At 68.6% G+C, this 57,671-nt stretch carries 47 protein-coding genes and 8 pseudogenes; 40 read left to right on the forward strand and 15 right to left on the reverse strand.

Annotation, left to right across the window (positions count from 1 at the left end):
• The 13 genes and pseudogenes from A6A27_RS45570 to A6A27_RS26690 all read left to right on the forward strand — a co-directional run.
• A partial coding sequence (locus A6A27_RS45570) for a hypothetical protein (protein WP_206745064.1) occupies positions 1 to 314 on the forward strand: 314 nt, incomplete at its 5' end.
• A 570-nt stretch (positions 315 to 884) separates the two neighbouring features.
• The gene (locus A6A27_RS47625; RefSeq protein WP_073837400.1) at positions 885 to 1,238 is read left to right on the forward strand and encodes a zinc ribbon domain-containing protein; all 354 of its coding nucleotides are present in this window, start codon (positions 885 to 887) and stop codon (positions 1,236 to 1,238) included.
• A gap of 435 nt (positions 1,239 to 1,673) precedes the next feature.
• The gene (locus tag A6A27_RS43405) at positions 1,674 to 1,820 is read left to right on the forward strand and encodes a hypothetical protein (protein ID WP_158074061.1); all 147 of its coding nucleotides are present in this window, start codon (positions 1,674 to 1,676) and stop codon (positions 1,818 to 1,820) included.
• Positions 1,821 to 1,888: 68 nt separating this feature from the next.
• Positions 1,889 to 2,590, forward strand: coding sequence for a hypothetical protein (locus A6A27_RS26660; protein WP_073837401.1), 702 nt, complete (start codon positions 1,889 to 1,891; stop codon positions 2,588 to 2,590).
• 260 nt (positions 2,591 to 2,850) lie between these two features.
• The gene (locus A6A27_RS26665) at positions 2,851 to 4,347 is read left to right on the forward strand and encodes a carboxylesterase/lipase family protein (RefSeq protein ID WP_158074056.1); all 1,497 of its coding nucleotides are present in this window, start codon (positions 2,851 to 2,853) and stop codon (positions 4,345 to 4,347) included.
• A 63-nt stretch (positions 4,348 to 4,410) separates the two neighbouring features.
• Positions 4,411 to 5,250 carry an alpha/beta fold hydrolase gene (locus A6A27_RS26670; protein ID WP_073837402.1) on the forward strand — a complete coding sequence of 280 codons (840 nt, stop codon included), beginning with the start codon at positions 4,411 to 4,413 and terminating at the stop codon, positions 5,248 to 5,250.
• Positions 5,247 to 6,272 (forward strand): NADPH:quinone reductase, encoded by a 1,026-nt coding sequence (locus tag A6A27_RS26675; protein WP_073837403.1) that lies wholly within the window; start codon positions 5,247 to 5,249, stop codon positions 6,270 to 6,272. The genes A6A27_RS26670 and A6A27_RS26675 overlap by 4 nt, the downstream gene beginning before the upstream one ends.
• 350 nt (positions 6,273 to 6,622) lie before the next feature.
• A complete protein-coding gene (locus A6A27_RS43410; RefSeq protein ID WP_143194168.1) occupies positions 6,623 to 6,820 on the forward strand; it encodes a hypothetical protein in 198 nt (65 codons plus the stop codon).
• A gap of 77 nt (positions 6,821 to 6,897) precedes the next feature.
• Complete coding sequence (locus A6A27_RS43415; protein ID WP_143194169.1) at positions 6,898 to 7,203, forward strand: cupin domain-containing protein; 306 nt, start codon at positions 6,898 to 6,900, stop codon at positions 7,201 to 7,203.
• Positions 7,196 to 7,342, forward strand: a complete 147-nt coding sequence (locus A6A27_RS45160) for a hypothetical protein (RefSeq protein ID WP_198940462.1) — start codon at positions 7,196 to 7,198, stop codon at positions 7,340 to 7,342. Before A6A27_RS43415 ends, A6A27_RS45160 begins: the two co-directional genes overlap by 8 nt.
• A 20-nt stretch (positions 7,343 to 7,362) precedes the next feature.
• Positions 7,363 to 7,569, forward strand: coding sequence for a hypothetical protein (locus A6A27_RS47630; RefSeq protein ID WP_443190006.1), 207 nt, complete (start codon positions 7,363 to 7,365; stop codon positions 7,567 to 7,569).
• A gap of 546 nt (positions 7,570 to 8,115) precedes the next feature.
• On the forward strand, positions 8,116 to 10,875 hold the full coding sequence (locus tag A6A27_RS26685) for a helix-turn-helix transcriptional regulator (protein ID WP_073837405.1): 2,760 nt from the start codon (positions 8,116 to 8,118) through the stop codon (positions 10,873 to 10,875).
• A 102-nt stretch (positions 10,876 to 10,977) separates the two neighbouring features.
• Positions 10,978 to 11,172 (forward strand): annotated as a pseudogene (locus A6A27_RS26690) (IS5/IS1182 family transposase); the annotation flags it as partial.
• A gap of 10 nt (positions 11,173 to 11,182) precedes the next feature.
• Here the strand turns inward: A6A27_RS26690 and A6A27_RS45165 are convergent.
• A complete protein-coding gene (locus tag A6A27_RS45165) occupies positions 11,183 to 11,383 on the reverse strand; it encodes a hypothetical protein (RefSeq protein WP_073837407.1) in 201 nt (66 codons plus the stop codon).
• Between the two features lie 561 nt (positions 11,384 to 11,944).
• Between A6A27_RS45165 and A6A27_RS26700 the strand changes: the two genes are divergently transcribed.
• Together A6A27_RS26700 and A6A27_RS47635 are read left to right on the forward strand one after the other, a co-directional pair.
• Positions 11,945 to 14,725, forward strand: a complete 2,781-nt coding sequence (locus A6A27_RS26700; protein WP_073837408.1) for a helix-turn-helix transcriptional regulator — start codon at positions 11,945 to 11,947, stop codon at positions 14,723 to 14,725.
• A gap of 117 nt (positions 14,726 to 14,842) precedes the next feature.
• Positions 14,843 to 15,082 carry a zinc ribbon domain-containing protein gene (locus A6A27_RS47635; RefSeq protein ID WP_083672892.1) on the forward strand — a complete coding sequence of 80 codons (240 nt, stop codon included), beginning with the start codon at positions 14,843 to 14,845 and terminating at the stop codon, positions 15,080 to 15,082.
• 122 nt (positions 15,083 to 15,204) lie between these two features.
• On the opposite strand, the gene A6A27_RS26710 is transcribed toward A6A27_RS47635, so the two are convergent.
• Positions 15,205 to 15,507: a WhiB family transcriptional regulator gene (locus A6A27_RS26710; protein WP_158074057.1), complete on the reverse strand. Its 303-nt coding sequence runs from the start codon at positions 15,505 to 15,507 to the stop codon at positions 15,205 to 15,207.
• Positions 15,508 to 15,770: 263 nt separating this feature from the next.
• Positions 15,771 to 16,370: a peroxiredoxin family protein gene (locus A6A27_RS26715; RefSeq protein ID WP_073837410.1), complete on the reverse strand. Its 600-nt coding sequence runs from the start codon at positions 16,368 to 16,370 to the stop codon at positions 15,771 to 15,773.
• 276 nt (positions 16,371 to 16,646) lie between these two features.
• Between A6A27_RS26715 and A6A27_RS26720 the strand changes: the two genes are divergently transcribed.
• The 12 genes and pseudogenes from A6A27_RS26720 (at position 16,647) to A6A27_RS26770 (ending at position 29,209) form a co-directional block, all read left to right on the forward strand.
• Positions 16,647 to 17,129, forward strand: a complete 483-nt coding sequence (locus tag A6A27_RS26720) for a VOC family protein (protein ID WP_073837411.1) — start codon at positions 16,647 to 16,649, stop codon at positions 17,127 to 17,129.
• Between the two features lie 151 nt (positions 17,130 to 17,280).
• On the forward strand, positions 17,281 to 17,454 hold the full coding sequence (locus A6A27_RS26725; RefSeq protein ID WP_198940464.1) for a hypothetical protein: 174 nt from the start codon (positions 17,281 to 17,283) through the stop codon (positions 17,452 to 17,454).
• Complete coding sequence (locus A6A27_RS26730) at positions 17,451 to 18,809, forward strand: dihydrolipoyl dehydrogenase family protein (RefSeq protein ID WP_073837412.1); 1,359 nt, start codon at positions 17,451 to 17,453, stop codon at positions 18,807 to 18,809. The genes A6A27_RS26725 and A6A27_RS26730 overlap by 4 nt, the downstream gene beginning before the upstream one ends.
• Before the next feature lie 184 nt (positions 18,810 to 18,993).
• Positions 18,994 to 19,266: a hypothetical protein gene (locus tag A6A27_RS45170; RefSeq protein WP_073837413.1), complete on the forward strand. Its 273-nt coding sequence runs from the start codon at positions 18,994 to 18,996 to the stop codon at positions 19,264 to 19,266.
• 539 nt (positions 19,267 to 19,805) lie between these two features.
• Entirely contained in the window at positions 19,806 to 19,970 is a 165-nt protein-coding gene (locus A6A27_RS44450) for a hypothetical protein (protein WP_158074058.1), read from the forward strand.
• A 29-nt stretch (positions 19,971 to 19,999) separates the two neighbouring features.
• Positions 20,000 to 20,516: pseudogene (locus A6A27_RS47190) on the forward strand (transposase); the annotation flags it as partial.
• Positions 20,517 to 22,172: 1,656 nt separating this feature from the next.
• Positions 22,173 to 22,403, forward strand: coding sequence for a zinc ribbon domain-containing protein (locus tag A6A27_RS47195; protein ID WP_338013312.1), 231 nt, complete (start codon positions 22,173 to 22,175; stop codon positions 22,401 to 22,403).
• A gap of 136 nt (positions 22,404 to 22,539) precedes the next feature.
• A pseudogene (locus A6A27_RS47640) lies at positions 22,540 to 22,866 on the forward strand (hypothetical protein); the annotation flags it as partial.
• The gene (locus A6A27_RS26755; RefSeq protein ID WP_083672894.1) at positions 22,859 to 23,971 is read left to right on the forward strand and encodes a DUF1996 domain-containing protein; all 1,113 of its coding nucleotides are present in this window, start codon (positions 22,859 to 22,861) and stop codon (positions 23,969 to 23,971) included. The pseudogene A6A27_RS47640 and the gene A6A27_RS26755, both read left to right, overlap by 8 nt.
• 522 nt (positions 23,972 to 24,493) lie before the next feature.
• The gene (locus A6A27_RS26760; protein WP_073837415.1) at positions 24,494 to 25,648 is read left to right on the forward strand and encodes a hypothetical protein; all 1,155 of its coding nucleotides are present in this window, start codon (positions 24,494 to 24,496) and stop codon (positions 25,646 to 25,648) included.
• Complete coding sequence (locus A6A27_RS26765) at positions 25,645 to 27,111, forward strand: NADH-quinone oxidoreductase subunit NuoF family protein (RefSeq protein ID WP_073837416.1); 1,467 nt, start codon at positions 25,645 to 25,647, stop codon at positions 27,109 to 27,111. The genes A6A27_RS26760 and A6A27_RS26765 overlap by 4 nt, the downstream gene beginning before the upstream one ends.
• 160 nt (positions 27,112 to 27,271) lie before the next feature.
• Complete coding sequence (locus A6A27_RS26770; protein WP_241825483.1) at positions 27,272 to 29,209, forward strand: glycosyl hydrolase; 1,938 nt, start codon at positions 27,272 to 27,274, stop codon at positions 29,207 to 29,209.
• Here A6A27_RS26770 and A6A27_RS47645 read toward each other — a convergent pair.
• The gene (locus A6A27_RS47645) at positions 29,194 to 29,337 is read right to left on the reverse strand and encodes a helix-turn-helix domain-containing protein (RefSeq protein ID WP_143194171.1); all 144 of its coding nucleotides are present in this window, start codon (positions 29,335 to 29,337) and stop codon (positions 29,194 to 29,196) included. The genes A6A27_RS26770 and A6A27_RS47645 overlap by 16 nt on opposite strands.
• A 307-nt stretch (positions 29,338 to 29,644) precedes the next feature.
• Between A6A27_RS47645 and A6A27_RS26780 the strand changes: the two genes are divergently transcribed.
• Positions 29,645 to 30,217 carry a DUF305 domain-containing protein gene (locus tag A6A27_RS26780; protein ID WP_158074059.1) on the forward strand — a complete coding sequence of 191 codons (573 nt, stop codon included), beginning with the start codon at positions 29,645 to 29,647 and terminating at the stop codon, positions 30,215 to 30,217.
• A gap of 83 nt (positions 30,218 to 30,300) precedes the next feature.
• On the opposite strand, the pseudogene A6A27_RS47650 reads toward A6A27_RS26780, so the two are convergent.
• Positions 30,301 to 30,723: pseudogene (locus tag A6A27_RS47650) on the reverse strand (IS1634 family transposase); the annotation flags it as partial.
• 528 nt (positions 30,724 to 31,251) lie between these two features.
• On the opposite strand from A6A27_RS47650, the gene A6A27_RS26785 reads away from it, so the two are divergent.
• Positions 31,252 to 32,382: a DUF1996 domain-containing protein gene (locus tag A6A27_RS26785; protein WP_158074060.1), complete on the forward strand. Its 1,131-nt coding sequence runs from the start codon at positions 31,252 to 31,254 to the stop codon at positions 32,380 to 32,382.
• A gap of 195 nt (positions 32,383 to 32,577) precedes the next feature.
• On the forward strand, positions 32,578 to 32,811 hold the full coding sequence (locus A6A27_RS43430) for a hypothetical protein (RefSeq protein WP_143194172.1): 234 nt from the start codon (positions 32,578 to 32,580) through the stop codon (positions 32,809 to 32,811).
• 480 nt (positions 32,812 to 33,291) lie between these two features.
• Here the strand turns inward: A6A27_RS43430 and A6A27_RS42365 are convergent, their stop codons facing one another.
• The 3 genes from A6A27_RS42365 to A6A27_RS26815 all read right to left on the reverse strand — a co-directional run bounded on the left by A6A27_RS42365 (position 33,292) and on the right by A6A27_RS26815 (position 36,658).
• Positions 33,292 to 35,247: a DUF5010 domain-containing protein gene (locus tag A6A27_RS42365; protein ID WP_083672897.1), complete on the reverse strand. Its 1,956-nt coding sequence runs from the start codon at positions 35,245 to 35,247 to the stop codon at positions 33,292 to 33,294.
• 296 nt (positions 35,248 to 35,543) lie between these two features.
• Positions 35,544 to 36,026, reverse strand: a complete 483-nt coding sequence (locus tag A6A27_RS26810) for a hypothetical protein (RefSeq protein ID WP_143194173.1) — start codon at positions 36,024 to 36,026, stop codon at positions 35,544 to 35,546.
• Between the two features lie 5 nt (positions 36,027 to 36,031).
• The gene (locus A6A27_RS26815) at positions 36,032 to 36,658 is read right to left on the reverse strand and encodes a hypothetical protein (RefSeq protein ID WP_073837420.1); all 627 of its coding nucleotides are present in this window, start codon (positions 36,656 to 36,658) and stop codon (positions 36,032 to 36,034) included.
• Between the two features lie 92 nt (positions 36,659 to 36,750).
• On the opposite strand from A6A27_RS26815, the gene A6A27_RS47655 reads away from it, so the two are divergent.
• A complete protein-coding gene (locus A6A27_RS47655) occupies positions 36,751 to 36,861 on the forward strand; it encodes a helix-turn-helix domain-containing protein (RefSeq protein ID WP_443190005.1) in 111 nt (36 codons plus the stop codon).
• 60 nt (positions 36,862 to 36,921) lie between these two features.
• Positions 36,922 to 37,845: pseudogene (locus A6A27_RS46285) on the forward strand (RNA-guided endonuclease InsQ/TnpB family protein); the annotation flags it as partial.
• A gap of 153 nt (positions 37,846 to 37,998) precedes the next feature.
• Here the strand turns inward: A6A27_RS46285 and A6A27_RS26825 are convergent.
• Entirely contained in the window at positions 37,999 to 39,231 is a 1,233-nt protein-coding gene (locus A6A27_RS26825) for a globin domain-containing protein (RefSeq protein ID WP_073837421.1), read from the reverse strand.
• Positions 39,232 to 39,234: 3 nt separating this feature from the next.
• The gene (locus tag A6A27_RS26830; RefSeq protein ID WP_073837441.1) at positions 39,235 to 40,413 is read right to left on the reverse strand and encodes a nitric oxide synthase oxygenase; all 1,179 of its coding nucleotides are present in this window, start codon (positions 40,411 to 40,413) and stop codon (positions 39,235 to 39,237) included.
• A gap of 1,185 nt (positions 40,414 to 41,598) precedes the next feature.
• On the opposite strand from A6A27_RS26830, the gene A6A27_RS26840 reads away from it, so the two are divergent.
• The 4 genes and pseudogenes from A6A27_RS26840 to A6A27_RS43435 all read left to right on the forward strand — a co-directional run bounded on the left by A6A27_RS26840 (position 41,599) and on the right by A6A27_RS43435 (position 48,187).
• Positions 41,599 to 44,751, forward strand: coding sequence for a S8 family peptidase (locus A6A27_RS26840; RefSeq protein WP_241825484.1), 3,153 nt, complete (start codon positions 41,599 to 41,601; stop codon positions 44,749 to 44,751).
• Positions 44,752 to 44,999: 248 nt separating this feature from the next.
• Positions 45,000 to 45,617: an IS607 family transposase gene (locus tag A6A27_RS26845; RefSeq protein WP_073837423.1), complete on the forward strand. Its 618-nt coding sequence runs from the start codon at positions 45,000 to 45,002 to the stop codon at positions 45,615 to 45,617.
• A gap of 43 nt (positions 45,618 to 45,660) precedes the next feature.
• Positions 45,661 to 46,785 (forward strand): annotated as a pseudogene (locus tag A6A27_RS26850) (IS110 family transposase); the annotation flags it as partial.
• Between the two features lie 205 nt (positions 46,786 to 46,990).
• A pseudogene (locus A6A27_RS43435) lies at positions 46,991 to 48,187 on the forward strand (IS3 family transposase).
• Positions 48,188 to 48,209: 22 nt separating this feature from the next.
• Here the strand turns inward: A6A27_RS43435 and A6A27_RS26865 are convergent.
• Entirely contained in the window at positions 48,210 to 48,572 is a 363-nt protein-coding gene (locus A6A27_RS26865) for a hypothetical protein (RefSeq protein ID WP_143194174.1), read from the reverse strand.
• Between the two features lie 468 nt (positions 48,573 to 49,040).
• Between A6A27_RS26865 and A6A27_RS26870 the strand changes: the two genes are divergently transcribed.
• A complete protein-coding gene (locus A6A27_RS26870; RefSeq protein ID WP_073837427.1) occupies positions 49,041 to 50,138 on the forward strand; it encodes a terpene synthase family protein in 1,098 nt (365 codons plus the stop codon).
• Between the two features lie 17 nt (positions 50,139 to 50,155).
• Here A6A27_RS26870 and A6A27_RS47660 read toward each other — a convergent pair.
• Positions 50,156 to 50,368 (reverse strand): annotated as a pseudogene (locus tag A6A27_RS47660) (zinc ribbon domain-containing protein); the annotation flags it as partial.
• Positions 50,369 to 50,504: 136 nt separating this feature from the next.
• Entirely contained in the window at positions 50,505 to 51,110 is a 606-nt protein-coding gene (locus A6A27_RS26880) for a hemerythrin domain-containing protein (RefSeq protein ID WP_073837428.1), read from the reverse strand.
• A 152-nt stretch (positions 51,111 to 51,262) separates the two neighbouring features.
• Here A6A27_RS26880 and A6A27_RS26885 point away from each other — a divergent pair, with 152 nt between their 5' ends.
• Positions 51,263 to 51,937 (forward strand): TetR/AcrR family transcriptional regulator, encoded by a 675-nt coding sequence (locus A6A27_RS26885; protein ID WP_073837429.1) that lies wholly within the window; start codon positions 51,263 to 51,265, stop codon positions 51,935 to 51,937.
• A gap of 13 nt (positions 51,938 to 51,950) precedes the next feature.
• On the opposite strand, the gene A6A27_RS26890 is transcribed toward A6A27_RS26885, so the two are convergent.
• Complete coding sequence (locus A6A27_RS26890) at positions 51,951 to 53,111, reverse strand: FAD-dependent monooxygenase (RefSeq protein ID WP_083672901.1); 1,161 nt, start codon at positions 53,109 to 53,111, stop codon at positions 51,951 to 51,953.
• A 125-nt stretch (positions 53,112 to 53,236) separates the two neighbouring features.
• On the opposite strand from A6A27_RS26890, the gene A6A27_RS26895 reads away from it, so the two are divergent.
• Together A6A27_RS26895 and A6A27_RS26900 are read left to right on the forward strand one after the other, a co-directional pair.
• On the forward strand, positions 53,237 to 53,956 hold the full coding sequence (locus tag A6A27_RS26895; protein ID WP_073837431.1) for a GMC family oxidoreductase N-terminal domain-containing protein: 720 nt from the start codon (positions 53,237 to 53,239) through the stop codon (positions 53,954 to 53,956).
• A 29-nt stretch (positions 53,957 to 53,985) separates the two neighbouring features.
• The gene (locus A6A27_RS26900; RefSeq protein ID WP_073837432.1) at positions 53,986 to 56,811 is read left to right on the forward strand and encodes an AAA family ATPase; all 2,826 of its coding nucleotides are present in this window, start codon (positions 53,986 to 53,988) and stop codon (positions 56,809 to 56,811) included.
• A 158-nt stretch (positions 56,812 to 56,969) separates the two neighbouring features.
• Here the strand turns inward: A6A27_RS26900 and A6A27_RS26905 are convergent, their stop codons facing one another.
• Positions 56,970 to 57,617, reverse strand: coding sequence for a VOC family protein (locus tag A6A27_RS26905; protein ID WP_073837433.1), 648 nt, complete (start codon positions 57,615 to 57,617; stop codon positions 56,970 to 56,972).
• Positions 57,618 to 57,671: the final 54 nt, after the last annotated feature.

A 57,671-nucleotide genomic window follows, 5' to 3' on the forward strand; every position in this document is an offset into this window, starting at 1 on the left:
ATGTGATCACCCGGTTACACAACACTCTCTCAGCCGTGATCGCGGCGAGGTTACGTGCGGCGTTCAGATCCCGGTCGAGGACCAGGCCGCAGGTTTGTGCACTTGTAGGTACGCGCGGACAGGGCCAGCTTGGCTTTCACCGTGCCACATGCCGCGAAGGTTTGCTGGAGGGATACCAGCGGTCGGCCATCACCAGGCGGCCGCCGTTCCGTCCGGTCTTGTACGGCACCTGTCACCTGTCGGCGGATTTCACCGAAGCCGGCGTTGGCGACGCGCCGGGTGAGGCGGCGGTTGCGGAGCATGCCGGCCACTGACGATTCCTATCAAGTTGGTGAGCCTCGATGCGATGACGCTCGCTGGGCGGCTGCGCATAACGCGGGCCCATGCTTACCCCCAGGGAAGCATGGGCCCGCGCCTGCAGCAGGGACCGCCGCCGGCCTGGGAGTCCGGAGCCCGGCCTGCGGCGGTCCCTGGCTCCTCCATATGGGGAATGGAGGAGTATTACCACCCGCGCCCACAACGACGGAACCGAACCGGATCCGGTTCAATCGGTTTCACCGACAGCGGGAAGCTCCACAGGCCCCGGGCGTGGCAAAGCGGCCCTGCCCCCAATCAGGGGGTGGGGCCGCTGGCGTTGTTGGTCGGCGCTGCCCGGGATCCGTCCAGGCATGCACGGAGGTTGCCGATCGTACCGGTGTCAGCCGGTGCCAGCCGGTGTCAGTCGGGCAGGCGCGGGGACGACGCCGGCCACGGGTAGGTGCGCAGCCAGGCATTGACGCCCGGGCAGCGCCAGCACGCGGGTCACCGCGGCCGCCACGGGCACCGCCTGGGCGACCGCCGCATGTGTCGACGCCGGCGGTGACCGCCACGGTGGGCAGGACCGGATGAAACGGCGGCACCTGGTGGTGGCCGACCAGTGGTATTCCTCCAGCCAAACCCGCTCGGCATGTGGCACGGTGAAAGCCAAGCTGGCCCTGTCCGCGCGTACCTACAAGTGCACCTCGTGCGGTCTGATCCTGGATCGGGATTTGAGCGCCGCACGTAACCTCGCCGCGATCGCGGCTGAGGCGACAACCGCCGGGAGTGGCCCGGTGGCAGGACGTGGAGCCGACCAGAAGACCGCCCCCGGCGGGCAGGTGGCTACGAAACGTCAACCCGGCACCGCCCAGGCGGGTAAGACCGGGACCGTCCCACCGCCAAGCGGGACTGCCGACCATCTGCTCACTAGAGCGCACTGAGGTAACGGCTGATCAGGGAAGATGCCGGCACGAGCACAACTCCCGAACATGATCTTCTGGCATAGGAACCGGAAGATCATCAGCAGTCGTGCTCGCCTGCTATCCCACCATCAATGCAGGCGATTTCATCATGGAATCGGACAAACGGAACAGCAATGGGTGGTGGGCCAGGTGCCTTGCCCATTCTCCCCCGGGTGGGACCAGGGTTCTGCACGGGTGCGACCGCCGAGCTGCGGGGCCACTGTCGAGGTGTACCGAATTCCAGGCCAAACAGAAGATCCGCGATGTGCGGTCAGCAATCTCATCCGTGCTGTCGTGATCACCGCGACGGCGGTGGTGTGAGCCCGGCAGGGCATCCAGAGGCTGTTCGCCGCGTCTTCGAGCTGACGGAGGCAAGACCATGGACGAGACCGACTCACGGCTCTTGCTCGCGGCATCGATGTGGACGGGCGCGGCAACGGCACGGTCACCCAGCCGCGGCTTTACCAGCTGATCCACCAGCCGGGACCGGTTGCCGAGCGCACCTTCGAGATCGTCTTCCTGGACCCCGGCGTCCAGGCCTATGCCTTCACCTTTGGCTAGATCGGGGGACGAACCGTCTCCCGCGGCCACTTCCGAATTCGTTCACCACTGCCCGAGGAGGGAACCCCATGAACGTGGACTGGGAGCGCTTGTGGCGCAGTGCCGGTATCCAGTTCGTCATCTTCTTCGTCGTCGCGTACTTCATCTACGGCAATCAGCCGAGGGTTGGTGCGTCGACCGACACGCTTGTCTCCTTCTACGACGGCGACAGCACGCAGATCCTGATTGCCACCGTCATCTTCGCCTACGCGGTCCTCAACCTGCTCTGGTTCGCTGCCGCGCTTACGAGCGCGTTGCGTGATGCCGGGCTGGGCGGTTGGGGAGCGGCGGCGACCGCCTCCAGCGCGGCGCTCGGCGCTGTTTTGTGGGTGCTCATTGCGGTCGGCGCGGCCCTCGCATACTCAATCGCAGGCTCCGGCAACGACACATTCACGTCCGGACTGAACGACGCCGCGTGGGTCTTCGGCGTGCTGGCCTCGTTCCCGGCCGCCATGCTGATCATGGCTGGGACGTTCGGGCTTTGGCGGGCCGGCATCATCTCCAACGCGTCCTTCGGGGTTGGGGTGCTCGCGGTTGTGCTGGTCCTGCTGCGCGGCACGACATGGGCGAGCAGCGGGATCTGGGCGCCGGACGGCGCGTACGCGCGGATCATTTCGCCCATCGTCGGCCTCGTGTGGGTCGCGGTCATCAGCGGCCTCCTCTACCTCCAGAAGCCCTCGACCCGGCCCTCGCAGGCGGTCGCGGGTCCCACCGCCAGTCGCGCCACGTGACGGAGCCCTCGGCGCCTAGCCGCCGTCGGCACCGTCGCCCGCGCCACCACCGACCCGAGAACGGACGTCGGTCCGTGACCGTGTCCTCCTGAACCCTCACCGCCCCCTTTCCGCATTGAGGAGTCACTACCATGAGAACCATCCATCCGTGGCGTGCGGCGCTGGGCGCCGCGTGCGCCGCGCTGACCCTCGCGGCGACGGCCACCGCTGTCGACGCCGGCGTCGCCCCCGCCGCGTCCAGAACGACGGGCACCCAAATCGTGAACATCGACGGCGGTGCCGTGCACGGCGCGGCCGCGCCCGGTGGCTACGCCTTCCGCGGGCTGCCCTATGCAGCTGCCCCAACCGGGCAGCTGCGGTGGCGGGCCCCGCAGCCACCGGCCAGTTGGAAGGGCGTCCGCGAAGCGGCCGACTTCGGGCCGAGCTGCCCGCAGCCGCGGCCGGAGCAGGGGAACGTCTTCTTCCCGCCCGGGCCCATCGACGAGGACTGCCTGTACCTCAACGTTTCGACGCCGACGCTGCGCCCGGACGCTCGTCGGCCGGTGCTCGTGTGGATCCACGGCGGCGGGCTGACCCAGGACGCCAGCCGAAACTACGACGGCACCAAGCTCGCGGCGGATGGCACGGTCGTCGTCACGATGAACTACCGGCTCGGCGCGCTCGGCTTCCTCGCCCACCCGGCGCTGGCGTCGCGGCCCGGCGGCCCGGCGGGCAACTACGGGTTGATGGACCAACGGGCTGCACTGCGCTGGGTGCAGCGCAACATCAGCCGGTTCGGCGGCGACCCGTATAACGTCACCATCGCCGGGCAGTCGGCCGGTGGCCTGTCGGTCCTCGCCCACCTCGTCTCGCGCGGGTCGCGTGGGCTGTTTCAGCGGGCGATCGTGCAGAGCGGCGCATTCGCGCTGACGCAGCAACCCCTTGCCACCGCCAAGGCTGCTGGCGAGGCCTTCGCGGACCTGGCGGGCTGCCCGGACCAGACCGCGGCTTGCCTGCGTAGCCGGTCGGTTGACGACCTCGTCAACAACTTCCCCGGAGCCGCCATCCCCGGCGTCGTCGACGGCGCCGTGCTTGAGGAGTCGATCGGGACGGCGTTGGCCGGTGGGCGCTTCGCCCGCGTGCCGATCCTCAACGGAACCAACCACGACGAGGAGCGGCTGTTCCTGGCCATCGGTCTGGCCGTCAGTGGCGGGTCGTTCGCCCTCGTGCCTGAGGCGGTGACCGCCGACAACTACCAGCGCTTGATCGGCGCCGTGGTGGGAGCATCGCCCGAGCGCAGTGCCGCGATCGCAGCCGAGTACCCGCTTTCCGCCTACCCGTCGCCGGGCGTCGCCTTCAGCACGCTCGTCTCGGACGCGAACTTCGTGTGCCCAGCGGTGCAACTCGACCGTTGGACCTCCGCGCGCGTGCCGACCTTCGCTTACGAGTTCAATGACGACACCGCGCCGCAGGTGTTTGCCCCGCCCGGCTGGGTCGCCGCGGTGGCGACGCACTCGTCCGAGCTGCAGTACCTGTTCGACTTGCCGAACGCGCCGTTCGCCGTGCCGCTGAACGCCGATCAGGCGGCGCTTGCGGCTGCCATGCGCGCGGCGTGGGCCAGCTTCGCGGCCGACGGCAACCCCAGCACGCGCGACGTCCGCTGGCCGGCGCTCGACCCGCGACAGGGCGAACGGGTGCTGTCACTCGCCTCGCCGCGGCCGCAGGTCGACACGGGCTTCGCCGCCAGGCATCACTGCTCGTTCTGGGCTGCCGCGTAACACTACCGCTCGTGGCCGCACGCACGCCCGACCACGACGTGCGTGCGGCCCTAAGGAGGTTCCATGAACACTCATTTGACCTCATCGATCAAGCCGCAGTTCCGGACGATTGACGGACTGAGGATCCGCTTCGCCGAGAGCGAACCCCGCGGCGAGCACGCGCTCCTGTTGTGTCCCTGGCCGGAGAGCCTGTACGCGTTCGACCAGATCTGGGACCGCTTGGCCGAACACGCGCATCTCGTGGCCGTCGACCTGCCCGGCTTCGGGCACTCGGAGCGTCGCGACTCGCTGCTGGCACCGCGGGCCATGGGCGAGTTCGTCATCCGGCTCGCCGACGAGTTCGGGCTGGAGAATCCGCACACGGTCGGCCCGGACATCGGCACCGGCGCTTTGCTGTTCGCCGCCGCCGACAACCCCGGCCGGCTGCGGAGCATCGTGCTCGGCAGCGGCGGCGCCTCGTTCCCGCTGGAGCTGGGCGGGATTCTCAATGACTGGGTCGTGGCGCCCGACGTCGAGGGATACCGCGCTGTCGACCCGCGCCAGATTGTCTCCGCCGCACTGAGCGGCATCGGGCGCTACCAGCTGCCAGACGCGGTACGGGAGGACTATCTGGCCGCGTACGACGGCGACCGGTTTGTCGAGTCGATGCGCTACGTGCGCGCGTACCCGACGGAGCTTCCGATCCTCGCCGAACTTCTCCCCCAGATCGAAACCCCGGTGGAGATCATCAGCGGCCTGTGGGACTGGGCGGTGCCGCCGAGCAACCACAGGTACCTCAACGAGCGACTGCCCAGGAGCAATCTCGATCTGGTTGACGCCGGTCACTTCACCTGGGAGGACGCCGCCGATCGGTACGCGGAGATCGTCACCGGCTGGTGGACGGAAGGGTACCTACGAGCATGAGAGCGATCACGTACGCGCGCTCGGGCGATCCGTCCGTGCTTGAGCTCGTAGACAAGCCGATTCCCCAGCCGGGCGCCGGCGAGGTGCGCATCCGGGTGCTCGTGTCGGGTGTGAACCCGACGGACTGGAAGTCCCGCAGTGGCGCGTTCGGCGGCAGGCTGACGGCGCCGACGGTTCCCAACCACGACGGCGCCGGTGTGGTTGACGCGGTCGGCACCGATGTCACCGAATTCGGTGTGGGTGACCGCGTGTGGGTCACCCTGGCTGGCGACGGCCGCCCGAATGGGGGCACCGCGCAAGAGTTCACCGTCGTGCCCGCCGAACGTGCCTTCGCGCTCCCCGCCGCCGCGGACTTCGAGCTCGGAGCCAGCATCGGCATCCCTGCCCTGACCGCCCACCGTGCGTTGACGGTGGGCGAGGACGGCCCGACGCGGCTGCGGCCGGATGCGTTGCGCGGCAGGACCGTTCTGGTCGCTGGCGGGGCCGGCGCCGTGGGCAACGCGGCGATCCAGCTGGCCCGTTGGGCGGGCGCGGAGGTGATCGCCACCGTCAGCGGAAAGGCGAAGGCTCTGCTTGCGACGGCGGCCGGTGCCCACCACGTCGTCAACTACAAGCAGGCCGACGTGGCCGGGGCGATCAGACAGGTCGCCCCGGGCGGTGTCGACCTCGTGGTCGAAGTTGCGGCGGGGGCCAACGCGCAGCTCGATCTGGCCGTTCTCCGACCTCGCGGGACGATCTCGATCTACGCGAGCGACGGCCACGCGCCGGGCAGCCTGGACGTGCCGCGGAGCATGGGGCTCAATGCCCGCTACCAGTTCGTCCTGCTCTACACGGTCGGTTGGGACCGGATCGCGACCGCGGCCGCGGACATCAACCAGGCGATCGACGATGGTGCCTTCAGTGTCGGCGATCCAGCTGGCCTCCCGCTGCACCGCTACCACCTCGAGGACACGGCGGCCGCACACGCTGCCGTCGAGAGCGGGGCGATCGGCAAGGTGCTGATCACGGTCGGGACAAGCTGAAGGACGGTCAACGTTCGGATCATACGAGGACAGACGCGGCAAGGCCCCTTCCACCGACCAACGCCGGAACGAGGCGCGGCTGATTCGGCGGGTGCCGTCTGGCATCCGAGGCAGCCCCAGCCGAGGGCGCTAATCGGGTTGCCGGAAGTTAATGTCCGCAGCTCGCCCAAGTTTATATAAGTACATACGTGAATACCTCGTCGGGGTTTGATCTAGTTTCCGCAGTCCGATCACCCCGACGAGGTCTTCGCCAGAATGCGCCCCGCGCGGTGATGGTGTTGCTGTCCCAAGGGGGATGAGCGCCGCTGGGATCGATATTTGTGGCACTACGACCTGCGGATGGTGCGGCGGTGATCGTCCGCCATGAGCGGGAAGGCGTGAGCGGTCTGCCGGACCGGCCGCGCAGAGCGATCCCGGATCGTGAGCGAAATGGCGCCAACGCCCTCGTGTGGCAGCTAAGCCGGCTTGCGTCGGATCTGCCGTACCGGGAATTCCAGGAGCTTCGGCAGGTCCTTGACCGTGCGGCGAGCGTCGATGTGGAAACGTAGCTCCAGGCTCATCTGGCGTTGCGACAATTGAACCCGCCGGAGTTTCGCGGCGGAGGATCACGAAAGCGCGGTGACCCGTGGATCCTGCAAACGACCAGGTTGGTACCGAGATTGTTTTCGAAGACGAAAACGTGCGGGTGTGGATGCTCGACCTGCCGCCGCAGGCGTCTTCTCCGTGGCACACCCATAGCGTCCCCTACCGTTATGTGGTGACCCGGGCCGGGCCGGTGGCGACCGAATTCCAGGATGGCCGGCTGGAACGCCAGGAAGACAAGGTCGGCGATTCCTGTCATCGATCCGAGAATAAACCGCATCGGCTCGTCAATCTCGGCGACTCCGTGTATCAGAACGTCGTCGTAGAATTCCTGAACCCTCATGGATGATCCGCAACAGGCGCTCAACGACTGGATCGCCTCGCTGCACCCCGACCTCCCCGACGTCGCCGCCGTGATCGTCGATTCCCAGGCGGAGGCGAGGTCACCGTCGTACTCGATCCCACGGTCGAGTACGGCGGCGTGGTGACGGCCCACGACATCCCCTTTGTGTCGCTCGGCGCGCACCACCTGCTCCCGTTCTTCGGCCACGTGGCGATGGCCTACCAGTCGGGGGTCGTAGGTCGCAGCTTGATCATCAGTCAGGAACTCCACCCGGCACGGCGGCTCAACCTACTACGGGCCTCGCTCCGGACCCCGCACCCCACGCTGGCGCCAAATTCCGTTCCGTTCATCCTCGACCCCCGTGCCGAGTGAGCTGCCTGAGCAGTCAGCGCAGCGTCGAGCGGGGGCGACCGGCCGTCACGGGCGACGACTACCGCCGCTTCGACCTGGCCGGGTAGACCGTGCTCTGCATCGGCGGCATCGCGTCCACGGACTGTACCCTCGCCAACACGCCCTCGCTCCTCGCCGCCTCCGAACCGGCGCTGCCGCCGCCCCTGGTCGTCGTGGTCGCCACCGGCGCCGCAGACGCGGCGCGACGGCTACGTCACGGTCCGTAACGGCGCTCCTTTCGGCCGTGAACGGCCGGGTTCCCGCCTTGATCAACGGCTGAAGTCGTTGCGCACGGCCGTCGGATCGCAGGCGAACCTACCGGCCGACCAGAGCTGACCACCGCGAGCGCCGCAGAGGAGACACAGTCACGAAGACAGCCGAGCTCGGCCTGACCGACTGGAGAAGACCGGAGCCCATGGCGCTCTGGCTAGATGCGGACCGGTCGGTAAGAATGCCGGTGAACGTGAGGGTTGCCCGGCTCGGGACGAGAGGTGTCTGGAGCCGGATCGTGGATCTAGGCAGGGTGCAATGGGCAAGCTGGTTGGACGTCTTACCGAATGCGAACAGCTCGACCGGCTCGCGTCCGAGGTGCTTACCGGCGCCAGTCGCGTCCTCGTCCTGCGCAGCGAACCGGGCATGGGTAAGAGCGCCTTGCTCGGCTACCTGTCGCAGCGAGTCGCCGACTGGCAGGTGGTGTCCGCAGTAGGTGCGGAGTCAGAGATGGAGCTCGCCTACAGTGGCCTCCACCAGCTGTGCGCACCTCTGCTGGATCACCTCGATGAGCTGCCCACAGAGCAGCGCGAGGCGATGGCGACCGTGTTCGGGCTGGGCAACGGCCCCGTACCCGACCGGTTCTTGGTCGGACTGGGCACGCTGACGTTAATGGCTCAGGCCGCTGAGCAACGCCCGCTGGCCTGCATCGTCGACGACGCACAATGGCTCGACCAGGCGTCCGCTCAGGTCCTCGCCTTCGTCGCCCGACGCCTTGTGGCCGAGCGCGTCGCGCTGGTCTGCGCGGCCCGCACGGGAGCAGGAGATAGCGTGCTGACCGGCCTGCCCGAATTGCCCGTCTACGGTCTCAGTGACCGCGACGCGCGGCCACTGTTGCTGGACAACCTGCACGGCCCACTGGATGCGGCCGTCATTGATCAGATCGTCGCGGAGAGCCACGGCAATCCACTGGCGTTGCTGGAGTTGCCACGCGCCTGGCGGGAAACGGATCTTGCCGGTGGATTCGGCCTGCCCGGCGACAGTCAGGCGATCGCCGGCAAGATCGAACGCAGCTACGCGCGGCGCCTCGAGTTGCTCCCTGCCGAAACCCAGCTGCTCACCCTTGTAGTGGCCGCGGATCCTGTCGGCGATCCCGCGCTGATCCGCCGCGCCGCCGACGCGCTGAGCGTCACGATGGCGGCGATGGAGCCTGCGGTGGACGCCGGGATCATTCGGGTACATGACCGCGTGGAATTCGCCCACCCGCTGGCCCGTTCGTCCGTCTACCGCGCAGCTGCCACGGCGGACCGGCGCCGTGCGCACCAGGTCCTCGCCGAGGTCATTGACGCCCAGGCCGACCCGGACCGGCGTGCCTGGCACAGGGCGCGTGCCACAGACATCCCTGACGAGGACGTGGCAGCCGAGTTGGAGCTGTCGGCCGACCGGGCTGCGGCTCGCGCGGGACTGGCAGCAGCTGCCGCCTTCCTGACCCGCGCGGCCGAGCTGACACCACTTCGGGCCGCGCAGACTCGCCGCGCGCTCGCAGCGGCATCGGCCAACGTGCAGGCCGGCGCCTTCGGCACCGTCCAATCCATGCTGACCATCGCCGAAAGTGGACCGATCGACCAGTTGCAGCGCGCCCAGATCGAGCTGGTACGTGCTCAGCTGGCGTTCGGCTCCGGCCGGGGGGAGGAGGCTATGCTGCTGATGCTGGCCGCCGCCCGGCGCCTCCAGCCGCTGAGCCTCGAGCTCGCGCGCCAGACATACCTGGACGCGTTCTCCGCCGCGCAGTTCGCGGGCCGGCTCGAGGAAGGCGTTGGTACCGCCGAGGTGGCCCGCGCCGCCCAGTCTGCAGCTCTCCCGCCCGATGCTGAGCGCACGGCTGGCGACCTACTGCTGGACGCCTTCATCGCGATCACCGTTGATCACGCCGACGCTGTCCCGCGCGGCCGGGAAGCATTGGCCGCGCTGCTTGGCGACACCGATCCCGCGCGGGACACGCTTCGCTGGTTGTGGCAGGGGTGCGTGCTCGCCCTCGAACTGTGGGACGACGAGAGCGCGTACATCCTGTCGGAGCGGCACCTGCAGAGGGCCCGGAAGACCGGGGCGCTCACCGAACTCCCGCTCGCGCTCGGCTCACACACACCCGTCCTCGTTTTCAGCGGCGAGCTCGCCGCCGCTGCCTCGTTGGCCGAGGAAGCACGGTCGGTGCTTGGTTCGGCGGGGATCGCCGAGGCGCCGTACGGTGCGCTGATCCTCGGAGCCTGGCGAGGCCAGGTACGCGAGACGAAGGACCTGATCGACGTCACGAAGCGGGCGGCGACCAGCCGCGGCGAGGGCATCGGAGTCGCCATCTGCGAGTACTCACGTGCTGTCCTGTACAACGGCCTGGGCCAGTACGACGAGGCGTTCGAGGCCGCCCGCGATGCCTGCGCGGACCCGAAAGAGATGGTCGCCCACAACTGGGCGATGGCCGAGCTGATCGAGTCCGCCGTACGGACCGGACGAGCCGATCTGGCGCAGGAGACGCTGACGCGGTTGACCAGGAAGGCCCAGGCTTGCCGAACCGACTGGGCGCTCGGGATCGAGGCACGCTCCCAGGCCCTCCTGAACGATGAGGACGCCGAGCCCAAGTTCCGCGAAGCCATCGAGCGCCTCGGCCGGGCGCGGGTGCGTGCCGAGCTCGCCCGGGCCCACCTGCTGTACGGCGAGTGGCTCCGCCGGGCGAAGCGCCGAATCGACGCCCGCGAAGAGCTCACCAAGGCCGAGGAGATGTTCGCGGCGATGGGAATGGAAGGGTTCGCGCAGCGAGCTCGTCGCGAACTACTGGCCACCGGCGCGACCCCGAGAAAACGCACTGTCGACACGACCAACGAGCTCACGGCACAGGAGGCGCTCGTCGCCCGGCTCGCCCGAGACGGAATGTCGAACCCGCAGATCGGAGGCCACCTGTTCCTGTCCACCCGCACCGTCGAATGGCACCTCAGCAAGATCTTTGCCAAGCTGCGCATCACCTCCCGCCGCCAGCTCCGCCAGGCCCTGGCCAATCACGACCAACCGATCATCGGCACCACTTAGAGGTCGCGCGCAGTGGTGGGGTTGATCGGCGGGTCGGAACGGATGCAGGCACAGAACTCGTGATCATGAAGTTGCTGACGCTTTGTGATCAGGGGAGAATCTGTGCCTGCTGTTCCAGCAAGTCTGATCGAACCACTGTGGGTTCAGTTCGCCGCGCTGCTGCCCGACCGGTCCGTGTACCAGCCGACGCATCCCTTGGGTTGTCAGCGCAGGCGGGTCGATGACCGGATCGTGTTCGACAAGCTGGTCGAGGTGTTGCGGTTCGGCTGGTCCTGCGAGGCGATCGCCGATGCCACCTGATCGGCGATCACGATCCGCGTCCGCCTCGGGTGCGGGCCAGAGCGGCGCGTTCGGCGTCGATCGGGTCGGACTTCGCCGCGGCGCGGAGCACCGGCCGCTTCGGCCGGTCCAGCTCGACGACCAGCTCACCGGCGTCGGCCAGGTGACGGTGAAGGCCCGCGCCGTAGCCGCCGGTGCCCTCCATCGCCCAGGCCTGCAACCCGAGCACCGGTCAGCCAGGGCCAGCAACTCGGCGTAACCATCCGGATCGGCGGTCACCGTCACCCGGCCGCGCAGCGCACCAGTGCGGGCGTCGATGACCGCAGCGGTGTGGGTGTGCTTGTGCGTGCCGAAACCGATGACGGCCGGACAAGTCTGGCCAAAGGCGCGAAGCCAGTCAGAGGTAGGGTCACGTGTCCACTGCTGCCGACCGTCAGCCCATCACCTGCGGACCAACCAGGCCAGCCTCACAGCCAGAGGTATGCCTCCTGAAACCCGTGAGCCTGGTACCGCCCGTCGCTCACGCAGGTTACGATCTCGCAACCACAGCGCCAGCGGCGCGGCGGGACTGTTTGTCGCGGACTTGGCGCATGCCTGGCCGTTGGTCTCGAGCCGCAACGCGGGGCATGTGGCGTCGGTCTGGGCCCGGACCGGTGATCTAGACCAGCAAGGAGGCCGCATGAGCGCTCAGGCTAACCCGGGCGGTAGCACAGCGGCGTTTAGAGATCACCTTGTCCCAAGGGACACTATCGCCGTTGCTGAAGCCACGGACGCGGAGTAGCCCCGGACGATGACCGCACGTCCTCGGCGGCTTGGCCGCGCGACAAAGCTGACCGACCGTCGCAGCGAACGCGATGTGCTCGACCGGATCATTGATTCTGTCCGCGGCGGTGAGAGCCGGGCTCTGATGGTGCGTGGCGACCCAGGCGTAGGCAAGACCGCGCTGCTGGATTACCTGGTCGACCACGCGGCAGGGTGCCGGGTCTTGCGGGTAGCTGGCGTGCAGTCGGAGATGGAGCTGGCCTTCGCCGGGCTGCATCAGCTGTGCGCGCCGATGCTGGATGGGCTGAAGCGGCTACCGGTGCCGCAGCGGCAGGCCCTGCAGACCGCGTTCGGGCTCAGCGGCGGGCCAGCACCGGACCGATTCCTCGTGGCGCTCGCTGTCCTCAGTCTGCTGTCGGAGGCAGCCGAGGAGCAGCCGCTGGTGTGCGTGATTGACGATCACCAATGGTTGGACCGGGCGTCGGCGCAGGCGCTGGGATTCGCGGCGCGGCGGCTGGCGGCGGACCCGATCGGGCTGGTGTTCGGGACCCGGGTTCCCGGGAAGGAACTTGCTGGGTTGCCCGAATTGCACGTGGCCGGGTTGCAGGGCGACTACGCGCGGGCGTTGCTGGACTCGGCTCTGACCGTGCCACTGGACCCGCGCGTGCGTGATCAGATTTTGGCCGAGACGCAAGGAAACCCGCTTGCCCTGCTTGAGCTGCCGCGCGGCCTGACGCCCGCACAGTTAGCGGGCGGGTTCGGGTTGCCAGGCGCGGTGTCGTTGTCAGCCCGGATAGAGGAGAGCTTCCGCCGCCAGTTGGACGCCCTGACACCCGCGACCCGGCTGCTGCTGCTGCTGACGGCGGCGGACCCGTCGGGTGACTCGTCGCTGGTGTGGCGGGCCGCCAGGCGGCTAGGGATCCCGATCCAGGCGGCAACGGTGGCAGTAGATGCGGGCTTGGCGGAGTTCGGCGCGCGGGCACGCTTCCGTCATCCGCTGCTGCGCTCGGTGGCCTACCGGTCGGCCTCGGTCGAGGAGCGGCGAGCCGCCCACCTCGCGCTCGCCGAGGCTACCGATCCGCGGGTTGATCCAGACCGCCGGGCCTGGCATCGGGCCCAGGCCGTGGCCGGGCCGGATGATGAGGTCGCGGCGGATCTCGAGCGGTCGGCGGGCCGGGCCCAGGCCCGCGGGGGGCTGGCCGCGGCCGCGGCGTTCCTGGAGCGCGCGGTGTTGCTGACCGTCGATCCGGTGCGCCGCGCCGAGCGCCTCCTGGCGGCGGCGCAGGCTAACCTGCACGCCGGCGCGTACGGAACGGCCCTAGAACTGCTCGCGACGGCAGAGGCCGGGCCGCTGGACGAGCTGCAAAGCGCCCGGGTGGACCTGCTGCGCGGGCAGGTTACGTTCGCATCAGGGCTGGGCAGCGAAGCTCCGCCGCTGTTGCTCAAGGCGGCCAAGCGTCTCGAGCCGCTCAACGTCGGCCTGGCACGCGAGACCTACCTGACCGCGTGGATGGCGGCTCTGTTCGCCGGCCGCCTCGCTGCCGGTGGGGACATGCTGGAGGTCTGCCGCGCCGCCCGGGCTCTCCCGTCGGCGACGCATCCGTCAGGTGCGGCAGAGGTGGTTCTTGACGGCCTTACGCTGCTGGTCACGGACGGGCCAGCCGCAGCAGCGCCGACGTTGCGGAGAGCAATAAGCGCCTTCGCCGACCCGGACATGACCGCAGAAGAAGAACTGCAGTGGGGCTTCTTTGCTCAGGCGGCCGCCAGCGCTCTGTGGGACGATGACACCTGGCGCGCGATGCTGCTACGGCAGGTCCGGCTCGGCCGTGACGTCGGCGCCCTCGACCAGCTTACGGTCATGCTGAACGCGCTGGGCACGGCCACCGCGTGGACCGGTGACTTCGCGGCGGCCGCTTTGCTGGCGACGCAGGTCGACGCGGTCTGCGCGGCGACCGGGAGTCGCGCCGCCCCGTTTACCACGATGATTCTCGCGTCACTGCGAGGCAACCAAGCCGAGGCCGTGCCGCTGTTCGAGGCCACCATCGCCGAAGCAACGGCCGGGGGGCAGGGGGTCGCGGTGGCCTACGCGAACTGGATGACCGCGATCCTCTACAACGGCCTCGCCCGCTATGAACAGGCGGTGGTGGCGGCCAGACAAGCCAGCGAGGACGCACCCGGGCTGTACATCTCGATGTGGGCGCTTCCCGAGCTGATCGAAGCCGCCGCACACAGCGGAAATACGGACCTTGCACGCGACGCGCTGGCCCGGCTGGCGGAAAGCACCCAGGCCGGCGGTACCGACTTCGGACTTGGGATCGAGGCGCGGTCGCGTGCGCTGCTGAGCGAAGGTGAGACGGCTGAGAGCCTCTACGGCGAGGCGATCGACCGGCTTGGCCGCACCGAGCTCCGCCCGGAGCTCGCCCGCGCCCATCTGCTTTACGGCGAGTGGCTGCGCCGCGAGAATCGCCGCGCCGATGCCCGCGCCCAGCTACGCACTGCCCATGACATGCTGGCCGCGATCGGTGCCGAGGCGTTCGCGGAACGCGCCCAGCGCGAGCTGCTGGCCACGGGAGAGATGGTGCGCAAGCGTACGGTCGAGACCGTCGGCACGCTCACCGCGCAGGAAGCGGCGATCGCCCGGCTCGCCCGTGACGGGCACACCAACCCCGAGATCGGCGCCCAGCTGTTCCTCAGCGCACGCACCGTCGAGTGGCACCTGCGTAAGGTGTTCGGCAAGCTTGGCATCAACTCTCGCAGGGAACTGAAGGCGACGCTGGCGCAACTCGGGCACGCGGACCTGCCGGCGTAGTCCTGCCGCTCGGAGTTTGCGCCGCGTCACGCGCGCCAGAGTCGCGCTTGGCCTTGGCCTGACGACGTTGTCGCGGTCGGACATTGGTTCCCGGACCGGCCTCACCACGGCCGGAGCCTGGTCGTGATAGACCGGTGGTATCCGGCCAGCAAACTCTGCTTGGCGTGCGGCTCGCCTCGTCGAGCAGATGCCGCTGACCATGCGGTCGTGGATGTGCCCGGTGCGGCAAGCACCCACCACCGCAACGTCAACGCGGCATACAACATCCTGGCGGCCGGGCTGGCGGTGACGACCAGTGGAGCCGGTGCAAGACCTCAACGGGAGACCTCCCGGACGGGGCAGCCGGCGATGCAGTAGGAAACCGCTGGGGCGGCCCAGCGAATCCCGCCCTTTAGCGCGGGACGGATGTCTACCAGGTGCCGATCGACGGCGCCGCCCCGCGCGCCGGACGCGAGTAGTTCGAGCTGATCCACGGGCGGCTACGCGGACAAGGCCCGGCGGAAGGCGGCGCGTTCCTGCTCGGTGCTGCCACCCCAGACACCGTACTCCTCATTGTGCTCGATCGCATACCGCGCGCAGTCCCGGCGCACCGGGCACGTCGCGCAGAACGTCTGGACCCTTACGACCGCCAACGTGTCGTCCGGGTCTGGGTAGAACCACGTGACGTCCAGTCCCCGGCAGGCGGCGTCCTCGCGCCAGTCGGTCTCGGCGGCGACCGGCCGGAACGACGACCTCGATAGCAATGCCGAGCAACGGAACCCGCGACGCGTGGGCTGAGTCATGTGTGCTCCTTGAACTCGCGAGAAGGTGGTGATTTCGCATGTCACGACGGTCAGCGCCACAGTCATCGATCACATGACTCAATACGCTGCTGGCTGCGTGGTTACAGTGCGGGTGCTCCCAATGGACGATTGCTCGATGTCAAGCCCGGCTGGGATCTATTTGTTGAGGAAGGCCAGGAGGGTCTCGTTGACCTCGTCGGGATCCAGGCGTGGTTGTGCGGCCGCCCTCGATCCGTACCTGCCCGTGCGGCAGCATGAGCAACTCAAAGAGTGCTCACATCCAACGGCTGACCGGATCGCCTGTCCCATCCGTGGAAGTGCGACCAGTCACCCGCGTCCCAGGCCTCGTGCAGCCCCGGCTTGCTCAGGTCCCAGTCCGGGCGGATCTCGCTCGTCGCCGCGCGTAGGTCGAGCCAGAGGTCGTAGACCGACGGGCGACCCCAGAACCAGTAGCCGTTGTAGATGCTGTGGATGACCAGTCCCGGCTTGAGTACGAGGGTGTGCGGGATCATCGGGTCGTGCTCGGGGTCGGTGTACTCCTGGATGTCGAGGTCCTTCTGGATGATCCGCTCGGGGTCGGACAGGAACGTCCATTGGGCGGCCACCGATGCGCGGAACTCTTGCAGAGTGTGGTGATCGTCGGTGGAGATGGTGACCATCTGGGTGTAGGCCACCGCGACCTTTGACTGGAACGCCGCCAGCTCGAAGTGCTGCTGGTGTTCTTTCGGGCAGTAGTGGCCGCGGGAAAGCATGAGGATGAGTGGATCGCGGCCCTGCAGCTCGCTGAGCGTGCGGGTCGTGCCGGTGTGGTCGGGCAGTGCATAGTCGGGGAAGATGCCGCCTGGTGTGATGTCGGAGCGCATGGGATGACCGCCTCTCACGTGCCGCCGCGGGCGTGACCTGCACGAGGCGCAGGTCGACTCCGGCAACTCTGGTAGCCCTGAGCGGCCTCTCGCGCCAGGGATACGCCCTGGTCCCGCCCTGGTCCGCCTGCGGGTCGCACCACCCGTGCCGGCCTGATGGTCGAGACCAGGCATGCGCCAGGGCGTCTCCCTGGCGCGAAGGGACCGTGGGCCGCGCGATGGTTTTCGGGTCGGCGTCGATCCGTGCCGACTCCCGCGAGAACGAGGTGTTGGATCATGGACATGAAACTTGAGGCCGTGGTCGTGCCCGTCTCCGACCAGCGGCTCGGCCACGATGTCCTCGATCGGCTGCCGGGGATCGTCGACAAGGCCAAGCAGTGCTACGGGGCGATGCGGTGGCGGCTGGACGCCGACTTCGACACCGACGAGGACCTCGGTGTCGTGCAGTTGACGCCGCGCGGCTCGCAGCGCTCGGTCTTCGGTACGGGCGTCAAGTCGGCGACGCCGGGCTCCGCGCAGGGCCTGCACCTGGTCGTCACCGACATCGAGGCGGCCCGGGCCGAGCTCGTCGGGCGCGGCGCCGAGGTGAGTGAGGTTTTCCACGACGCTGGGGGTGTCTTTCACCACGCGGGCATGGACGGGCGGGTGCCAGGGCCGGACTCAGAGCGCCGTAGTTACGGGTCGTTTGCTTTGTTCGGCGACCCGGATGGCAACGGGCGGGTGTTCCAGAAGGTCACGACGCGTTGCCCGGGTTGGTGACCTCGGGACGATGCTCCACCGCGCCGGGGTCGGGGAAGCCTGCCCGGCCTCGGTACAGGCGCGGCACGCCGGACGCTGACGGCCCCGAACGGCCACGCCCGAACGACTCAGGCCCGTGTGACGAGGGAGGACAATGATGAACGTCACGGCTTTGACAGGACTTCTGCGAGAGGCAGAGGAGCATCACGGCGCGTACGAGGCGACCGCACCCAAGCACCACTGGTCGGACTGGTACGCCGCCTACATCGTCGCCCGCGAGGCCGGCCGAACCCCCGACGAGGCAGTCCGCGACGCCGGCCTGCACATGGACGCGGTACTGCGGTGAACAACGACTACGACGTGATCGTCATCGGTGGCGGCTCGCCGGGCGAGCACTGCGCCGGCGAGCTGGCCGAGGGCGGCCTGCGCGTCGCCCTAGTCGAGCGGGACCTGGTCGGCGGCGAGTGCTCGTACTTCGCGTGCATCCCGTCCAAGACCTTGCTACGTCCCGGCGAGGCGGTCCACGGCGCGCGTGAGGCGGCGGCCACCGCGCACGTCGACGCCGAGGCGGCGTTGGCGTGGCGGGATTTCATGGTCTCCGAATACTCCGACGCTGGTCAGCAGCGCTGGCTGGCCGGCAAGGGTATCGACCTACTGCGCGGTACCGGCCGGCTGGCCGGTACCGGCGCCGTCGAGGTGGACGGCGTGCGCTACACCGCCGCACACGTCGTCGTGGCCACCGGCTCGTACTCGGTCTTTCCACCGATCCCGGGCCTGCGCGACCTCGAGGGCGTGTGGACCAACCGCGAGGCCACCGGCATGAAGGCCGTCCCGCGCCGTCTCCTGGTGCTCGGCGGCGGGCCCGTCGGGGTGGAGATGGCGCAGGCGGTACGCCGTCTGGGCGGCGACGTGGTACTGGTCCAGTCCGGTGGACACCTGCTCGCCCGTGAGCCCGCACGGCTGGGCGAGGCGCTTGGCGAGGTCCTGCGCCGCGACGGCGTCGAGCTCGTCTTCGACGCGCAGGCGACCGGGGCGCGGCGCGATGGCGAGGACTTTGTCCTGACGCTGGACAGCGGTCGGGAGTTACGCGGCGACCGGCTGCTGGTGGCCACCGGCCGTCGTCCTCGCGTGGAGGGCCTCGGCCTGGAGACGGTCGGCGTGCGGGCCGGCCGGGACGGCATCCCGGTCGACGCGCATCTGCGTGCCGGTGATCGGCTGTGGGCCATCGGCGACGTGACCGGCTTGTGGCTATTGACCCACACGGGCAAGTACCAGGCCGACGTCGTCGCGGCGAACATTCTGGGCGAGCCACGCGAGGCCAACTATGAGGCTGTGCCGCGGGTGGTGTACACCGATCCGCAAGCGGCAGCGGTGGGCGACACTGAGGCTGCGTTCTCTGCGACGGTGCCGGTGTCCGAAGTGGCCAAAACGGCTACGTACACGCGCGCCTACGCCGAGTCGACGGGCTTCCTGACGCTGCTCAGTGACGGCGACCGGTTGACCGGGGCGTACGCGCTGGGGCCGGAGGCCGGGGAATGGCTGCAGCAAGCCACGCTGGCGATCCGTGCCCGCGTACCGCTAGACGTGCTGCGGGACACGATTCAGCCGTTCCCGACCTTCTCAGAGATCTACGTGGCTGCGCTGAAAGCGCTCCGCGGCCAGATCGCGGCGGTTCGGCAGCCGGCGGGGGTGGGATTATGACCACCGCAACATCCGTCTCCTCAACCCTGCGCCAGCCGCAGCTGCTCGGCCAAACGGTCGTCGTGATCGGCGGCGGCGTCGGCATCGGGCTGGAAACCGTTCGGCACGCGCGGCGAGGGCGCCGACGTCGTCCTTCTCGGCCGCGATCCCGGCCCTCCAACACGCGGCCGCCGAGTTTCAGGCCATGAGCGCCACCGCCGTCGACACCGCCGATCCGGCCCGCCTCGGACGGTTCTTCGAGGAGCTACCAGGCTCGATCGATTACGTGATGGTCGTGGCCTGCAGCCGCACTAAGCGTGCCTGGCCGAGAGCGACTTCACCCAGACGCGCTGCCACGCGGTCGGGCCGGCCGACGTCGCCGGCGCTCGCCGTCCACATCATGACCAATACCGCGCTCACCGGTGCGACCTGCGACATCGATAGCGGTCAGCAGGTCGTCGCCGCCTCCAGCGACTGACCGACCGCACGCTGAAGCAGGGAGGACGAAATGGAATGGCTCTTGCCGTCGTGGCACTACTGGTTGGCCCTCGGCAGTTTGCTGGCTCCGCGGAGCTGGAGCCACGACCACGCCGTACCGGCCGGACGCACCAACCTCACCGTCCTCGACCTGTGGCTGATCCACCTCGTCTACAGGGTTGTCGCGGAGGAATCGAACTGCACCCGATGCGGTGCCCCGCTCGGTCGCCCGCTCCGCGTAGTGCCGCCGGTCGCCGGGTTGTCGACGGTATCGGTCGTGACACAGTGCAGCGGGTGGAGACGTCACCGACACCGTGCCAGCGTCGACGCCGGTTCGAACGATCTCGTGCTCGGGCCGCTCCAGAGCCGAACTCGACCTCGGCACCGCTATCGTGCGATTACGCCAGGAAGAGCAGGGCAGCCAGGGATAGACCCCGACGTGGCGCTTTAACCGCTCCACTGCGAGATCCCAGCCGCAGCCGACCATGTCTGGAACAGAGGAACGCATGAACGACCTACTGGCACTGGCCATCAAGGGCCATGGCGGCGCGCAGCTCTGACCGCAGCCGTCGCAGTTTCATCGCCGGCTGGCCCGCCGCCGCAATCGCGATGGTCACGCTCGGGCTGCTGCCCAAGTGGAAGGCCAGGGCACCGATCCTGGTCGGGCTCGGCGCCGTCGACCTCGGACTGCACTGGCCCTGGTAACGACGTGAACCCGGCGAGCACGGCAGGTGATCGTGAACGCGATCTTCTGCCAGAACCGGACCGGTTGCCAGTGGGTGTACCTCCCGCACGATCTGCCGCTGAAGCCCGCGACGTACTACCACTTCGGCCTGTGGCGGGACAACGGCATCGACCAGGACCTGCTGTGCTGCCAGGCGCGGGAGAGGGCTGGCCGGCCCGAGGACCGACCCCGGTCGTGCTGGACACCCAGCCGATCCGCGCGGCTCACCACATCGCGGTCGCGACGACGGCAAGGACGCCGCGAAGAAGGTACCGGGCCGCAAGCGTGGCCTCGCCGTGGACACCCTGGGGCTGATCATCGCGGTGGTGGACACCGCGGCGTCGGTCACCGACAACACGATCGGGGTGCACCTGCTGGACAAGGTCGTGGCGCAGACCCGTCGGTGATCAAGGCGTGGGTGGGCTCCGGGTTCAAAGACGACCGCGGTGCACGGTATCGACGTCGAGCAGGGCAAGCGCACCACCACGGCCGGGTTCGTGCTGGTCGAGCGCCGGCGGGTGGTCGAGCCAAAACCGCGGTTCCGTGAACCGCGCAGGGCTCCGGTACGTCATGGGTCCAGAACACTGGGCGTCGGCGGAAGGCGAGGTAAAATGAAGGGACTCCCGCTATCTAGTCAGGCCGCTGGCTGGCGAACGGCCGACCGTGCGGCGGGCAGAGCAGCGGCAATCGCTGACCGGCCCAAGGCTGCCGGCGAGGGGGTTCGTCAGTTTCGTAGCGGCGTGCGCATGTCCGAGCGCGACCGGCTGACATCGACGCGTTTTCTGGCCTACGGTGGGGTGGAGTTGAACGCATCGACCGGCTTGGTGCGGCTGTACCCGGAGATGCACGCGGTGCTACTCAGCAGCCAGCAGGCTGAGGTGCTGGCGGTCCTCATCGACCGGGCCGGCAATCCCTGCTGTCGCGAGGAGATCGCGGCTGCCATGCCAAAAAGCTCCCGCCCGCCTACCATGGCGCAGATTGGCGTGGTCATTGCGAATATTCGCAACAAGCTTGGCGCCCACCGAGTCCTCACGGGAGCCGGTGGTTGGTGGCTTGGCGCCTCGGATGCTCCGTGCCCTCCGGCTTGGCCCGACGCAATCTCTTTCGGCGGACTCCATCTCGACCTACCCCGTCGACGGGTGTGGGTGAGCGGGCGACGGTCCACGATTCGGCTCGGATGGCAGGAGTACCTTGTGCTGCGTGAGCTGATCGAGGCACAGGGGATGCCGCGAGGCCGCAACGAGATTTGGCACGCAATGCCGGCAGGGGCCCGTCGCGCAAGACCCTCCCAGGTTGGGGAGATCGTCTATCGCCTGCGACAGCGCCTCGGGCAGGAGTTGATCATCACAGGCGGCGGTGGCTGGCGGCTGGCTGGCCGGATCGAAGACGAAGCTTTCTCCGCAGGCGCCTCCGACGCGATACTGCTGGACCCGACGACCCGCCGGGTAGCGCTCCCGGGCAGGGGCACCCGCGTCTGTCTGAGCGCCCAGGAGGCCGCTACGTTGCGGGTTCTTATCGAGGCGCGAGGAGTACCACTGAGTAGCACGGAGGTCTTCGCCAGCACACCTGCCGCGGTGCGGCCGAAGAGCGCATTGGCGATTAGCAGGATCGTCTTCCGACTACGCCAAAAGTTGGGCCCCGATCACATTCGGAGCAGCCGACAGGGCTGGTGGCTCGGCACAGCCCCTGCCCGTCTCCTGGATACGAGCTGTTGCTGAATCCGCCCAAACCGGGGAAGGGCACCACCACGGGCACCGCCGCCCAGATGCCCCCTCGCTGTATCAGCGCAGTATCTGGAGGTGATGCCATGTTCTTGTTCATGGTCACAAGACGTTTGCGTAGAGCTTGCGCAGCACTGTCTCGAGGCAACGCCGGACCAGCATCGCGACTGCTTGCACGCCGTTGCCATTTCAGCGCGATCGGCGTCGCCGGATTCGCAGCGCCCGTCACCAGTTCCGCTGGGATGCAGCGTCGCCTGCGGACGATTCTGACCAATCTCCACTCGGCCAGGTTCGTTTGCGACCAGGTTGCCGTTCAGGGACCGGCTTGGGCGGCGGTGGTCGCCTGTCATCTGATCATGATTCCGTGCCCAAGCCAACAAGAGACAGCCCGTCGGTTCACGTTGTTGCTGGGCTGGCGATGGACCAGAGCCTCCAGTGCCTTGCTTCTTTCCGAACGCACCGATGTCGCCACCGTGCTCACGATGCTGGCTCACGAGTCGGCGCTTGTCGGTCCCGGTGGCGAGCCAGACTGGGTGTAGGCAGGTGAACGTCGTCGCCTGCGGGCACCAGGACCACGCCGACGTGAACGCGGCCAAGAACATCCTCGCCGCCGGGCTGGCGATAACAACGCGCGGAGACCTAACCACAGGACTGTCCGGGAAACGCCAACCACCCGAACGGCTCGCGGCGTGAACACGCCTCAGCCACGGGAATGCCCCGCCCTTCAGGCGTGGGGAGGACGTCAACGCATTGAAGATCCTCGGCGAAACCGCCAGTCTCCTCCGATTCAGGTCCGCATCCGCCTACGCCTGCCACAACGGCACCGCTCCGCTGCCGGTCTGGTCGTCGAATCGGGGCTCGGCACCGCCTCAGCCGGACTGGGAATCGGCAGCTCAACGCCGCTTCGCACCGAATTGCGGTGACCCAAGACCGCTTCCACCCACCAGTGCGAGACCTCATCACAGGTCGTAATGCCCGCAGCGGCTTACAGCCCCACTTGTTAGGCGTGCAGGTCGGGTTGAACGGATCGTGGGACGCCTCCGTTGTGGTTGGAGACAGCACCGACCCGGCCGCCCATCGGCGGGGTGCGGTGGAGGGAAAGCCCCCGGGCTGCGATCTTCCTGCCCGAAAGGAAGGTAAATTCCTCGATGACTAGGGAAATCTACGCGAGGAAACTTTGTTCGGCGTCCGCCGTGCTGCTGCTCAGCGTGGCGCTGGTTGGTGGCTGCAAGGATCAACCAGTGCCCGCCAGCGCCTCCGGCCCATCCCTGTCCCAGGGTCTCGGACCAGCCAGTCCGGCGAGCCCGGGGGCTTCGGCAGCCGGCAGCCCGAGCCCGGCCGGTGCGCCGAGCGCCACACCCCGTTCGCCCAAGCCCTCGCCCCGTACCCGACCACCTGTCAACCAGGGCGGCTGGATCAAGATTGACATGGCGGCCCAGGCTGCCCGGACCGCCGCGTTCTTTGCCCGCAAGCCGAAGCCGGTCACCGGCAATCCGGTGAAGGTACCGGAATTCAACGTCGGCTGCCGGATTAGCCACCACAACAACGACGACCCCATCGTCGCGCCGGGGCTGGTTGGTGCCGCGCACAACCACACCTTCTTCGGCAACAGGTCGACCGACGCGAACTCCACATACGAGTCGCTGATGGGCACCACCCGGACCAGCTGCAACGTCGGTGACGATCACTCTGGCTACTGGATCCCCACGCTCTACCAGAACGGCAGAGTGATCGACCCCAAGGAGGTGACCGTCTACTACGGTTCCCGCCTCAAGGATCCGAGCAAGACCCAGCCGTTCCCTCCCGGGCTACGGATGATCAGCGGCGACGCGAAGACGCAGACCGACACTCCGGACAAGCAGGGCAACCACTTCTGGTGTGCCGGCATCGGAGGGTCCACTGGCCGGACCGCCGACGGGCTGTTCCCGATCTGCGCCCCAACCGCCGAGCTGGTCCGCCAGGTGACCTTCTTCGACTGCTGGGACGGCAAGCACCTGGACAGCCCGGACCACAAGTCGCATATGGCGATGGGTGACCACACCGGCGCCTGTCCGACGAGCCACCCCGTGCCGGTCCCCTCAGTCTCCTTCGTGATCGCCTACCCGCTGAGCACCAACACCAACGGCATCAGCTTGTCATCGGGTACGTCGTTCTCGATGCACGCCGACTTTTTTAACGCCTGGCAGGACGACGCGCTGGCTGCCCGGACACTCAACTGTCTGCACCAGCGCGTGAAGTGCGACTCGCAGGGCAACTTCTAGTACCGCCTTTGAAGCCGGCTCGGCGGCCTCGTGACGTGCTCAGCGTTTCCGTCGCCGCCGGGCCGCCTTCGCCGCGACATCTACGCGACGGGCAGCCTGATCCCTACCCGCAGCAATCGCCCCCCCCACCTACGCAATATCGCCCTCGCCGCGTGACCGCCAACCCAGTTACCGATACGCCTTCATCCAGTTGCGTTCCTTTCGCACGGGCGGCCTGGCCCGCCGGTGTCGGCGGACGCGGAATGGTGACGGGCTGGCACCGCGTACCGAGGCCCCTTCGCGATAGATCGGCTCGGTTCCAGCATTGCGGCGCGGAGGACCGGCGGTCGTCGGCCGGACGCGCCGGCCAGACGATGGAAGATCGAGGAATGGATGGCCCGGACAAGGCAAATCGAACGGGGCGCGCCGTCCGGCGGTCGTGGCGGCCGGTCCCCGGCAGGCCGGCTCGCCGCCGGCATGGGGGGTGTCACGGTGCTGGTGGCGTGTTGGGCGGTGTCGCCGCTGGCCCCTATCGACCGGAGAGTGTTCGGCTACACGCTCGCCCTCGTCGAGTACTACGCGGGCGTGCTCACCCTCGTCCTGCTCACCCTTACCGTCATGGCCGGCGTGTTCGCGACCGATCGTATCGTGCTGCGGAACCGGCACCGTGTGCTGCTGCAGTCCGTCCACCGCACGCTGGGCATTCTGGCCGTCGGCGCGGTCGTGCTCCACGTCATGAGCATGATCACCGAGGGGCACACGTCGGCGGTCGGCGTGATGCTGCCCTTCCTCGGCGGCGGGGGACTCGCCGTCGGGTTGGGCGCGCTGGCGGTGTACCTCATGGTGAGCGTGCTGTGGACCGGCCTGATCAGGGCCCGGTTCGCCGGCTCCGACCGGCCGTGGCTGTGGCGGGTCCTGCACAGCGGGGCGTACATCTCCTGGCCGGCGGCGCTGCTACACGGCCTCGACTCCGGACGGCCGGCCGCCGCCTGGGTGGTACACAGCTATCTCGGCTGCGTTCTGGCCGTGGTGGTGGCGCTGCTGGTGCGGCTCGTCGGCAGCTTTGCGCGCAGCCGCGACCGGAGCACCAGCTACGTCAGTCCGCTCGGCAGGCCGGCCCGGGACGGCGCCGCCGTGCCGCCGATGCCTGGCTCCCACTCCACCAAACCTGCCGTCGCCGGATGGGGCGGTTCTCGCCGTCCGACCGTCGGCGGCCGTCCGACCGTCCAGCACCCCCATCCGTGGCCAGTAGAGTCCTGGTTTGAGCGCCGTCCCACCGACGAGGTGGCCAACCGGCCTCGGCCGGAGGATCGCGCCGGTCGCCGGGCCGTGGACGGCCAGGGCTACCTCTTGCACCCATCGCCCGGATCCCCGACGGCGCGGCGGGCCGCGGAGCCGGCTGCCGAGTGGCACACCGCCCGTCGGCAGAGTCAAACCCTGGACGACGCCAGTGGCCACCGCAGTCAGGTTCCGGGCGACGCCGGATCCGACGCACCGCAGCGGAGGATCGCCGGGCCCCAGGCTGGCCAACCGGGCCCGGATCGCCGGCCCGCCCTGGCCGACCTCCCCTCGCACCGGTCTGGTGCGGCAACCGAGGCCGAGGCAGCCTCGGGCCGGTCCCGTCGCAAGCGTCAAGTGGCGGAGGAACTCGCCGAAGAGGGAGCCTACTGGGCCCGGCTGCGGGGTGAGGCACAGTGAGCCGGGCAAGCCTTCCCGCGGTCACCCACTTCAGACCGCCACGGCTGACTGCGGGCTTCGACGAGTACGGCCGGCTGGACGCGACAGCCCACCGCAAAGTGCACGGCCCGCTGCGGGCGTTGAACGCCAACCTTCTGGTCCGACTCGCCGACGAGATCCGGCTTTCGGGCCGGGGCGGAGCAGGCTTCCCGTTCGGCCGCAAGGTGCGTGCCGTCCTAGAGTCGGCCCAGCGGCGGCAACTGCCGGCGGTGGTGGTGGTCAACGCGACTGAGAGTGAACCGGCGTCCTGGAAGGACAAGGTGCTTCTCAGCCGGGCACCCCACCTGATCCTCGACGGCGCGGCGCTGGCCGCCGAAGCCATCGGCGCCGAGAAGATCGTCGTCGGGCTGACCGACGACGGGGTCGGCGAGGGCTCGCTCGCTGCCGCGTTGGCGGAGCGGCGGATGCCGGTGCCGACCGGCATCGTCACGGTCCCGCACCGGTTCGTCTCCGGAGAGGGCGGCGCGCTGGTACGCGGCATCAACGGCGAGGCGCACGTCCCACCGGGGATCAAGACGCGGGCCAGCGACTCGGGTGTCAACTCGCTACCGACGCTGCTGTCCAACGCGGAGACGTACGCCCACCTGGCGTTGGCGGCCCGCCTCGGGCCGTCCGGATACTCCTGTGTCGGCGTAGCCGACGAACCCGGCACCGTGCTACTCACGGTGAGCGGCGCCGCGGCCCGGCCGGCGGTGGTGGAATGCCCGACCGGGACGCCGCTGCGACGAGTACTTGAGCTGTGCCAGGTGCCGGCCGGCGCGGCCGTGCTGACCGGCGGCTACCACGGCACCTGGATCACCGCGAGGTCGGCGGATCGGGCGACGGTCTCCCGCGCCGGGTTCGCCGCGGTTGGCGGCACGTTGGGTGCCGGCGTCGTCGTCTCGATCGGCCCGGATACCTGCCCGCTCGGCGAGCTGGCCCAGGTGGTGAACTTCCTCGCGGCCGAGTCCGCCGGCCAGTGCGGGCCGTGCCGCCTCGGCCTGTCGGACCTCGCCCGCACCGTGGACCTCATCGTGGCCGGGACCGGATCGGCGGAGCTGGTCCGGGCGGCCGCCGGCGCGGTCCACGGACGTGGCGCGTGCGGCCACCCGGACGGCGCCGCGCGCCTGGCCGCCTCCGCCCTGGCGGTGCTCAGCGATGACATCGCCACGCACGCCTCCCGGCACGGGTGCGGCCGGCCGGTCAAGAACCAGCTCGGCGTGCCCGCGGGTTCGGGCACCGCGCGCGCCCGGCTCACCGTGGACTGGTCCCGATGCGACGGGCATGGGCTCTGCGCCCACGTCGTACCGGAGTTCGTCCGATTGGACAGCAATGGATTCCCGGCCTTCCCGCCGACGCCGGTGCCGGTCTGGCTAGAGGGCCGGGCCCGCCGCGCAGTGCGAATGTGTCCGGCGCTGGCGCTGCGGCTGACCGGAGGCGGGTAGTTGGACCGGTCGCAGCGTTGTCCCGGCACGGCCCGCCCGTCTCCTGGTGGGAGGCGTTGGTCGGGGGATTCGCCGCAACGGCCCGTGTGTAGCGGTTCGGTCATGTGGAGGAGTGGGAACGATGCGCGTCAGTGGTAGGCGTGGAATAGACACGGGATTGGTGATCGCCGCCCGCGCCGGCGATCCGCAGGCGCTTGACGCCTTGGCGGCGGCTTCCCTCCCGCTTGTTTACAACATCGTCGGCCGGGCCTTGCAGGGGCGCGCCGACGTCGACGACGCGGTCCAGGAGTGCCTGCTGCGCGTCGTCCGTCATCTGCCCAACCTTCGAGATGCGGCCGCGTACCGGTCGTGGCTGATCGCCATCACCGTCCGCCAGATAAGCGATCGCGGGCAGCGCCGCGTGGCGCTGGACCATGGCGCGAACCGCGACGTCGCATCCGAGGTGCCCGACCCGGCCGCGGACTTCGCCGGGATCACGATCCTGCGGCTTGGCCTGACAGGCCAACGCCGCGAGGTGGCCGAGTCAACCCGCTGGGTGGACGAGGGCGACCAGAATTTGCTCGCCCTCTGGTGGCTTGAGGCGACCGGGGAACTGGATCGGGCCGACCTGGCCGCGGCGCTCGGCATGAGCGAGAGTCACGCGGCGGTCCGGATCCAGCGGATGAAGGAACAGTTGCAGGTGTCCCGAGCCGTGGTCCGAGCGCTGCGGTCCGGCTCCTCCTGCCCAGGTTGGCGCGAGTTGAGCCGGGCGTGGGACGGCCGGCCGAGCCCGCTGTGGCGCAAGCGCCTGGCGCGCCACGTGTGGGAGTGCTGGAGGTGCGTCGGCGAGACTGGCGATCTGCTCCCGATCGACCGCCTGCTCGCGGGGCTTCCACTGCTGCCGGTTCCACCCCGGAGCGCCGTGGGCATCGTGGCCGGCCTGGCGCAGTCGACCGTCCCGCCCGTTGCCGCCACCCAGTACGTGGCGCCGGCCGCCGCCCACCCTGCGCCGCCAACCCGGCAGGCGGTCGAGGCGTTCGGGCGCACCGCCGGCCGGCGGCCTAACGGCGCTGCGCCCAGGGATGCCCACGCAAGGCGTCCACGCCGGTTGAGCAGCCTCATCCCGTTCGGCTCGGCCAGGAATGCGGGCCCGATCGCCGCGGCCGTCGCCGTGGCCGCCCTAGTGGTCGGGGCGATCGTCGTGGCCCAGCGGACCGGATCGGCGCCCCCGTCGGTGGCGGCACCGGCGGGGGAGGCCCCGAGGTCGCCGACCGCGCTGGCCAGCCCGCCCCCGCCGACCACATCCGCTCCCAAGGCGGCCCCGGCGGCATCCCCGAAGCCGACATCGACGACGGCCCGTCCGGCCGCCCCGGCGCCCGCGGTGACCACGCACAGGAAGGGCGTCGGCGTCTGGACCTTCAACGGTGTCAGCCAGGCGCTGGCCAGTTCCAAGGCGAGCTGGTACTACACCTGGGGCGTGGGCCACCCGGGCATTATCACCCCAGAGGGCACCGAGTTCGTCCCGATGATCTGGGGAGCGGACAGCGTCACTCCCAGCAACCTGCAACAGGCCAAGAAGAACGGCCGTTGCCTGCTCGCGTTCAACGAGCCGGACATGGGTGGCCAGGCGAACATGAGCGTGGAGCAGGCGCTCGACCTGTGGCCGCAGTTGGAGGCGACCGGTCTCCCGCTGGGCAGTCCGGCGGTGGCCTGGGGCGGGGACCGGCCAGGCGAGTGGCTCGACCGCTTCATGGCCGGTGCCAAGAAACGCGACTACCGGGTCGACTTCATCGCCCTGCACTGGTATGGGGGCGACTTCTCGACCGCCAACGCGGTCGACCAGCTCGAGTCCTATCTCCAGGCGGTCTACAAGCGCTACAAGCTGCCGATCTGGCTCACCGAGTTCGCCTTGATCGACTTTTCCAACGGAGTCCGGTTCCCGAGCCAGAAACAGCAGGCCGCGTTCCTCACCGCAGCGACCCGGATGCTGGGCGGGCTGCCCTGGTTGCACCGCTACGCCTGGTTCGGCCTGCCCGCCACGGACAAGGATTTGACCGGTCTCTTCCGCACTGGCAGCGAGGCGACTGCGGTCGGTCGCGCCTTTCAGGTCGCGCGCTGACGATGACGCCCGGTGGCCGGCGCCCGGCTGTACACCAGACGCACGCAACCGAACGTCCGGTTCAACTGCTCACTCTGCTCAGGAGACGGAAAGCGGCACTTGTACGACCGCTTCACCACCTCACCCACGCCTCACAGCTACCAACCGTCCATGTAAGACGATCAGCGAGGGGAGGAATCGGCGTTTCCTCCCGGCCCTGAACGGCCGGGTCTCCACGCCGCAATTTCGATGATTTTCCCCGTACCCAGGTGGTCCCGCACGCTTGTCGCGCGCGGTGCTCGGTGCCGCCGTCACGCTCGTGACGGATTGCGAGGAGACCACACAACGCTCAACTACGGCCCAAACGACGGGTACGCAACGATGCCCGGTGATGGAGCGCCCCTGACCGCTCAGGCCAGCGCCCGTAGGTTTGCCGCTGTCGCCGCAACCTTGATCGTGACGGCGCTGGCCGTCGCGGGATCACTGACGCTCGGCCAGCGCGCCCACAGCACCCCGGCGGCGTTGACCGCTTCCAGTCCGGCGGCGACATCCGCCTCCGTGGCGTCCGCTCCGGTCGTCCTCAGCGCCACCGACGGCGCCTTTCTCCAGTTGATGATCCCGATCAACGAGAGCGCCCTGACGTTTTTCAGTGTCGTCCAGACCGTCGCCGACGCCCCCGCCCTGCGCGACCTGGCCGCGCGGGCCGCCAGCACGCATCGGGTGGAGTTGGAAGAAATGCGGGCGTTGCTGGCCGCAGGTGGCGTGGCAGAGCAGAACATCCACGAGGGACATCGGATGCCCGGCATGATCTTCGATGATCAACTCGCCGAACTGCGGGCCGCACCGCCAGGCAACCGGGACGCGCGGATCACCGAACTGCTTCAGGGGCACTTGAAGCAGAGCAGCGTGGTTGCCACCGGTGAGGAGAATGCCGGCGGGAGCGACGAGGTCAAGGCCTTCGCCGCACGTCTCAAGCAACTCCGCTCCGAACAGCTCACCGAACTGGGCGCGATTTCGTCTACGCCCTGACGGCGAGCGCAGTCGACCCGGCGGTCTTCCGATGGCCCGCCGGGTCGACCGCCCTGGCCGGGGAGCCCAAAGAATGTCGTCCTGGCCGCGGGTTCGCAGTTCGTAGTCTTGTCGCCCGACGGGCGCCGGGCGTCCCGCCGGCGTTGCTCGGCTATTCGGGCGAGCTCGGCGTTGATGAGGGCGATGACGTCATGCAGCGTCTTGTCGGGTTCGGCCTGTTTGGGTTGTGGCAATTGACGAACCGGGCATTCTGGCTGTCGATGTTGACATCCTCGACGCGCAGGTTGTCACGGACCTGCTGGTAGCAGCCCTGCCAGGACAGGACCTGGTCGACGAGCGGGTTGCGGCCGCGAATGCGGCATCCCTGCAATGTGGTGCCCCCCGGCGCGGCGCAGGTAGGCCTGGTTGTCGGCGCTGGAGAAGCCGCGGTCGGCGACGGTGATGACCGGGCCGAACCGCCAGTCGCGCGTGTCGTGTTCGACCTCGGCGAGGCCTTGGCCGTCAGATGGGACGGCCAAGGCCCCATGAACCTTTGGGGCCATGGATCCGTAGTGAAGTTGGTCAGCCCTGTAACGGCTGGATTATCGCTGGTGTCAGGTGGTTGCGCTCTGGGCGCAGACCCAGAGCGCAGAGGGCAGAGCGAGGGTTTCTGTGAAGCATGTGACGCGAAGACTCGTGGGTTACGCGCCGTGACGAGGGCCCGCGCGCCGTTCGCGGCGTGAGCGTGCATCTGATCAAACGGTCGGCACAGCCGGCAAGGCGCGCGACTCGTGGCTGACGAGTGCAGGCGGTGGTCCTCGCAGACGGCGTCCTCACGAGCTATTCGTCGGTAGCGATCCGTGCTTTAAGGATGTTTAGAAACCTATTGGCGGCCGGGGTGCGCATACCAAACCGGCGGCCGTGGTTGTCCGGTCAGCTTGTCGTGTCTTGCTCTTTGGGGAGTGTGCATGTCGTACACATCATTCCGCGAACCCGACGCGGCTCCGCCGCCGGGCCCCGGTCTCCTGGGGCGGCTCGTCCGGGGCAGGCGGGGCGTGGCTGTCGGCGTGGCTGTCGGTGTGATCGTCGTCGCGGCCGCAGGTGTGTACCTGGCCGGCGCTGCCGCTGAGCCCGAACCGTCGAGCGCGGGCAACGCCCTCGAATACGCCTCGCCGTCGGCCGGACAGACGGAGTCGTTCAGCGCGTCGCCGCCCGGCTCCGGCTCTGCCGAGCCTTCGGCCACTGCGACGCCTTCGGCCTCTGCGGCGCCCTCGGCCGCTGCCACGCCGAAGGTTTCCGCAGGTGGCTGGATCCCGGTTGACCACGCGGCCTGGAAGGCGCAGGTCGATGCGTACAAGGCATTGGCGATCGACCCTGTCCCGGCGGGTGTGGGTAACCTGCCGGAGTTTCGGGCAGACTGCCAGTACAGCCACTCGCTGCCGGACGACCCGATTGTCGCTCCCGGTCTCCCAGGTGCCTCGCACATGCACTCCTTCGTGGGCAACAAAGCCGCCGACGCGCACACCGTGGCCGAGGATCTGACGAAGTTCACGGCCACCACCTGTAAGCCGGTCCAGGACCACTCTGCCTACTGGGTGCCGACGCTCTACGACAACGCGACCGGCAGGCCGGTCGAGACCACGGGCTTTCGGGTCTACTACCGCTCGTTCATGAACAACTCGACCGGGCAGATGCCGATGCCCAACGGTCTGCGCATGATTGCCGGCGATGCCAAGAAGAAGCAGCCGACACCGCGTGGCGCGACGGGCCAGTTCTACTGCGCCTTCTATGGTCCCGGCGACCTCGACGGGGTTGCCCGCAGCGCCAACGGCAACTGGCCCATCTGCGGCGGGAACGCCACGCTGCACTTTATGATGCAGTTCCCCGACTGCTGGGACGGCAAGCACCTGGACAGCCCCAACCACAAGGACCACGTGGCCTTCGGCGCCGGCAACGCCTGCCCGCCCAGTCACCCGGTGAAGATCCCGGCGATCACCTTCGACATCCAGTACGGGGCAAAGGGCACCCCGGAGGGCTACTACCTCTCCTCCGACAAGCAGGGCAAGAGCGCCTCATCAATGCACGGTGACGCGTTTGTGATGTGGGACGCCGACACCATGAACAAGCGCACCAAGAACTGCATCCTTCAGCGCCGGACCTGCGACAACTACGGATACCAGAGGTAACGCAAACCCGCGCCATCGTCGAGCACTGTTCCGTGATGAGAAATCGTCAAGACCTGTGGATCGGGGAGCTTCTGCGGTGTGAGGTTGGGCTGCTACTTCGGATCGTCGGTCTGCCAGGGGTAAAGGCACTGTTCGGGTCGCAGGTTCCATGCTGAGGGCCGCGATGAGCTGGGCCTCGCCGGTGACGGTGGTGGTTTGCACGAGGGTCGCGCCGATGTCGTGGTCGATGCCAGCGATCTGGTCGGCGTCGTAGTCCCAGTGCTCCAGCTTGAACGTGCGATCACGGTCGGATCGGGTCCAACCCTGCCGCCGGGTGTCGGTATCAGCGGCGGTCGTGACGGATCGGATGCCGACGAACGCTCCTCGGCCTGGTCCGGAGGCGGTTACCTTGGTCACCAGGCGCTGGCCGAGGCGCAGCGCGTTCCGTGATGCCCCTGCAGAGGAGATGGCGCCGCGTACATTGGCCGCGTGAGCGACCTGCCGGCCTTCGGGGCCCGCCTCACACGTCTGCTGGAGCATCGGGCCACGCTCGTCGCCGACGGGCGCGAGGCGACGCCGGCGTGATCTTGCGGTGGCTGCTGAGTAACCGCAACATCCGGTACCTGCAAGCAAGCCGTACTCGGTTTAAACGGCGACGCAGTCTGGGGCAAGGAGCTCGACCGCATTAACGACGGGGATCGACGTTCAGTGCCCGGCGTGCGTTGAGGACCTGCTTAATCGACCTGCAGTCAGGCGGTTCCTCGATCGAACCCGGGCTTTCCTCACCGCTGGCCATGCGTCTGCACGCCGAGGCGTTGCGGCCGGGCCACGAGTCGGTGGCGAGGTGGTTCCGGTTGGCTCCAGGGCCGCGAAGGACGCATGCGCACCGTCCGGTGGGGCACGCGTTTGCGGTCCCCACCGGACTGGCGGTCAGTTGGTGATCAGATCGAACTTCTCCCACGTTCCGATCGCGGTGCGGTTGGCGATCAGGGGCAGGTCTCCACCGTTTTCGGCCGAAACGTAGGCGTTGTTGGCCTGCGCTTTCAGGCTGATGCTGCCATCCGGGTTGCGCATGATTTTGAACGTCTCCCAACCACCGACAGCCGTGCGGTTCGCGATCAGTGGCGACGCACCGCCCTTCTCCGCGCACACGATCCTGCCGTTCGCGTGCGCGCGCAGGGCAATATTGCCGTTGCCGAGGTCGATCTGGTCGAACTTCTCCCACGTTCCGATCGCGGTGCGGTTGGCGATCAGCGGGGACGCACCCGCGTTCTCGGCACTCACCAACATGCCGTTGGCGCGCGCACGCAGGCTGATCACCGGCGTCTGCTGCGCGATGTTTACGGCGTTCCACCAGTTGATGTTCACTCCACCGGTCAGGTAGCGGATCTGCACCGTGTGGTAGGTGCCCGGATTGAACTGGAAGGTTCCGGCGTCAATTGTCTGCCAGTTCTGCCAGCCTCCGGTGTTCGGTACCGCTACGACCGGTCCGGCTACACCATCGATGGTGAACTGGAGTTTCATCCCTGAGTTCGGCGTCGCGATACGAACTTGGAGGTTCTCTGTCCCCTGCATCGGAACCTCCTTCCACTGCTGCCACTCGTCGGCGTCGACAAAGCCGACGTTCCAGCCTCCGTCGATGTCCGTGGTGGCCTCCACATCAAGGTCATCGCCTCGATAGATTTTCCCCGCATTGCCCGCCGTCGTGTCATTGACGAAGTCGGCACTCTCGGCCTGCACCGTCATGGACTTAGGGAACGGGTTCTGCGAGTATCTGCGCAGGGCCCGCAGGTTTTGGTTCGGGTAGTCCCGCATGGTCGCCTCGTACGAACCAGCCTTCGTACGCCACAGCGCGGCTCCTTCTAGCCAGTCCGTGTAGCCCTCGACGAGCGTGAGCGTGTCACCCGCGTTGACCGTGGCTTCCAGGTTATTCACCAGCGTCTGCCCGTGGCTCGGATCAATCACCATATTCGTTGTCGTGGTCACGTAGTGGAACGACGGGACGGTGACTCCGTAGGTGCTGCCATTGAAGGTCCGGTTGGTGTACGCCGGGCCGGGCACACCGAACCAGTTGTTCGCTCCGTCCGCAATGGATGCGACCGCCGCGTCTTGCTGCAACCAGCTTTGGTCGACGACAAAGTACGGGTTCTGCCCGAAGGTGGCCTGTGCCTGCTTTCGGACGTACTCGAGCATCCTGGCCGAGTTACCGTCGCCCTGATTGGTGAAGGCGAAGTCGTTGATGGACCATAGGTACACAACCGGCTGCCCATTCACCTTATAGAGCAGCTGGTCGGGCACCCTCCGGAAGAATTCTTCGAGGTCGTTGTTCCAGAGGTACTGGTACCCGCCCTCGCCGGTCCCGGTCGCGTCACCCATGTCGAACAGCGGTATGTAGCCGCCGGTCCTGTGCTTGATCTGATTCTTTTTGTCGGTCATCGTCGCGGGAGTGTCGTCGAACGCGGCGATCTTGAGGCCGGCTGCCGCGCCTCCGGCCCGGTTGATCGCGTCGACCAGCCCGCTGAGCGCCCGCGGATCCCCGCCATTATTAGGGATTGCTGTTCCTGGGACATACCCGCGCGAAACCACGGCAACGAAGTCGACGCCCGCAGACACCAACTCCTCGACATAGTTGTCCCAGAATCGGGCGGCCGATTCGGTGTTGGCTGTGTAGAGCGGAAGGTTGTAGATATGGTTCCCCCGATTTTCGTACGGGCCGCCGGCTAGCGTTCGATCTTCGAAGCCGAAGGTCACACCCAACGCGCCGGTTATTCCAGGCTTGCGATGCGACAAGGTCGAACCACCCGTGACGAGGACCGGCGTTGACGTCGCGTCGGCGGCCGTCGCGGTGGGCACCCGCGCTACCGCTACTCCAGCGACCGCCGCCATGGCCAGAAACGATACGAGCAACCGACGTCGTAGGCGCGGTAGCGTTATTCGTGACACTCAATCAACTCTCTGTGAACAGCCGCCGCGGCCGGTCGATGGGCAGCGGCGGCCCGGGGCCATTCAAACTGAAACCAGGGACACCTTTTGCAGGTCTTCCAGTCCTCGGTTACGAAACCGTGCAGTCCCTACGACGGCATTCCGCGGACCGCCGTTCATTCTTATTCCCGGTAACGGGAATGCAGACCAGGTGGCAGCGGACACCCGCCGAACATGCCGGGCATACGGCATCGGCGCCGTCAGGTCATTGGGCCCGACCGGTGCTCACCGCGTAGATACTCCGGGTCGGGTTCGGGCCGGACGAGGCGGGACCTGTGCGTTACGAGGGGGGCGGGCCCGCGCAGGAGCGATTCGGGGTGACTGGTACTGCCGAGGTCGCTCCAGCACAGCGCTATCAGCGCGTCAGGTTCCACGGCGAGCAGGGCCGCGAGCGGGGGCGGCACGGCGTAGTCGGCCAGCTCCAGATAGGTGACTCGGCGGGGCGTGAACAGCTCCGCCAGCAGCGCGGCGACAAAGGCCTCTTGGTCGTCGAGGCGCTGGAGTTGCAACGGTGCGTACGCGGGCCCGTACCGGGCGATGACCGACGGCGGTAGGTCCGCCGGGCCGAGGCGGGCGAACCCCGCAGCGAACTCGGCGGTGATGTCGAAGTACCGGTTGGCCGGGATCGGAGTGGGATCCTCGATCATCCTGTCCCGGTCGATCCAGGGAACCGCGAACAGCATCCGCTTCATCCCTCGATCGCGGCCTGTAGGCGATCGCCGGCGCGTCCGGCGGCTTTGGCGCTGGCGTGAAGCTGGTCGGCTTGAGCGCCCAGGTATACCTGCCACTGGGCCAGCTGCTGGCCGGCTTCGATGGCAGCCTCCACGAGGGTCATGTGCCGTCTTTTGAGCTCGCGTAGTTGCCGTTGCAGTTCGCCGACATACGGTCCGGCGTGGCCGGCAATTTCGGTGGCCTGCTCATGCGCCGCGACGATGATGTCGTCGGCTTGCCGGCGGGCCTCGGCCAGGATCTCCGAGCCTTCCACGCTGGCGTCGTCGATCGTGCGATTGGCCTCTTCCTGCGCTCGCATGGTGAGGTCCACGGCGATCGGATCGGCCGGCCGCAGCCCGCTGGTCGCCAGGGTGCCGTAGCGCATCATCTCAACCTGCCTGCGCAGCTGCTCGATCTCCCGCCCCTTGCGGTCGACCTCTCTTTGGAGCACGGCGATCCGATCGTCGGCGTATCGGGCCAACGCGGCGGCATTCTCGGCCGAAAGCCATGTCCGGCCGCGTGAGTGCCGTTTCGCCGTCAGCTCGAGCCGTTCAGATACCTCGCCCGGGCTCGCGACGGTCTGCGGTGCAGCGTGGTCGGTCATCGGATTTGCGGCGTGGCAACCCGGTCGTTCAGGGCCGCGAGAAAACGCCGCTTCCTCCCTTCGGTGCTCGTCTTATATGGACTGTTGGTGGGATGTGGGACGTGGGTGGAGTGGTGAAGCGGGCGTACAAGTACCGCTTTTGTCCGTCTCCTGAGCAGGCTGAGCAGTTGTCCCGGACGTTCGGGTACGTGCGTCTGGTTTAAAAAAGGGCGTTGGAGGCGCGGACTCGCGCCAGGGTGGTTGACCGCCGGCGCACCACCTACGTGCAGTCCTCGAGGTGGCTGACCGACTGGAAACGCACGCAGGAGTTGGCGTTCCTCAACGAGGTGCCCTCGGTGCCGTTGCAGCAGACGCTGCGGCATCTGCAGGCCGGGCTCGCGGCGTTCTGGGACAAGCGAGCCCGGTACCCGAGGTTCAATTCCAGGCGCAAGTCGCGGGCGTCGGCGGAGTACACGCGCTCGGCGTTCCGGTGGCGTGGCAAGATGAACACGCCGCTGAACATTGTCTGGTCGCGGCCTCTGCGTGAGGGGGCGGAACCGTCGACGGTCACGGTGTCCCGGGACGCTGCCGGCCGCTGGTTCGTGTCCCTGCTGGTGGAGGACCAGACCGTGAAGCCGCTGCCGCCCGTTGCGGGCGAGGTTGGTGTGGACGCGGGTATCACCAGCCTGCTCACCCTGTCCCACCCAGTCCCCGGAATCAGCGACGAGGAAGGCAAGGTGGCCAACCCGCGTGACGGGCAGGCCGACCGGCGCAAGCTGGCCAAGGCGCAGCGGAACCTGGCCCGCAAACAGAAGGGCTCCAACAACCGGGCCAAGGCCCGGCTCACGGTGGCCCGGATTCACGCCCGTATCGCCCACCGGCGGAGCGACCACCTGCACAAGCTGACCACTCGACTCGTCCGTGAGACCCAAACGGTCGTGATCGAAGACCTCAGCGTGCGTCACATGCTCCGCAACCGTCGCCTGGCCTGCGTCATCTTCGACGCGGGCTCGGGTCAGTTCCGGAGCATCCTGGAGTACAAGGCCGCCTGGTACGGGCGTGAGGTGATCCCCGTCGGCCGGTGGTTGCCCTCGTCCAAGACCTGTTCTGGGTGCGGGCGGATCAACACCACCCTCGCCCTGAACGTGCGCACCTGGACGTGTCCCGACTGTGGAACCGAGCACGATCAGGACATCAGCGCTGACAGGAACGTTCTCGCCGCCGGGCTGGCGGAGAGGTACAACGCCTGCGGAGCTGACATAAGGCCTCAAGGGAGACCTCCCGGAAAGGCAGTCGGCGATGAAACAGGAAACCTCACGGGCGACCGTGAGAATCCCGGCCCCTTCAGGGCCGGGAGGATGTCAAAGGACTCCTGTCCGGCTGATGTCATGCGGCGCCCCCGCTGGGGCTGCAGAAAGGGGCGGATACAGCGTGTGGTCGTAGCTGTCGGTGAGGATCTGCTCGGCCTGCACGCCAGCGGCGGTCAGCGTGGTGATCGTGGCCTGAGTCATGGCCGGTGATCCGCAGACGAGGATGTCCGCGTCGGCCCAGAATCCCAGCCGCAGCGCGGTGTCAACCGCAGTGCCGACCTCGCCGTCCCATCCCCAGCCGGTTTCCACCGTGGGGACGTACCGCAGCCACCGGCCATCACCGGCGGCCCACCGGGTGCCGCTGCCTGTGGACGCGGCCAGCTGGGTGAGCGTGTCGTGGTCGTACAGGTCGCCTGGTGTTCGTCCGCCGACGACGAGGGTGGTGGGCCGACCAGGGCCCTGCCGCAACTGCTCGACGATCGCGCGTAGCGGCGCCACCCCGGTTCCCCCGGCGATGAGCAACAGCGGCCGGTGGGGCGCCCGGTCGTACGACGACAACGCGGTCCCGACCGGGTGCCCGAGCAGCAGGGTGTCTCCGACGGCCAGGCGGCGCACCAGGTGGGTGGAGAACCGGCCGGCGGCGCGGACGTGGAATTCCAGCGTCCCGGTGGATCGGGGGGCGTTGGCCGGCGACAGGTACCGCCAGGTCCGCAGGACCGGCACCTGCGTCGGCAGCGACTGCCCCGGCAGGTAGGAGCACCAGTAGTCCGGGCGGACGGTGAACACGCAGATGTCGGCTCGCCGGCGCTGCACGCTGGTCACCTCAGCTTCCCAGTACGGCGGTGACACCTGAGCCGACTCCTCCGCCCCAGCGAGCATCAGCTTCGCCACCGCCTCGTACGCCGCCGCCCACTCCGCGCGCAGGGCCGGAGTCCACCGGGGGCCGAGGATGTGCTCCAGGGTGGCCAGCAACGCCTGGCCAACCCAGATGTAGTGGCATTCGGCCAGCTGCACTAACTGGCCGTGCTGGTTCCAGCCGCTGAACCGACGGTGATCGGCGCCGAGGCGATGCGTGAACTGGGCAAGTGCGCTCACGTCGTCGACGTGGGCGATGATGTGCCCCAGCGCGGCGAAAAGCTTGTCCTCCTGATGATGCATGTCGATGGGGAACATCGACCGGGTCTCAGGGGCCATCACGAACAGGGTCGCGTAGAAATAGCGGGCGGCCTCCGGGCCGGCCACGGCCACCTCGCTCCAGCTCTGGCGCAGCGCCGCGATGTCCATGCCTCAGCCCTCCCGTCGTCCGGTCGGGTGGTGCCGATCCTGCAACGTCGGCCTCAGGAACGACGGCCGGGTGGGATGCCAGAAATTCGGGTCAGGCGGAGTCCGGATGTCGTAGTAGCGGTGATGCACGGCATGCAGCGCGGCCCAGCCGACCGATCCGTTGAGCCAGGACCAGTCGCCGTAAACAGGCCGTCCGGCGCGTTCCTCAGCAGCGCAGAAGCGCATGAACAACTCCGATTCGGTGTGCGGGTCGGAGATCCGGACACCGGCGGCCTGGAAGCTGTGCAGGACCGCCTGGTTGATGACCAGGGCGGCGTGCTCGCGCCACAGCGCGGACGTGCTGCTGGTGTCCAACTCCAGGCCTGCGGCCACCGCCCGCAACTGGTCGTAGCGGTCGACGTCGCTGAGGTTGCGGCTGCCGATTTCGTCGCCGAGGTAGTGTCCGTTGAACGGGGCGCAGCTGTAGTCGACGCCCCCGATCCGCAGCCGCATGTTGCTGATCACCGGCAGGGCGTACCACCGCAGCCCCAGCTCGGCGAACCAGCCGTAGCGGGGATGGGTCAGGGCAACCTCGCGGACCAGATGAACTGGCAGCTGCACCACCGTCGGGTCCTCGTCGGCTGTCTCGATGACCCAGGGCAGCAGGTCGAAAGGGCCAGGCGCCGAGGGCGGCTGCCAGCCCAGGCGCAGCGCAGCGGCAGCCATGCCGACCTGCGCCGGGTCACCGAGTAGCCGGTCGCCCAACTGCCAGCCGCAGTAGCGGATCAGCTGGTCGTTCCACAGCCGCGCTCGCGGGCCCGTCGTTGGGTGATCTGGGGCGAACACGGTGATGACCGGCCGGACCCGACCCCCGTTGTCGGCCACCCGCAGGTGCTCAGCCAGCTCAACCGCGATATCCGCCACGAGGGTCACCGTGCGCCGGTCACGGACCATGAGCCCAGACCAGCGGACTCTGCCGATACACCGCGCCGAATGCCGCCATGCCACCCTCGCCCCATACGCCAGCTCCGCCGGCGTATGCCAATAGGTGCCAGTCGACGCAACCTCCTCCCGCACCCCGGCGATACGCTCAGCCGCGCCCTGGAGCTGCCGTTCGGCGTAGTACATCGACAGAAACTCCACCGCGGCGGCGGTGACCTCCTCAATCGAAGAGCTGCCCGGCGGTAACGCTGTCCCGCCCAGGCACTCCGCCTGCTGCTGCCCAACCGCAACATTCGTCGTCACTCGGGTCTCCAACGGTGGGGGTTTCGGGAGTAGATGTGAGGATGCGTGAACCGGCCGCGACGGGGATTTGGGCCGGCGAACCGCCGCCGGCACTTCGGGCGAGTCCGGGTGTCAACCCTCCGGCCGGCGGCGGCCCGAATCCAACCGGAGGGGATGGGGCATACCCCGTCGACGGACCGGAACCGAATTCAGTTCACCCATCCCCGCTACGAAACGCGCCGCTGACGCCCATACCACGACGAACATGAATGAGGGAGGACGCGGTGTGGATACGGCAGCAACGGGCGGGTGGTGGTGTCGGTACTGGTCAGCATGTCGGAGACGGGTGCTGCGGCGGGTCGACAACTACAGCGCGCTCGCGTCGTGGGCTCGCGGTGCGCTGGAACCCGGGTGGCCGACGGACAGGCCAGGGCTGCGCGGGTCACGAGAATGCCAGCCCTGGCCCGCGCAGTGGCGATGGCGTGCTCGCGTGATGCCCAGGTCCGTCACGCCCTGACCCGACTACTGAAGTGGGCGACAACCTGCCACGTGACGGCGATCGCCATCGAGGACCTGAACTTCGACGGGGAGAAAACCCGAGAGAAGCACGGCCGCCGGAAGTGGTTCCGCCATCTCATCTCCGGCATGCCCACAGGCCAACTCCGCGCCCGGATCACGTCCATGGCCCAAGCGGCCGGGGTCGCGTTATCGCAGCCGGGAGCCTCGGGCGTGTCGCCTGCGGCGGCCAACAGGTCCGGCACAGCGTGGACGTAGCCGTAGGCGATCAGTGTGGTGACGTTGAAGAGCAACAGGTCCAGGCGAACTGCCAGCAGAGTCTGCGGATGTGAGCTCGGTTGTCCAGATTTACGGGCTCACACCGGTTCAGCGGCTGTGATCCAGGTCACTCGGGATGAACTTTCACCCAGCGGGCCACGTTCGGAGCACGCGGATGCCTCTCGCGTTCATGTAGGGGGAATGATGCGTTCAGTTCGCAAGATATCCGCGCTGGCGCTGTTGGTGCTGGGCGTTTCGGCAGTGGCTCCGGGTGGTCCGCCGGCGTCGGCGCAACCCTGGGCCGCGAAGCCGGACGCGACCGCACCCGCGGTCGCGTCCAAGCCCCGGACGGTTACTCTGCTTACCGGCGACACCGTCCACGTTAGCACTGTGGACGGCCACACGGCTGTCGATGTCGTGCCGGGCAAGGGGCGGGAACGGATCCCGTTCATCACCCACAGCGCCGGCGAGGACGTGCGGGTCATCCCCGCCGATGCCGTCGGCCTGCTCAACCGGGGCAAGCTCGACGCGCGGCTCTTCGACATCTCGATGCTGGTGGGTTTCGGCTACGACGACACCCGGGCCACCCTGCCGCTCATCGTCCAGCACAGCGGCGCCGCCTCCGCCGGCCTCGCCGGTGCCCGGACCATCCGGGCGCTGTCGGGGGCGAGCGCTGTCGCGGAGAGCCGCGCGGACGCGGTGTCGTTCTGGAACAACGTGACTTCCGCCGCGAGTGGCACCGAGCGGCGGCTGCGGGCCGGGTTCGACAAGATCTGGCTCGACGGGCTGCGCCACCCCACCCTCGACGTCAGCGTCCCGTTGACCGGGGCGCCGCAGGCATGGCAGGCCGGCTGGACGGGAGCGGGGGTGAAGGTCGCCGTGATCGACACAGGCGTCGATCAGACCCACCCCGATCTGGCCGGCCATGTCGCCGCCGTAGAGAACTTCACCTCTGACCCGGACACCCTCGACCGGGTCGGCCACGGTACCCACGTCGCCTCCACCATCGCAGGCAGCGCGGCCGCGTCGCGGGGCCGGTACAAGGGGATGGCGCCCGGCGCGACCCTCTACAGCGCCAAGGTCTGCACCGAGGTGGGCTGCCCGGAGTCAGCGATCCTGGCCGGCATGACCTGGGCGGCGCAGCAGGGCGTGAAGGTCGCCAACATGAGCCTCGGCGGCCCGGACAGCCCGGAGACCGACCCGATCGAGGCGGCCCTGGCCGACCTCACCCACCGCTACGGCGTGCTCTTCGTCGTCGCCGCCGGCAACGACGGCGAGGCCGGCGAGTCCACGGTAAACTCGCCCGGCGACGTGGCCGAGGCGCTGACCGTGGGCGCCGTGACCAAGACGGGCGAGCTATCCAGTTTCTCGAGCCGGGGTCCGCGCGCGGGCGACGCCGGCATCAAGCCGGACATCACCGCGCCCGGCGTCGACATCGTCGCCGCCCGCAGCTTGACCTCCGACCTGCCGCCGTTCCCCGCGAACCCGCGGTACGCCAGCCTCAACGGCACCTCGATGGCGACTCCGCACGTGGCCGGCGCGGCGGCGAACCTGGTTCAGCGGCACCCGGACTGGGCGCCTGAGCGGATCAAGGCCACGCTGATGGCGGCCGCGCAGCCGAGCGACGCCATCGGTGTCTACGAGCAGGGCGCGGGCTTCCTCGACGTCGCCCGGGCGATCCAGCAGACCGTGACGGCGAGCCCGGTCAGCGTCGCCTTCGAGCGGACCACCGCTGCGCAGCAGCGCAGGATCACGTACGCGAACAGCGGCTCTTCCGCCCTCACGCTGGCGGTCTCCCTCGACGCCAAGGACGCCGACGGCGCCCCGGCGCCGGCCGGCCTGTTCAGCCTCAACGCCTCCTCGGTGACGGTCCCGGCCGGTGGCACGGCCACCGTGACCGTCAACGTGCAGGCCGGCGCCGACCTGCCCGACCGCTACTTCGGCGGTGAGGTGACCGCCACCGGCGGCGGCACGCAGGTGCAGACCCCGGTCGCGCTCGACATAGCCCGCCACCAGCTGACCCTCAAGCTCATCGGGCCGGACGGCGGAGCGCCCACGCCCGAGCAGGGCTGGCTGACGGTCCTGACCGACCTGGACCGGCAGACCATCCTGGTGCTCGACAACCCCGCGGCCACCAGGTACCGGGTCCGCGCGGGCCGCTACGTGGTCCAGACCTTCATGTTGACCGGCGACCCGTCCTCCCCGCACGTCACGTCGCTGGTGCGCCCGAGCCTTGACCTGACCACGGACCAGGCGCTCACCATGGACACCCGCTTGGCGAAGCCGATCGCGGTGTCGGTGCCGAATCCGAAGGCCACCGCGGTCCATCAGGAGTTCGGCTGGACGATCCGGACCGAGCAGCCGCAGATCTGGGGCAGCAACGACCCGTTCGGCGTGCTGATGGCCATCCCCTTCAACCACCTGCGGACCGCGCAGATCGGGTCCGGCAAGACACCCGGCTTCGTCTCCTACGTCCACGGGATGTGGGGCCAGGTGGCTCCGGACGGCAGCCTGCACAACAGCCCGTACGTCTACCGGGTCTACCTCTATGAGCCGAAGAAAATGATGACCGGGTTGACCCGCAAGCTGCGCGCGGGCGACTTCGCCACGGTCCGCTCCCAGATCAGCGCGGACGTGGCCGGCGTGCCGGTTTCGCGGGCCGCAGTCGCCCACGCGCCGGGCAACTCGCCGATCTACCGCGATGAGCGCAACGTCCCGCCGAGCTTCACCTACGACGTGCCGAGCACCATCACCGAGTACTACAACCAGGACAAGAAGGCGGTGTGGCAGTCGACCTCGGTCCAGCTGAGGTACACGTACTACGAGTCGGCGTGGACCAGCTTCAAGCCTGGGCGCACGTACACGGTGAAGTGGGCCAACGCGGTGGCCGGGCCGGTCTTTCCGGCACCGAACTTCGGCCAGCAGTTCGCCACCCGCTACTGGGGCGACACGATCGGCGGGCCGGGGCCGCTGCACGGCGACGGCGCCGGGCACATGGGCTTCCGGCTTGTTCGTGGCGGCAGCGTGCAGGTGAGCCTCTACCGCAACGGGGTCAAGGTCGGCGACGCGAACGAGGCGCCCTGGGTGTGGGACGTGCCCGCAGACACGGGTGACTACCGGCTGACCGCGACCTTCCGCAGTGACCCGGCGTTCACCCTGTCCACGGTGGTCGACGCGCAGTGGACCTTTAAGTCCGGGCACGTGAGCGACGGCGAACTGGTGAAGCTGCCGATGACGGCGATCCGGTACACCCCGAAGCTGGACATCAACAACCGGGCACCGGCCGGCCGGCTGTTCGCGATCCCGATCTCGCTCGACCGTCAGGTCGGGGCGGCGCCGGGCCGGACCAGGACCTTGACCGTCGAGGCGTCCTTCGACAACGGCAAGACCTGGCAGCAGCTGACCGTTCGGCGGTCCGGCGAGAAGGCGGTCGCCTGGGTGCGCAACCCGGCCGGCACCGGCTTCGTCTCGCTGCGGGCCGCCGCGACGGACACCCGCGGTAACACGGTCAAGCAGACCATCATCCGCGCCTACCGGTACTGAGGGTGGGCCCCGGACGCGGCGCCCACCGGCGCCGCGTCCGGGTCACCGGTGTCAGAGCAGCCGGTCGCGGATCCGCCGGGCCATCGGCGAGTCCGTCCCGTCGAGCGTGGGCCTCGCTCCACGCCTGCCCAGCCAAGGCCGGGTCGCCGTTGGCAGAGTGGAAATTGCCGATGGAGACCAGCACCTCCGCATGTGGTGGGAAGCTGACCAATTTGATTAAGAATCCTCATTGATCATAGGATGATCGTGTGGAACTTCTTCGGCTTGCGAAGGCCGCGAAGCGTCTTGGTGTTCACCCGGTGACGCTTCGCCTGTGGGCTGATTCGGGGAAGATTCCGGTGACATGGGTGGGCCGCGAGCGTCGGTTCTCCTCGATCGATGTCGAGGCGATGAAGGTTCCCACCGGCGGCGGTGCGCGCCTTCGGTTGGAGGGCCTGTACGTGCGGGTCTCTGGCTCCAGTGGGCAGGAGTCCTCGTTGGAGGCTCAGGAGCATGAGCTGCGGACTACGTCCACCGGCGAGGTCGTGAAGGTGTTCCGTGACCGGGCGTCGGGCCTGCGAGAGGACCGGCCTGGCCTGAACCGGCTGCTGCGAGCCGTCGCCGACGGAAGTGTCACCGTGGTGCGGGTGACGCATGAGGACCGGCTTGCGCGCTTCGGTGTCGGCTGGCTCAAACACTTGCTGGCCGTGCACGGCGCCACCCTGGAAGTGCTCCATCCGAACAAGCTCGGCGGACGGGAGGAGTTGCTGCAGGACTTTGCTTCGTTGGTCACGACGTTCGCGGGGCGCCTGTACGGGATGCGGTCGGCGGAGAACCGGCGTCGTCTGCTGGCCGAGTCCGGGCAATGCCAGGCCAGCGACCGGTGAGCCGGAGGCTGCCGCCGGCCGGGGGCGAAGCCTCCCGTACCGCTGGCGGATCTGGTACTACCTGCTGGAAGCGGCGGGTCTGGACGTGCAGCTGGTCAACGCCCGCGATGTCAAGAACGTGCCCGGCCGGCCCAAGACCGACGAGCTGGACGCGGTGTGGCTGGCCAAGCTGACGGAAAAGGGGCTGCTGCGGCCGTCGTTCGTACCGCCAGCACCGATCCGTGTCCTGCGGGACTACACCCGTATGCGATCCGACCTGACCCGGGACCGCACGCGTTACTGGCAGCGGCTGGAGAAGCTGCTCGAAGACGCCCTGATCAAGATCTCCGCAGTGGCCAGCACCCTGAAGACCCTCTCGACCCGCGACATGATCGAAGCGTTGATCGCCGGGCAGCGTGACCCGCAGCAACTGGCAGGCCTGGCCCGCGGGCGCATGCGAAGCAAACACGCCGCCCTGACACAGGCGCTGACCGGCCGGTTCGACGACCACCACGGCGAACTCGCCCGCATCCTGCTAGACCAGATCGACGGCCTCGACACGCAGATCGCCACGCTCACCACCCGCATCGAGCAACTGATCGACACGCTGGGCCAGCCGGCCACCCCCGCGCCGAATCCCGCCGGCGGTGACAACGACTCACCACACCAGCAACTGCCGTCCACCACCGGCGCCACCCACAACGCGGTGCGACGCCTGGCCGAAATCCCCGGCCTCAGCCCCGAAACCGCCCAACTCATCATCGGTGATATCGGCCTGGACATGATCCGGTTCCCCACCGCCGGGCACCTCGTCTCCTGGGCCAAACTATCCCCCCGCGCCATCCAATCCGGCACCAAAACCGGCAACGGCAACACCGGTAAGGGCAACCCATACCTCAAAGCCGTCCTCGGACAAGCCGCCGCAACAGCGGCCCGCAACCACGGCACATTCCTCAGCGAACGCTACCGACGCATCGTCAAACGCCGAGGCAAAGGCAAAGCCCTCGTAGCCGTCGCCCGCTCCATCCTGGTGATCATCTGGCACCTACTCGCCGACCCGACCGCCCGCTACCACGACCTAGGCCCGGACCACTACGACAAGCGCATCAACACCAACCGCAAGGTCACCAGGCTCGTCCGAGAGCTGGAAGCACTCGGCCACACCGTCACCCTGCAACCAGCCGCCTGACAACACCACTAACATCACACCGGACCGGCCCCCACCAGCCCGGCGATGCCCCCTGCACAAGACCCGCCCTGGTCAGGCTCATTTTCCGGTCAGACGCTGCGATGCGGCAGGGCCTGGGCGGCGAGGTCGTCGGGAGTTGCCCCCTGGTCCTGGACACTTGAACCTTGGATCGTGATGGTCCGGGGAGATCAGGAGTCCCTGTCAGATGGTGAACAAGCACTACCCCGCGGAGTTCAAGGCCGATGCGGTCGCGTTGTACCGGTCTCGGCCTGGGGCGACGATCGCGCAGATCGCTGACGATCTCGGGGTCAACCGGGAGACGTTGCGCAGTTGGGTCCGCGCCGATGATCAGCGTCGGGGCGCAGCGGCCGGGCCGGCGGCGCCGCCGGCGGCCGGCTCCGTGGAGGACGAGAACGCCGCGTTGCGGCGGCGGATCCGGGAGTTGGAAGAGGAGCGGGACATTCTGCGGAAGGCGGCCCGGTATTTCGCCGGGGAGACGCGCTGGTGAACCGCTTCCAGTTCGTCGCCGACCATCAGCAGCGCTATGGCGTGAAGCGGTTGTGTCAGATCCTCGGGGTGTCCCGGTCGAGCTTCTACTACTGGCGGTCCACGGCGTCGGCCAGGGCGGCACGAGAGGCCACGGATGTCGCTCTCGTGGGCCGGATCCGGGCGGTGCACGCCGAGCACGACGGCACCTACGGGGCACCGAGGATCACTGCTGAGCTGCACGATGCCGGACTGCGGGTCAACCGGAAGCGGGTCGCGCGGGTGATGCGCCGCTTCGGCGTGCAAGGTCTGCGGTTGCGCCGGCGAACTCGTACGACGGTGCCGGATCCGGCCGCGGCGAAGGCCCCTGACCTGATCGGCCGTGACTTCACCGCCCCCGCGCCGAACAAGCGCTACGTCGGTGACATCACCTACCTGCCGGTCGGTGACCGCGGGTTCCTCTACCTGGCCACCGTCATCGACCTGCACTCCCGGCGCCTCGCGGGCTGGGCGATCGCCGGCCACATGCGCACCGACCTGGTCATCGACGCCCTCCACGCCGCGCAACGCACCCGGGGCAGCCTCCACGGGGCGATCATGCACACCGACCACGGAGCAATACACCTCCCGGGCCTTCGCTGCCGCCTGCACGGCGGCAGGGGTCCGGCAATCGATGAGCGCGGTCGGTAGCTCCGCCGACAACGCCGCCGCCGAATCGTTCAACGCCACCTTCAAACGCGAGACCCTCCAGGGCCGCCGCGCCTTCACCGACGAACGCCAAGCACGGCTGACCTCGTTCCGCTGGCTACACCGCTACAACACCACCCGGCGCCACTCCCGGCTCCGGCAGCAATCCCCGATCACCTACGAGAAGAACACCCGGCCTGCACCGGCTACGCTGGCCCCCGCCGCATAAACCCTGTGTCCAGGATCAGGGGTCAAGCCCCGTCCCCGGCTGCGGCGACGCCGGTGCTCACCCGCTGTCGCCCACTGCTTGAACTACGCGGTGTCCTGGAACACTCCTGCATGGCCACTGCGACCTGCCAGGCCATGCGAGGTCGGCCGCGCTCCTTGGCCCGCCCAACGATGTCGATCAGCACCCGCTGCTCGGCGGCGAACCAGGCCATCGCGTCGGCCCGGCCGGTGAAGCCGCGCCCGGTGACCCCACGCTCGGACGGCTCCCGCCGCGGCAGCGGCGGCCGCAAGGGCAGATGCGCCGCGTACGCACTGAGCCCTGGTTTCGGTGACCAGGGGAACTCCCTGGTGTGTTCAGGCGGTGACAGGCCTAGCGTGTCGAACATGACAAGCCTTCGCACAAGCTCTGTGATTGGGAGGGAGGACACCTGTGGACATCTAGGGCCACAGTCGTGGACTTTGATTTGATGCCACACCATCCAATTGTGAGAGATCGAAACATGAGTGCCCGTCCGATGCGTGGTCGGATGCCTGCTGCGGCGGTTCGAGGGCCAGTCCCTGCAACTGCCGTATGCCGGTGCTGCCCGCACTGAGCGGCACCATGACCCGCCGATCGGCGGCAAAAAGCTCTCATGATCCGGTTTAACCGTGAGTTCGGCGGCGACGAGGATTGACCACAACGTCGCGCCTTAATTCCTGATCTTGGCCATGTTTGTGCGGCTGGTGTGAGTGCAAGCACGGATAACAGGTCAGTGCCGCGGCGCCGGAAGTTCGAGTCCACCGATCCCATTGCTCGAAAACTGTGCGAGAACATCCGGTCAACCCGGGTGGAGATCCGGAAAGGATGAATACTGGTGCCTCCCACACGGTCCCTGCGCTTTTACTGCCCGCTGTCATGCGAGCAGCGTCCCGACGCTACGTACCTCGGTCAGCGTGCCCTGGAATGGGCCGACCACTTCGGCCTCGTTGCCGCCGCAGAGCGCCGGCGCCTTGCTCGGATCGACATCGGGCTGTTGACCAGCCTGGTCTTGCCGCATGGCCTATACGTTCCCGCCCAGATCGCCGCCGACTTCTCTGCGTGGCTGTTCGCCCTTGACGACCGTTACTGCGACGAGCGCCAGCAGAACCTGCAGCTACCGGAACTGGCCGCACTGCTCGCACGACTCACTCGCGTACTTGAGGCTCCAACGGCTGAACCTTCCTCTGGTTCTACCCCCGCCTGGCCCTTCATCTCCGCTCTGCGCGACCTGCGCCTGCGGCTAGCTGCCGTGGCCACTCCGACCCAAGTCGCCCGGTGGGTTGCGGCGATGCGCGCATACTTCACGGCGACCCTTTGGGAAGCGACAAACCGCACCCATAAGGTCATCCCTGATCTGGACGCCTACACCATGCTGAGAATGCACAGCGGCGCGATGGGGCCCTCTATTTTACTCCTCGACATCGCTGACGGCTACGAATTGTCCACCACAACTATGAGCCGACCAGACGTACAGGCCCTGATGGAAATGACCTGCGTCCTGGCCGGCTGGGACAACGACCTCATCTCCTACGACAAGGAAGCTGCTCGCGTGGGTGACGGGCAGAACCTGTTGGACGTCCTCGCATACCAGAACCAATCCACTACCGATCAAGCGTTGCACCAGGCCATCGCGCTGCGCGATCGAGTCATGTCCCTGTTTCTCCGGCTACGCGAACGAGTCCTTCACGATGCCTCGCCCGAACTCGCCCGCTATGTGACCAGCCTGAGTTATTGGGTGCGCGCGAACATCCAATGGGGCCAGCAGTCTGCCCGATACGGCAGCACGGACGGCCTCACCAACTCCATGCCACCCGGGCGGGCGACCCACCCCACCGACAATGACTTAACCCCCCTCCCCATCCCCACGATCAGATGGTGGTGGCAGACTCTCGATAGGGAGCAGTCCTTGGCCGCGTCAACTACCCGCCGATGAATGCGCGGGCTTGCGGATCACTGTCCTCGCTGGCTGCGAGGTGAGGTCGCGTGCGGGCGATTGACTGCGCCCCAGCTCACGACACCACGGGACGCGATGTTGCGAGCCGCGTTGTGGTCGGCGTGGGCAACGACCCCGCACGACCGGCAGGTGGAGGTTTCCTGGGTGGGTCGGTTCCGTTTGTCCCGATACCCGCAAGCTGCGCAGGTCTGGGAGGTGTACCGGGGGTCGACCTGTCGGTAGGCCGGCCGCCCGCCGGTCCACCTTGGCGCCGGCGGGCGGCTGCTTTCGGACGGACCCCCGGGGCCGTCGACGAGTCCGAGGGCGGAGGGCCGCGCCGGGCCCGGCGACGGACCGGCCGGCGGGTCAGTCGGCGCCGAGCGCGGTGAACGTCGCCCTCGCCTGTTGGCGGAACATCGGGACGAGCTGGGCGACCGGCTCGGGCATGCCGCCGATCAGAACCTCCAGTTCGTTCGGCGTGGCGATCCGGTCGAAGAAACCGATCGCGAGGTATGCGGCGTCGGGCGGCACGGTCGACATCACGTACGCGGAAAACTCGTCCCACGCCTGTTCGGTGACGTGCTCGCGGAGGGCCGGAAGGAGCACGGGCTCCTCGTGATCGAGGTGCCGGTGGACGATGTCGCGAACCTGCTCCGCGGCGAACGCAAAGGCCGGCTCTCCGGCGGGCGCGGCCATGAGCTCGTCCAGCGCGCGATCGAGCTCTTCGTGCTCGCCGGTGAGATCGGCCAGTGGCGCCGCGGTGCCAGGCGCCACCTGCTCAATGAGCGGCCACAGGCGGTCGTCCTCGGAGTTGTGGTGGTGCCGGAGGTTCTTCACTAGAAAGACCCGCAACTCGTCGAGCGCGGCCAGCTCCGCCGAGGGGTGGCGGGTGGCTTCGGCGAGCATGGTGGTGCCCATGCGGTGCATGTCGTGGACAACGCGCGTCTCAAGGACGGACTTCGGTTCAGGCATGCGCCGACGATATTGGGTATAGAGGCTTATAGCCAATAGAGAGCCGTAATAAAATGTGCATTGTGGATCCAATCACAAATTGAACCCGAACGCCCCGCGCTACGTCCACGACCAAGACCAATCAGCGGCGTGCCTCGATAGCATTCAAAGGCGTGGCACCCAGCAAATACCACTCCCCGCGCCGGGCGGAAGCCACGGCCGCTACCCGGTCCTCGATCCTGGCGGCCGGGCTGGAACTATTCATGGGCAACGGGTACGCGGCGACCACCGTGCCGCAGATCGCCCGCGCCGCGCGGGTCGCGGTGCCCACCGTCTACGCCCGCACGGGAGGAAAGGCGGAGATCCTCGCAACGCTGCTCGAGCCCCTCACGAACGACCCGGCCGCCGACGAGACACTCAGCGCGGTCGCGGTGTGCGAGGACCCCGTCGAGGTCGTCCGGCTCACTGGCGAGGGCGCGCGGCTCACCCACGAGCGGCACTCGAACCTCGCCGTCGGACTGTATCCACAGAGCCAGGCCGAGTCATCCGCCGCCCGGCTACGCGCCGAGATCATGCGGGCCTACCAGGACGCCCGCGCCGTTCCGGCGAACCGGCTCGCCGACCTCGGGGCGCTCCGACCAGGCCTGACCCGCGACGACGCGCTCGACATGCTCTGGTTCTATCTCAGTCACGGCGCCTGGAACGCACTCGTAGTGGACCGGGGCTGGACCCTACGGCGCGCGCAGGACCGGCTCACCGCTGCGGCGCTCGCCGCGCTGCTGCGCGAGGACGGCCGAAATGGCCCGAAGGTCCGCTCCGGACCACCGGGCGGGATAACGGCACCGTGAGGGTCGGCGGCGGTCACGGTCGGGTCACCAGACCCGCGTGATTCGCGCGGACCAGGCGCAGACCGAACCGCCGGAACAGGGCGTTACGCATAGGCCCCGGCAGGTTCCGTGCCCGGTCCCGGCGGTGGTTCTGGGCCAGGACGAACCGCACCCGCCCGGCGCGGCGCTTCCGGTACCGGCTCAGCATCGACGCGACGGCATACCCGCGACGATCGGCGGCCAAGATCTCGGCCAGCACCAGCGCGTCCTCGAGGGCCAACGCAGCGCCCTGGGCCATGCTCGGTGACATGGCGTGGGCGGCGTCGCCAATCAACACCATCCGGCCGTCCACCCAGTCCGCGCCGCGGATCTCGGACAGGGGGGCGAACAACGCATCCCCGCCGTGCTGCAGGAGGTCGGGAACTGGCGCCGAGAAGCCGGCGAATAGGTCCCGCCAGTCTCCAGCCGGCGGCCGCGGCACGGCGCTGTCGATCGCCGCAAAGCAGTAGACCGCGCCGCCGCCCACCGGCAGTGTGAGCACAGTACGGCCCCGGTCGCCGAGCATCGCCGTCCAGGTTCCTGCGGGGACGGCCGGGCAGGGTGCCAGGAAACGCCAGCAGATCTGGCCCAGGAACCGCGGCGAATCTCGCCGGCGGACGGCGGAATTGACACCGTCGGCGCCGACGACCACGTCGTACGTCTCCCGTGAGCCGTCCTCGAAGGTGACCGCGCCAGTGGGCTGCGCATCCCGGACCGCTGCACCGAAGCGCACCCGCGCGGGGCCTACCGCGCGGTAGAGGATGTCGTGCAGGTCATCCCGGCGGATCGCCACCGAGTCGCCCACCTCGCCCCACACCGCACCCAGCTCGAATCCGGCGAGCAGGCGTCCGGTCCGATCGCGGATCTCCTGCCGACGCACCGGTTCGGCGCGCGCCGCGAGTTCGACACCCAGGCCCAGCTCGGTCAGGGCGCGCACCGCGTTGGCCGGCAGGAACAGCCCGGTACCGCCGGTCCGGGGCGCCCGCTCCCGCTCGACGAGGTCGGCGTCCATGCCCCGTTCGGCGAGGGCGTGCTTGACGGCCAGCCCGGCGATCCCAGCACCGGCGATGAGGATGCGTAAATCGTCCACCTCCCGTACGACGGGCCCACTCGCCGAAGGTTCACCGAGGGCGTCATACGTCCCGGTGCGCCGCACCGTTCACGACGCGAGGAAGCCCAAAAATGATGCGGGCCCGGTCACACCGTTGAGACCGGGACGGCCGACCCCCGTCGTACCGGGGCATGCCCCAGCCCCTGTTGGCGGCGAATCCAATCGACGTGATGGGCGACATGAACAACTACGACGTGGTGGTGGTCGACGGTGGCACGGCCAGCGCCGTCCTCGCGGCACGGCTGTCCGAGCGCACGGACGTGCGGGCGCTGCTCATCGAGGCCGGTGGCGGCGAGTCGTTGCCCGCGACGTCGGTTCCACCCGCCACGGCCAACCACATCGATCATCCGACTGCGGACTGCCAAATTTCACTCGACGCCGCTGCGGCCGAGCGGCGGAACCCACACCCGGGGCGCAGGCCCGGAGCGTGGACCCGGGTGCCCGTGGGAGGCGCCCAGGGACTTCAACGGGCGCGAACCGAGGCCCAGGCCGAGCACGCTGGCCGACACGACGGCCGCATCGAGCCCCGCTCAGCGAACTCGAACTGGAGACGCGTCATGATCCGCCACTGCCGGTCCGCCCGCGCTGTCACCTTCGCCGCCCACTTTCTGTCCTTGGCCCAGGCACCGATCCCGGCCGCCGACAGCGGTTCAGCAGCTACCAGCCCCGTGCTGGGCGCCGGCACCCAGCCCAGGACCGGCAAGCCGACGATCAACGGTGCGTTCGCCGACGCCACCGGCGGGAATGCCGTCACTGCCCCGGTGCAGCGCTACGGGCGCACGGTCGTCGGGTTCGCCAACCCTCTGCGAAGCCGGGCGGAGGACTCCGCGCGGCTTCGGTCGCTCCTCATGACGATCAGCGGGTCGATCGCGCTGGTCGGCCGCTTTTAGCGCCGAGCAACGGAAACGGGACGACAACGATGAGTGGAAGCGAACCGTGGGGGCGGCGGTCGCAGATCGTCGGCCGCATCCAGGACGTGCAGCGGGTGTGCGAGTTCTTCGGGGATGGGCCCGGCCGCGGCCGGGGCCTGCACGTGGTCGGCGAGGCCGGGGTGGGCAAGACGACGCTTCTTGACGCGGTGGCCGAGGCGATGGCCAAGGCTGGGACGCGGGTTCTGCGCGCCGATGGCGTGGAGTTCGAGGCGGACGTCACGTTCGCCGGATTGCATCAGCTTCTGATGCCGGTGCAGGACGAGATCGAACGCCTGCCGTCCGAGTACCGGGAAGCCCTCCTGGTCGCGCTCGGCGTCGGCATGGGGCCGGCGCCGAACCGGCTGCTCCTGGTCAACGCCACCCTGGCCCTGCTGCGGGAAGTCGCCGTCGAAGCACCACTGTTGCTGATCATCGACGATCTGCCGTGGCTGGACCGGCCTAGCGCGGTGGTTCTCGGAATCGTCGCCCGCCGCCTGTCCGGCAGCCGGGTCGGATTCCTCGCCGCCTCCCGGACCGGCGGGGAGGGCGTGCTCGACCACGGCGGGCTGGACGAGCTCGAGTTGAAGCCGCTGGACGACGTCTCGGCGCAGATATTGCTCGCCGCCCGCTACCCGGGGCTGGCCGCCCGGGTCCGAGCGCGGGTAGTCGCTGAGGCCTGCGGCAATCCGCTGGCCCTTTTGGAACTTCCAGCGGAGCTGAGCGCACCGCAGCGGGCCGCGAAGGAGGAGCTGCCGGCCGTGCTTCCGCTGGGCGACCGTCTGCGCGCCCTGTTCGTCGCTCGCGTCACAAGCCTGTCCGAGGGAGGACGCAGGCTGCTGCTGCTCGCCGCTCTGGACGGCACCGGTGAACTCGACACCCTGTACTCCGCCGCGGGGCACGACACAGCTGCCCTGGCGGGCTTGGCCTGCGCCGAGCGCGATCGCCTGGTCCGGGTCGACTCCGCCTCCCGGCGCCTGAGGTTCCATCACCCGCTGATCCGCTCGGCGGTTGTGGAAGCCTCCACCATGACCGAGCGCCGTGTCGCACACCTGGCGCTGGCCGAGGCCCTGGCTGACCGGCCCGAGCGCATGGCGTGGCACCTGGCCGAAGCCGCGATCGAGCCGGACGAACAGGTGGCCCAACTGCTGCAGAATGCCGGGCACTCGGCATTGCGCCGCGGCGACACGGCCGGCGCCGTCGCCGCCATAACGCGGGCAGCCGATCTGAGTCCGACGCCCGGGGATCGCTGCCGCCGGCTGGCCGAGGCAGCGTATATCGGCGCCGATTCGACCGGTGACGCCGACAACGCGTCCGAATTGCTGCGGCGAGCGCAGAGCAACGGTCTCGACGGAAGCGGCGTCCTGCACGCGGCGGCCGCAGCGGTGTTCCTCCTCCTCAACACCGAAGCCGACCTCGACACCGCACATCGGCTGCTGGTCCGTGCGATCGAGGCGGCCGGACCGACCTACGACGCCACCGACACCGCTCTCGTTGACGCCCTGCACACCCTGCAGTTGGTCTGCTGGTGGGGCGGCCGCGCCGACCTGTGGGCACCGTTCATCGACGCGGTGGCCAGACTGGAACCCGTGCCGCCACCTGTGCTGGCAATGGCCGCACAGACGTTCCCCGACCCGGCACGCACCGGCGTCGCGGACCTGGCCGACCTTGACGAGGTCCGTGGCGTGCTGCGTCGCACAGCGGATCCGGCGCTGCTGGTGCGGGGCGCGACCGCGACCGTCTACCTCGACCGAATCGGTGAACTGAAGGACCGACTTTGGGAATTGGTCCGCTCCGCTCGCAACGGAGGCGGACCGGTTCGCCAGCACCTCGGGGCCCTGATGCACCTCTGTATGGAGGACTTCCTGACCGGCGAGTGGGAGGAAGCGCAACAGCTGGTCGACGAAGGAGCAGCACTGTGCGACGCCGGGTATCCCTTCTTCGCCTGGTACTTCCAGTACAACCAGGTGCTGCTACACGGCGCGCGCGGCGAGACCGAGGCCGGCGATGCCCTTGCCGACCGGATGCTGCGCTGGGCGGCGCGGCGCGGCGTCGGTACCGCAGCGGCATTCGCCCACCAGGCACGCACGCTAGTTTGTCTGGGCAGCAGCGATTACGAGGCGGCTTACCGCCACGCGACCGCCCTCACCCCGGCCGGGACTCTGGCTCCCTACACCGCCCACGCGCTGTGGGGTGCATTCGACCTGGTCGAGGCAGCGGTGCGTACCGGCCGCGAAGCCGAGGCCGCCGCGCATGTGCGGGCTCTGCGCGAGCAGGGGATCGCCCGGCTGTCCGACCGGTACGCCATGCTCGTCGCGGGCGCGGCCGGCTTGTCAGCTCCAGACGACGAGGCGGTCACCCATTTCGAGCAGGCGCTGTCGGCACCTGGGGCGGACCGCTGGGTCTTCGAGGCGGCGCGGATCCGGCTGGCGCTCGGCGAGCGGCTGCGGCGCACCGGCGCCAAGAGCAGGGCCCGCGAGCCGCTAACGGCGGCCATGGACGCCTTGTTCCGGCTCGGGGCCACGCCGTGGGCGGAACGGGCCCGCATGGAGCTGCGCGCGACCGGCCTGCCGACACGGCCAGAGGCCGCGAGGTCCCTTCTCACGCCTCAGGAAGTGGAGATCGCGCAACTTGCCGCATCCGGCCTGACCAACAAGCAGATCGGCGAGCGCCTCCACCTGTCGCACCGAACAGTTGGCGCTTATCTGTACCAGGTCTTCCCGAAACTCGGGATTACCACACGGGCGGCCCTGCGCGATGCGTTGACCGCGCTCGACGGCGGGGCAGGAGCTCCGCCGGTCTCGGCCGGAACCGTGACCGAGTATCCGGTGACGTGACCCTCAGCGAGCCGGGGGTTCTGGATCGTCGACAGCGGCTCCTCCCACCGCGGGCAGGCATCCATCGACCGCATGGCCACCGCGTGGCCCACCGCCAGTGCGGCGGGAGTCACTCGAGTGGCCCCACGGGCGTCACTGCGGCGGGGTGGCACCCGGCCTCATTCCGGCAGTTGCTCGCCGTGGTTTTCGGCGATCATGTATGCCGCGTACCACTCCGGCCAGTTCTCGTCGTGCTTGCCGCCGTTGCGGGCCTCGTATTCGCCGTGGGCGACCGCCGCCCGCTTGAGTGCGCCGACAAGGTCGTTCAGTGATGCGTACGTCGTCGTCCTCGGGTCGACCCGCCCAGGGAACCGCGTGGTGACCTCCTGGAGCAGGAAGCTGTTGCCGTCCGGGTCACGGAAGGCGGCGAACGAGCCGTAGCTGGCGCGGTCGTCCGCCGGCCCGCTGGCCTGCCCGTCGGCGATCTTCCCGAACTGGGCACCCGGAGCCGCCGGATGGAACGTCTCGCTCACCTTCACGCCCAACTTCACGAGTTCCTCGTACGCCGCCTGGATGTCGGAGACCACCAGGTAGATACCCTCGGCGGTACCCGGCGCCTGGGTAGTGATCCGGCTGCCGAACTGGATCGACGCCGGCGATCCCGGCGGGGTGAACTGGACGACTCGGAACCCGTTGTCGAAGCCGAAGTCGGCGTCGAGCCGCCAGCCCAGGTCCTGGTAGAACCGCTTCGACCGATCGACGTCGCTCACGGGGATCACGACCGCCTCGAGCTTGAAATCGGCCTTGCTGGTCTCGGTGCTGCTCATGCCTGCCACTCCTTGATCTTTCAGCGGAATCGCCGTCGATCACGAGCGTGCGCC

The sequence above is a fragment of the Micromonospora sp. CB01531 genome, assembly GCF_001905095.1.
Taxonomy (GTDB): Bacteria; Actinomycetota; Actinomycetes; order Mycobacteriales; family Micromonosporaceae; genus Micromonospora.

Excerpts from the sequence above, each read along its gene's own strand:
- A6A27_RS47625 (WP_073837400.1), top strand. The coding sequence starts at position 885 with ATGAAACGGCGGCACCTGGTGGTGGCCGACCAGTGGTATTCCTCCAGC.
- A6A27_RS26660 (WP_073837401.1), top strand. The coding sequence starts at position 1,889 with ATGAACGTGGACTGGGAGCGCTTGTGGCGCAGTGCCGGTATCCAGTTC.
- A6A27_RS26670 (WP_073837402.1), top strand. The coding sequence starts at position 4,411 with ATGAACACTCATTTGACCTCATCGATCAAGCCGCAGTTCCGGACGATT.
- A6A27_RS26675 (WP_073837403.1), top strand. The coding sequence starts at position 5,247 with ATGAGAGCGATCACGTACGCGCGCTCGGGCGATCCGTCCGTGCTTGAG.
- A6A27_RS45160 (WP_198940462.1), top strand. The coding sequence starts at position 7,196 with ATGGATGATCCGCAACAGGCGCTCAACGACTGGATCGCCTCGCTGCAC.
- A6A27_RS26685 (WP_073837405.1), top strand. The coding sequence starts at position 8,116 with ATGGGCAAGCTGGTTGGACGTCTTACCGAATGCGAACAGCTCGACCGG.
- A6A27_RS26700 (WP_073837408.1), top strand. The coding sequence starts at position 11,945 with ATGACCGCACGTCCTCGGCGGCTTGGCCGCGCGACAAAGCTGACCGAC.
- A6A27_RS26710 (WP_158074057.1), bottom strand. The coding sequence starts at position 15,507 with ATGACTCAGCCCACGCGTCGCGGGTTCCGTTGCTCGGCATTGCTATCG.
- A6A27_RS26715 (WP_073837410.1), bottom strand. The coding sequence starts at position 16,370 with ATGCGCTCCGACATCACACCAGGCGGCATCTTCCCCGACTATGCACTG.
- A6A27_RS26720 (WP_073837411.1), top strand. The coding sequence starts at position 16,647 with ATGGACATGAAACTTGAGGCCGTGGTCGTGCCCGTCTCCGACCAGCGG.
- A6A27_RS45170 (WP_073837413.1), top strand. The coding sequence starts at position 18,994 with ATGAGCGCCACCGCCGTCGACACCGCCGATCCGGCCCGCCTCGGACGG.
- A6A27_RS44450 (WP_158074058.1), top strand. The coding sequence starts at position 19,806 with ATGGCGGCGCGCAGCTCTGACCGCAGCCGTCGCAGTTTCATCGCCGGC.
- A6A27_RS47195 (WP_338013312.1), top strand. The coding sequence starts at position 22,173 with ATGTCGCCACCGTGCTCACGATGCTGGCTCACGAGTCGGCGCTTGTCG.
- A6A27_RS26755 (WP_083672894.1), top strand. The coding sequence starts at position 22,859 with ATGACTAGGGAAATCTACGCGAGGAAACTTTGTTCGGCGTCCGCCGTG.
- A6A27_RS42365 (WP_083672897.1), bottom strand. The coding sequence starts at position 35,247 with ATGGCGGCGGTCGCTGGAGTAGCGGTAGCGCGGGTGCCCACCGCGACG.
- A6A27_RS26810 (WP_143194173.1), bottom strand. The coding sequence starts at position 36,026 with ATGCTGTTCGCGGTTCCCTGGATCGACCGGGACAGGATGATCGAGGAT.
- A6A27_RS26815 (WP_073837420.1), bottom strand. The coding sequence starts at position 36,658 with ATGACCGACCACGCTGCACCGCAGACCGTCGCGAGCCCGGGCGAGGTA.
- A6A27_RS47655 (WP_443190005.1), top strand. The coding sequence starts at position 36,751 with ATGTGGGACGTGGGTGGAGTGGTGAAGCGGGCGTACAAGTACCGCTTT.
- A6A27_RS26825 (WP_073837421.1), bottom strand. The coding sequence starts at position 39,231 with ATGGACATCGCGGCGCTGCGCCAGAGCTGGAGCGAGGTGGCCGTGGCC.
- A6A27_RS26865 (WP_143194174.1), bottom strand. The coding sequence starts at position 48,572 with ATGTTCGACACGCTAGGCCTGTCACCGCCTGAACACACCAGGGAGTTC.
- A6A27_RS26880 (WP_073837428.1), bottom strand. The coding sequence starts at position 51,110 with ATGCCTGAACCGAAGTCCGTCCTTGAGACGCGCGTTGTCCACGACATG.
- A6A27_RS26895 (WP_073837431.1), top strand. The coding sequence starts at position 53,237 with ATGGGCGACATGAACAACTACGACGTGGTGGTGGTCGACGGTGGCACG.
- A6A27_RS26900 (WP_073837432.1), top strand. The coding sequence starts at position 53,986 with ATGAGTGGAAGCGAACCGTGGGGGCGGCGGTCGCAGATCGTCGGCCGC.
- A6A27_RS26905 (WP_073837433.1), bottom strand. The coding sequence starts at position 57,617 with ATGAGCAGCACCGAGACCAGCAAGGCCGATTTCAAGCTCGAGGCGGTC.